Consider the following 57671-nt stretch of genomic DNA (forward strand, 5'->3'; position numbering starts at 1 on the left):
CTTTGAAGAAAATCTCCGGCCGGTCGGCATCGTACACGTCGTAGTACATGTCCGGCATGGAACTCTCTTCTTCGCGCGCCTGCTCGCTGATCTGGTAAGTGACGCCCGCCGCCCAGACTTCTTCGGCGTCGACCGGGACGGTCACGTGCTGGTCGACGAACTCTTGGTCGACGACGTCGGCGTTTTCGGTGAGTTCAGCGGCGAGTCGGTCGATTGGGATTCGGGCGATANAGGTCCTGGTCGGCGGTCGTGAGGTCGTACGTCGTGGAGTCGCGAGTTGCCGTGAGACAGCGCTCTCCCGACACCTCAAGCTGGTGGTACTGCATTCGAATCCTGGTTTATAACCAAATCTAATAAAATTATGTTCTGTGGTGTCTTGCACCACACGTTGTCTCCGCAGTCCGGGGGACGAACGCTCACGTTCTGAATCACAGAATAAATTTGTCCCGAGTCATCGGCTCGGCGGAACCACCTGCAACGAACTGGCAGAAAATGTCGGCTGATGCTGAAAACTGCAGTTTCGTTGCACATCCGTAAACGCGAAATCGGCTATGGATGTTAGAACGAGCATACACACTCTCTCTCCCATCGGATGGCGTGGGGCTGTTAGCCGTGTCTGTGTTCGGATATCGTTGGTTCGCGCCGTTTATCGAACCGAACACCGGTGGTTAGAACTTGATAAGACATTCTTGATTTCAGAATGAAGTGTCCCGAAACCACGCTGATCTCCTCCGTGGCAGGTCTGAATGACTCCGTTTCTGAACCAAACCATTACAATCGTAGTATTGTACGAGAAGTCTCGTTCGAACTCACAACTGGCCGTGAAGAGCCTATAGAGGACCGAAAACTCCACTTTTTAAACGACGTTCTCTAGTTTGGAACACAATCTCGAATATCGGTGTCTGTCTGTCGACGGTCGAATCACGGATCACCCTACGTGCCCCGAAGGGAACGTTCCACTTGAGAGCCAATGGTGGCCTGTGTAAATTCGGCGACGAAGGACGCGGGGCCGAAGTCGGTAGCCAAGTGCGCGGTCCGAACTGTGTGCCTGTGCCGTTGAGTTACAGCCCACTTGAGGGTGGCCACCGCGGGGACCGTCTTCGACGCGGCGACGGCGCGGACATGGTGAAAGTGTTCCCCACCGGCACGCTCGGACCGGGGTTCGTCTCGGCGCTCGGTGGTCCCCTCGGCCACATCCCGACCGTCCCGACCGGCGGGGTCGGACTGGACAACGTCGGCGAGTTCGGCGTTATCGAAGCGAACGCCCGCGCGTTCAGCGCGGCCGTCGAGGCCGCCCGAACCAAGTAAATTCGGCCGGTTTCGAGGCCGTGCTTCGTTACTGCCTCGTCGGTGCGTCACGTTCGACTACAGTGGGTGCGACCGAGTTGCAGGGTATATCGACTGACACCTCTTCCATCTGCGGGTGAGGGAATTCCGACCGTGTTTGAGATATCACGGGTTGCAGTCTCTCTCCTGTTCGTGCCACCCAACCTGTGTTGGTGTCGTCCGAGGTGCAGGGAGGGCTCTCGATGGGTCTCTGCCCCATCTGAATTGTATATCTGTAGAAATATTGTAGCGCCATTCAGAAAATCTGAATATTCTAAATAATCTGGATTCCCTAAACAATTTTGTATAGTGTGGCCCCACCGAGATTATAGCTTCATCGTGTTATTTCCATGTTCTATCTAGGACTAACTATTAATTTTTGGAAATCAATACAACTCAATCAGTTCGATTCGCCATCCGACTAGGAATCTTCCCCGAACTGTTATTGCATATTTTGAGCACAATCTGATGCGTGCCTTCGGAAGCGACCGTCCAAATTCTGACGTCGGCCGTCCTCGTCGGCAACGGTCTCCGACCCCGCACGTAACCGTCTCCGATACTATTTATACCAGAAGCAATATGGAAGTGACATGAGCCGACAGCGACAGCGCAGAGTCTCAGTCGACCCCGTCCGACCGCCGAACCGACCCTCCTCGGGGGGCCAACTATGTCGTTGACGGGGGCGTTCACGAACGCGATTCTCCCGATTCTCGGCGTCGCCGTCGTCGGCTATCTCCTAGCACGAACGACGGACATCGACGTCGGGCCGATAAACACGCTCGGATTGTACGTTCTCATCCCGGCGTTGGCGTTCCACAGCATCGCCACGACGACCCTGGACGGCGGTGAAGTGCTCAAACTCGGCGTCGGCGTCGTCGGCTACGCGCTCCTCATGATTGCTATCGCGTGGGGCGTCGGCCGGCTCGCGGGCGAGTCGGGGCCGCTCCTCGGCGCGCTCATGCTGGCGGCGGCGTTCCCGAACTCGGGCTTCGTCGGCATCCCGCTGTCCGGGTTCGCGTTCGGCGAGGTCGGACGAACGACCGCCGTCATCTACCTCACCATCCAGAACCTCGTGGTCTACACTCTCGGCGTCTACATCGCGTCCAACGGCTCCGACAGCGGAGTTCTCGACGCAGTCACGGAGATATTCCGTCTCCCTCTCCTGTACGCCATCATCGCCGGCGTCATCGCCCGCGCGCTCGGTCTCGTCCCGCCGGCCGATTCGGCGCTCATGGAGACCGTCGGACTCGTCGGCGACGCGTCGATTCCGGTCATGTTGCTCATCCTCGGCATCCAGCTGGCGGAGACCAACGTGTCCGTGATATCGCGGTCGCTCGCGCCGACGGCGCTGAAACTCGTCGTCGCGCCGCTCGTCGGGTTCGGACTCGCGCTCGCGTTGGGGTTCAGCGACCCGACCGTCGCGAAGGTGTTCGTCCTTGAGTGTGCCACTCCCGCCGCGGTCATCCCGCTGGCGCTCACCATCGAGTACGCCGACGAGACGGCGGTCGACGGTATCACCGCCCCCGAGTACCTCAGCACGACCATCTTTACGACCACCGTCGCCAGCGTCGCCGTCCTGACCGTTCTCGTGGCGGTCTTGCAGGCGGGGGCGCTGTTCTGAGTAACCTCGGGACGGCGGTATTCGGGCCCGTTATCGACGAACGCTCTAGATTCACATTTCGAAAGCACCGTTTCTGATACCCGGTCCACTTCTCGCGTGAACCTCGAACAAGGGTCTCGCGGCGCACCACGGAGTCGCGCTGGTTGTTGTCTCGTAAACGCGGCGAGCCGTAGCGGCAGTCGCTTCTCAGGTGGGTGTCAGGAGAGTGCCAGCGCCACGAATCCGCTCGACACTACGCGGGACGGTACAGCGTAGAACCGACTGGTGACCCCACTGCGGTCTTCTCCACGTCTCGTAAACTGCGAACGATGGCACACTGAATTACAATCATATGACTGTAATGGGATTGTTACAGATATACGCCTGTAATCTCGACTGAATATGCGGGTCGAGCGTCGACTCCGAGGGACACCGCACTCGCGTTTGTACGCCTCCATTCTCGATATGAAAATGAGTGTTTAGCGGCCGCCCCGCTCGTCACCACGCGACTCACTCTCGATACGAGAACGACGGTCGTGTTACCGGTCGTAATCCGCATCGCCCGCGTGAGGCGAACAGTCTCCCGGGCTCAACGAGGCGGATAATCTCCTGTACCTCGGCCTGATTACGCTCGGTCTCGGGGGCGTTCATGGTTCGGTCACCGGTGGGGACGTTCACGCTCTGCTCGGCGATTATATTGATGTATTAATAATTTACAACACGCAAACGGAGTGGTCCGGCCACGCGGGTACTGACGGTTCGAATCGGAGTGAATCGGCGTTTGAGGCTATCTATTGCCGGTTCTGTAGCGAAACTCGCTCATTTCGGCCCCACACCGTCGTTTTCCTCTCGAAAATGCTTGGGGCCCTCGTTGGCGCTCGGCGGGCTCTCTGACCGCGTTCCGACCACCAAAATATTTAATAATTGATACTGTTTGACTCAACACGTCATGGTATCCGAAAAGCGGTTCGTCCAGGCGGACGACGTAGAGACGATTCAATTGGACTGGGGCACGCTGAAGTGGATGAACACACCCGAGGTCACCGGCTCCGAGGGGTTCAGCGCCGGCGTCGTGTTGCTCGAACCCGGGAAGGGCCACGAGCGACACACCCACCCTGATAGCGAGGAGATACTGTACATCCTCGGCGGCGAGGGCGAACAGACCATCGAGGACGAGACCCGGACGGTCGGCGCGGGCGACATGGTTCACATCCCCAGTGGCGTCGAACACAGCACCATCAACACCTCGTGGGAGCCGCTTCGGTTCCTCGCTGTGTACTGCCCGCCCGGCCCGGAAGCCGTGATTCGCGAGGACGACGACGCGACGGTCTTCCCGCCCGGCGAGTTCCCGGACAACTGATTCGCGCGGACGAGCGACTTCGTATCGACGCCGTTTCGGTCGGGTCGCTCGCCCGACGCCCGGCCGCCGGTCGATTCTTCCGAAATATTAAAGTCGTATGCGATGGCCTGTCAACTCGGATGAAGTATACTCGTGCTGAATCACTCGACCGTATCGAATCCACGATCGAATCCGGCGACCCCGTCATCGGCGCCGGTGCCGGAACCGGCATCTCCGCGAAGTTCGCGGAACGCGGCGGCGTCGACCTGCTCATCATCTACAACTCGGGGCGCTACCGGATGAACGGTCGGGGCTCGCTGGCCGGTCTCCTGCCGTACGGCGACGCCAACGAAATCGTCGTCGAGATGGGCCACGAGGTCATCCCGGTCGTCGAAGACACGCCGGTGCTCGCCGGCGTCAACGGGACCGACCCCTTCCGCGAGATGAGCGTGTTCATCGAAGACCTGCGCCGTCGCGGCTTCTCCGGCGTCCAGAACTTCCCGACCGTCGGACTCATCGACGAGGACAGCAGCTACCGGAAGAACCTCGAAGAGACCGGCATGGGCTACGACAAGGAGGTCGAGATGATTCGCGAGGCGAACGAGCAGGGTATGCTGACGTGCCCGTACGTCTTCACCGAAGAGCAGGCCAAAGCGATGACCGAGGCCGGTGCCGACGTCATCGTCTCCCACATGGGGCTGACGACCTCCGGCGACATCGGCGCGGAGACGGCGCTCGACCTCGACGACGCGGCCGAGCGCGTGCAGGCGCACCACGACGCCGCCAAGTCGATCCGTGACGACGTTCACGTCATCTGCCACGGCGGCCCCATCGCGTGGCCTGACGACGCGGAGTACGTCCTCAACAACACCGAGGGCGTCGTCGGCTTCTTCGGCGCGTCGAGCATCGAGCGCCTCGCCACGGAGGAGGCCATCGAGAATCAAGCGCGCAAGTTCAAGGAAATCGACTTCTGAGGGCTTTCGAGACGTTCTCGTTCGAGCGATTGCTACCGCTGCGGTGACTAGGTCGTCGCGGAGGCGGTCTCGCGTACAGTCGGACTACTCGACCGCGTACACCTTCGCGTCGGTTCCACCGAAGTACAGTCGCCCGTCGACGAGCGCCGGGCTGGACCCGACGCCCCGCCCGTCGATTTCCATGAACCACTCTTCTTGCCCGTCGGTCGTGATGGCGTGGACGCCGACCCCGTCGCCGTCCGACTGCCGGTGCGTCCCGACGTAGAGCGTGTCCTCCGTCAGGACGGGACTGCTCCCGACCTCCAGCGCGGGCGTCTCGAAGCTCCAGTTCTCGGCGCCGCTCTCGCGGTCGAAGCGGAACACCTTCGCGTGGTTCGTCGTCGGGTCGTCGAGCGTGTTGTACGGCGTGTGACCGACGTAGACGGCTTCCTCGCCGACCGCGACAGAGCCCGAGATGTATCGGCCCGCCGTGTCGGCGAGCCACTCTCGCTCGCCCGTCGCCGCGTCGGCGGCGTGGACGTTGCCGTTCCAGTCGGTGAAGTACACGGAGCCGTAGGCGACCGCTGGGCTCGACCATATCATGTCGCGGGTCTCGTAGCGCCACTCGACCTCGCCGGTCGAGCGCGACAGCGCGTACAGCGCCTCGTCCGAGGAGCCGACGTACACGCGGTCGTCCGTGACCGCCGGACTGCTGACGACCTCGTCTCCGACCTCGTAGTGCCACTCCGTCTCGCCGGTCTCCGCGTCGAGCGCGTACACCCAGCCGCTCTCCGAGACGTTGGCCTCCTCCGCGTACCACGCGCACGCGAGGTTGTGACAGCCGACGCCGGTGTAGACCGTCCCGTCCCAGACGGTCGGGCTCCCTCGAATCAATCCGTCGAACGCTCGGGACCAGCGTTCCTCGCCGGTCTCGGCGTCGATGGCGTACAGGTGTTTGTCGTACGACCCGATGTAGACGATACCGTCGGCGTAGGCCGGCGTCCCTTCGATTCGATGGCCCGCTTCGAAGGACCAACGGTCCTCGCCGGTCTCCGCGTCGAGCGCGTACAGGGAGCTATCGGCGCTCCCGATGTAGACGGTGTCGTCGGCGACGATTGGGCTTCCCCAGAACGCCCCGTCGGCCTCGAAGGTCCACTCGACCGAGGGTTCCGAGTCGAGCGGGGACACGTCGCCGATGTAGCCGGTGTTGTACCGCCCCCCGCGGAACGTCGGCCACGAGGTGACCGGTTCGGACACGGGGTGGCTCTGCGACGTAGACGCGACTGGAGGTCGCTGACACCCCGCGGCGAACGTGAGCGCGGACGAGGAGAACGCGGCGAGAAATCGTCGTCGGTTGGTCCGTTTCATGTCCCGTGTGTTCGAGTGTCACGAAATAATATTGTCGACTGACTGACGGCGACCGGGGCGAAGAACCGACTTCGAAATGCGAGACTGAGCGCCGGGGCAGGAACCGGAACGAGAGCGGAACGAGAGCCTCGGAGCAAATCGGAACGAGAACGGACCGAAACGGAAGCGAGGTGGGAGAAAAAGAGCGCGTCCGTCGCGCCGAGGGGCGCGCGTTCGGCGCGGTCAGACGACGAGGTACTCGTCGAGGTCTTCGGATTCGAGTTCGTCCACGGTCCCTCTGTAGACGATGTCGCCCTGGTCGAGCACGTAGCCGCGGTCCGCGATTCGGAGCGCCTCGCGGACGTTCTGTTCGATGAGGAGCACCGTCAGCCCCTGGTCGGCGATTTCCGCGACGGAGTCGCCTACCGCCTTGACGATTTGGGGGGCCAGCCCCTCGGTCGGCTCGTCCAGCAACAGCAGCTTCAGGTTCGGGAGCCTGAGCGTCCGCGCGATGGAGAGCATCTGCTGTTCGCCGCCCGAGAGCGTCCCGGCCTGTTGGGTCCGCCGCTCGTCGAGCCGCGGGAACAGGTCGTACAGCTCGTCTATCGACATCGTGCTCTCGCCGCCGCCGAGGCCGCCCCGGCGGATGGTGTTCCACCAGCCGCGGGTAATTTTCGACATCTCGAGGTTCTCCTCGACCGTCAGTTCGGAGAACAGCCGACGACCCTCGGGAACGACGCCGATGCCGCCCATGGCGATGTTGTCGGCCGGCCAGTCCGTGATGTCGTCGCCGTCGAACCGAATCGACCCGGACCGAATCGCCGGCGGTTCGGTCCCGGCGATGCTGCGGACCGTCGTCGTCTTCCCCGCGCCGTTGCGGCCGAGGAGCGTGACGACCTCGCCCTCGTCGATGCCGAGCGAGACACCGCGGAGGATGTGGCTCGGTCCGTAGTAGGCGTGCACGTCGTCGAGTTCGAGCAGGCTCATTGTTCCCCACCTCCGAGGTAGGCCTCGCGAACGGCCGGATTCTCCCGAATCTCCTCGGGGGTACCCTGCGCGATGAGCCGTCCCTGATGGAGCGTGAAGATGCGGTCGGACACGTCGAAGACGATGTCCATGTCGTGTTCGACGAGGAAGATGGTCATCCCCCAGTCGGCGAGGAGGTCGTGGATGAGGTCGACCGTTATCTCGGTCTCCGTCGGCGACATGCCGGCGGTCGGCTCGTCCATGAACAGCAGGTCAGGGTCGGTCGCGAGCCCGATGGCGACCTCTAAGCGCCGCTTGTCCCCGTACGGGAGCGAACCGGCTTCCATCCGGGCCTTCGAGTCGAGGCCGATGGTCTCCAGGATGTCGTTCGTCCGCGCTTGGACCTCGTCGAACGAGTCCCGCCGGCGGAAGAAGTTGACCCGGAACGAGCCGTGTTCGGCCGCGAACGACGCGACCTGCACGTTCTCGCGCACCGTGAGTTCCGGGAGAATCGACGCCGTCTGGAACGACCGGCCGACGCCGAGCTGTGCGATTTCGAACGGCTTCATGCCGACGAGTTCGTTCCCGGCGTAGAACACCTCACCCTCGGTCGGGCGCAGCCGACCGGTGATGGTGTTGATGAGCGTGGACTTGCCAGCCCCGTTGGGGCCGATGAGGGAGACGAGTTCGCCCTCTTCGACTTCGATGTCGACGCCGTCGAGCGCCGTGAGCCCGCCGAACTCCTTGGTGAGCCCGTGGGTTTCGAGCAGCGCCATCAGTTCTCACCTCCCGAGGAGTCGCCGGTCGAGTCGCCGCCCGTGAGGGAGTCAAGCAGTTCTCTGGGTTCGCGGAGCGCGCCGGTGAAGGCGGTCGTCATCCCCCAGATACCGTCGCGGTAGACCCACACGACCGTGGTAAACGAAAGCGAGAGCAGGAGCAGCCAGTAGTTGCCGAGCGTCGGGAAGCCGTTGACGATGCCCTTGAAGTAGAAGAACACGAACGTCCCGATGACCGGGCCGGCGAGCGTGCCGAGGCCGCCGAGAACGGTCATGACGACGACGTCGCCGCTGACGGACCAGTAGAGTCGCTCGACGCCCGCGAACTGGGTGTTGACGGCCATCAGGCCGCCTGCGAGGCCGACGATGGACGCAGAGAGGAGGAACGCCGCGAACTTGTAGCGCCAGACGTCGAGACCGACGAACGCCGTCCGCGTCTCGTTCTCGCGAATCGCCTTGAAGATGAGTCCGTAGGGCGACTTACGGATGCGCGTGATGGAGGCGACGACGGCGACGAAGAAGACGCCGACGAAGAGGTAGAGGTTGTTCACGACGAGTTCGCCGAGGAGGCCGCCGTACTGGTGTTCCAGTTCGAAGAACCCGAGGACGGGCGACCGCGGCACTTCGAGGCCGTTTATGCCCTTGGTTATCTCCACGAGCGGTTCTCGGGCGAGGAAGTAGAGGAACTGGCCGATAGCCAGCGCCACGATGGAGAAGTACACCGTGTGGAGACGCAGGAGAATCAGCGCCGCGACCGCCCCGAGGGCGACCGCCGCCAGCGTCGCGACGACGATAACTGCCAGCGGGTCGTTGTACACGTGAATCGCGAACAGCGCCGCAGCATAGCTCGCGGTTCCGAAGAACATGGCGTGCCCGAACGAGAGGAGGCCGGTCTGGCCCAACAGGAGGTTGAACCCGAGCGCGAATATCGACCAGATGAGGATCGTAACCGCGAGTCCGTGATACCCCTGGAAGATGTCCGAAACGACCGGTGCGCGGCCGAACGCGTACGAGAACGTCAGGACGAACAGCACCGACGACAGGAGGACGAACGACTCGGTGTGTTTGATTCCGTCCCAGGTGTCCCAGCTAATCAACGACGATTCTTCGTCTACGGTCTTGTGGATGTTGTCCGTGCTCATTGTCCGACCTCCGCCGAGGGGAAGATACCGCTCGGCCTAATCGTCAGCACCACGATGGCCAGCAGATAGATACTGGCCTGCGTCATGCTCGGTTCGAGTTCCGTCGCCACCGCGAAGGTGAGCCCGGCGAGGAGCGCGCCGACAACGGTCCCGCGCAAACTGCCGACGCCGCCCATGATGACGATGACCAGCGACGGGATAATTATCTCCATGCCGATTTCGGAAGTCACGTTGAACAGCGACCCGCCGAGGACGCCGGCGAGTCCCGCGTAGGCGGCACCGACGGCGAATATCAGGAGAAACGGCCTGCCGACGCGGATGCCGAGCATCTGCGTCATCTCGGAGTCTTCGGTACCCGCCCGCACGGCCAACCCGTAGTCGGTGTATTTGAAGAACGCGAAGATGCCGGCGACGAGCAACAGCGTGAGCGCGACGACGAGGACGCGTATCGTCGAGGCCGCGCTCATCCCCGGCGGCGTGCCGATGAGGGGAAGCGAAATCGCGCCCGTGAGCCACTCGGGCCGGGGGTAGATGGTCCCCGTCCGGCCGAAGAGGATGGCGACTAACTCTTGAGCGGCGATGAGGATTCCGAATGTCACCAAAAGCTGGTCGAGAAGTTCTCGCTCGTAGAACGGTTTTGCGATCCAACGCTCCATCGCGACGCCGAGGACGAAGATGACGACCGGCGTCAACACGAGCGCGGGTATGAACCCCCAATCGAGTCCGACCTGTCCGAAGTCGCTCAACAGTCCGCCGTACTGTTCGCTCGACGCGATGAGGAGCCCGATGTACGCGCCGCTCAAGTAGAGGACGCCGTGGGCCATATTCACGTATTTGAGCGACCCGAACACGATGGACAGGCCGACCGCGACGAGCAGGTACAGCGACGCGACGCTCAGCGCGATGAAGAGGAACCCGACGATGCTGTCGATATTCATCGTTTCCACCTCGGTACAGATGTGAGTAAGCACTTCATGGTGTGCACGATTATTCATGAATTCTTCAGTATGTTAATCTTGTGTTTCGCTGACTTCTGGCATGCCAGCGGGCCGCTCTCCGGGTTCGTCGGGGGCGGTCCCGGATGTCGGCGCGGCGCGAATGCAGTCGAGTGGGAGAATGGCGTGCGCGCGGCCGAGAACGCCGATGGCCGCTCGCGGATTATCGACTGCAGAAAATGGGAGTAAGGTACGTCGTATCGAGGCTTGGTCCGGCCGTTACTCGTCTCCGTACTCGTTGTCGCCCATGGCGCAGTTCGACGCCGGGAACTCGCTGCACTCGTAGACGAGCGGGTCGGTCGTCTCGACGATTTCCGTCCGGATACCGAGTTCTTCGGCGCGGTCGTCGCCGACGCCGCGGACCATGTACCACGGGCGCTCGACCTGGTGGTCGCAGGTCCGGTACGAGGAGTCGCCCCACGCGAGGCTCCACTCGAACTCTTCGAGCGTTCGAACCACCGTCGGCGGGTGGAACGTGCCGGCCTCTTCGACGGCGGCCGCGTACACCATCATCGACTCGTAGGTGTGCAGCGAACTCTGGTTGGGCGTCTCGTCGTACTCGGCCTGATAGGCTTCGACGAACGTCTGGCTCGCCTCGTTGTCGGCGTTCGGGTTCCACGGCTCCATGCCGAGGACACCTTCTGCGTCCGCGCCGAGCGGGTCGAGGGTGAACGCGCTGACGTGCGGGATGATGACGTCGATGTCGTCGGTCAGGCCGGCGTCTCGCAGTTGCGCGAGGCCGCTGGCGGCGAAGTTGCCGAAGCTGGAGAAGTACAGCGTGTCGGCACCGGAGTCTTCGAGCGCCTGAATCTGGGAGCTGTGGTCGGTCTCGCCCTCCGCGATGGCGGCACCGCCGGCGTCCTCCCACGGACCCTGTTCGGTGAGGTACTTGCGGGCGGCGTCGCGGTTCGACTGCCCGTAGGAGTAGTCCATGTAGATGTGGAACAGCGAGCGGTCCTCGCCGAGGACCGAGGGCGCGGCCTCGCCCATCGCCATCCCGATAATCTCCGCGTGGAACGTCGGGTGGAAGTAGTATCGCGAGCAGTTCTCCCCGGAGATGCCGGCGGACGTTGAGTTCCCGCCCATGAACGGAACTTTCTCTCGCTGGGCGACGTTCTGCATCGCCATCGTCACCGTACTGGACATGCCGCCCGTCCAGAACTGGATGTTGTCCCGCTGAATCATCCGCTCGATGTTGTCCTGTGCCGTGTCGGCGCTCCCGGCGGTGTCGGCCTTCGTCGGCTCGACCTGGTAGCCCATGATGCCGTCGCCGCTCAGTCGGTCCCAGTAGTCGACGAGGCCGCCGCCCTCGTTCAGGTGTTTGACCGCGAGGTCGAAGCCCTTCTCTTGGTCTTGGCCGTCGGGGCCCAACGCGCCGGAAGTCGGCCCGTTGAATCCGATGCTCACGGAGCTTCCCTCGGGCGGGAAGTTCCCGATAGCCTCGTAGTCCTCGCCGCTGTCGTCGCCGCCGGACGTGTCCCCGCCAGAGGAGTCGTCGCCTCCGCCGCCGTCGGTGTTCTCGGTCTCGGAACCGCCCCCACCGGTACAGCCCGCGAGGCCGGCCGTGAGTCCGGCCGTCCCGATTGCTTTCAGATAGCGTCGCCTGGATTCGTCAGTTAGCGCTGGTTGATCAGTCATGTTTCTTCGGAACGCTGGTAGTGACATGGTGTCATGGTATAGTTAAACTTTGTGATTATCCGGGTAGAAATCAGGTCACCCGGCCGGCCCGCGAGCGCGAACTCCCCCTCGTCGGCGCTCAGCACGTCGTCGGCAGCGGGGGCGACCCCCGAGTCCCGTTCTCGATTCGGAAACGCCCGGGTTAGGCCGCCGCCCGCATGCGGCGGTCGATGGCCTTCGCGAGCGTGAGCGCGAACTCCTCGTCGTTGATGTTGGCCGACGACTCGATGACCTCCACGTGGTCGTCGAGGTGCTCGCGCAGCGCGTCGAACAGCGCCTCGTCGGCCTCGGGGTCGTAGAACTCCTCGCCTTCGGCGTCGAGCATCGAGACGCCGCCGAGCGGGAGCGCGAGCGTGGTCGGCCCGGTCGCGGTGTTGAGCTTCTCCGCGATGATTCGGCCGAGTTCGGCGTTCTCCTCTGGGGTCGTCCGCATCAGCGTCACTTGCGGGTTGTGGACGTGGAACTGCCGGCCGTCGAACTCGTCGGAGATGGAGTCTTTCGGCCCGAAGTTGACCATGTCGAGCGCGCCGGTCGAGACGACCTGCGGGATGCCGCGCTCGGCCGCGGCGTCGAGCCGGTCCGGACCCGCCGCCAGGACGCCGCCGACCAGTTCGTCGGCCCACTCGGTCGTCGTGACGTCGAGCACGCCGTCGATAACGCCCTCTTCGACGAGCGACTCCATCGCCCGGCCGCCGGTCCCGGTCGCGTGGAAGACGATAGTCTCGTACCCGCGCGCTTCGAGCCAGTCGCGCGCCGTCTGGACGCACGGCGTGGTGACGCCGAACATCGTGATTCCGATGGTCGGTTTGTCCTCGGTCTCGACGGCCGGCTCGTTCGACACCATGCCGACCATCGCGAGTGCCGCGTTGGAGATGACGGTCCGCGAGAGTTGGTTGAGCCCCTCGATGTCGGCGACCGAGTACATCATCGCGATGTCGTGGTAGCCGATGTACGGCTCCGTGTCCCCCGAGGCCATCGTCGAGAGCATCAGTTTGGGGACCCCCATCGGAAGCGCGCGCATCGCGGCCGTCGCGACCGACGTGTTCCCCCCGCCGCCCAGACCGAGGACGCCGTCGAGTTGGCCCTCCGCGTGGAGTCGCGATGTGACGACGGCCGCACCGTCGCCCATGGTTTCGATGGCCTTGCCGCGGTCGCCGGCCTCCCGAAGCGCTTCGAGGGTGCTGCCGCCCGCCTCGGCCACGGCCGCGGCGTCGGTGTCCGGTTCGATTTCGGGCGCTCCCATCACGCCGACGTCGACGAGGTGAACCTCGATTCCCTGCCCTTCGAGCACGTCGCGGGCGAACCCTATCTCCTCGCCCTTGGTATCGAGTGTGCCGACGATGACGACGCTCATCGGTCACCCGCGGTGGACCGCTCGCGTCGGGTCGGTCCGCACCCGTCGTTCGAAACCTCGACGCCGCGCGGCGTCGCCGCCGATGCGACTGATTGTGTGCATGCGCGGTTCATACTTGCAATCGTGGCAACACTACAGACTGTAATTAATATTGGGGTCAGTCCAACGTTCACCGGCTAGTGACGCATCGAGACATGCGGACACGACTTGCCGCTGGACAGTACATTCAAGTAATGTTAGTTCATGAGATTTGGTAGCCCAAATCAATGAGCCGACGGAAATAATGGCTATACTTCCGTTACACCTCGCCTGTCAGTTGGGTGGGAACGCGGGAGTGAGAGCCGCCCGTTCGGCGAATTGGCCGGGTACACGGCTGGGTTGCGGTTCGCGAGAGCAGCGCAGTCCTGTAATCGCACGGTAACCAACGACGACAGCGGTCGACGCAACACACTATGACACACGACGACGACACGACACGGGAATCGAACCCCGACGACGGCGACAGCGAGGGACTGAACATCAACCGACGCAACTTCATGAAAGTGAGCGGCGTCGGGGCGGCGAACTTCCTCGGGGCCAGCGGCGTCGCACAGGCGAAACAGCTCACCACCGACGACACGATTCGCCTCGTCGCGACGGAGGGAGACATTCTCGCGGCGTACACGAACGAGGAATCGGTTATCGAGGGTTCGGGTCTCGCCGACGCGATATCCGACTGGCGTCAGGGCGACCTGACGACGAACTCCCTGCTGAAGGGAATCAACAGTTGGCGCAACGGGACGGAGATAGAGACCTCGGCGGACTCGTTCTCGTGGGTCGCGACCGCGCCCTCCGAGATGGAGGATACGACCAACCCGACGCTCGTCATGCACGAGGGCGAGGAGTACGAAATCGAACTCTCGAACGCCATGGACGAGGACATCACGTTCATGCTCGCGGACCCGACCGGCGAGGTGATGGAGTCGTTCTCGACGATGCAGGGGTCTGGCGACTCACAGACGGTCAGCTTCACCGCCGAGTCGTCGATGGCGATGTACTACGCCGAAGAGCACCCCGAGGAGATGCGGGGGAGCGTCGAGATAACGCCGCCTCCGGCCGAAGACAACATCAGCGTCCTCATGATGGGCGGCCCGCAGGGCGGCAGTCACAACGCGCCGGCCCGGCAGGTCCAGCTCACCGAGTACATGCTGGACCGCGGCATCGAGGTCCAGTACACCGACCGGCTCGCCGACCTCGAACCCGACGTGCTCCACCGCTACGACGCGTGGATCATGATGGACAACCGCGGCGCGAACTACGGCCAAGAGCTGACTCCGGAACAGGAGCAGTCCATCGTCGAGTTCGTCGAGAACGGCGGCGGCTTCATCCCGATACACAGCGCTTCGGCGTGTTTCACCGGCTCGGACGCCTACATGAACCTCGTCGGCGGCCAGTTCGCCGCTCACAACTTCGGCGAGATGACGACGAGCTTCGCCCAGCCGAGCCATCCGATTCTGTCGACCCTCGACCCCATCACGGTCGAAGACGAGACGTACCGCCACATGAACCTCAACGACGATATCAACGTGCTCGCCTACGCGCAGTTCCCCGACGGCGACAGCATCCCCGAGTACGACGACGGCCGCGAACAGGGCGAGCCGTGGTCGTGGACTCGCACACAGGGCGACGGGCGCATCTTCTACACCGCGTGGGGCCACGGCAGAGCCCCGTGGGCGACCGACGGCTTCAAAGCGCTCATCGAGAACGCGATTCGCTGGGTCACGAAGAACGAAGACACCATCGCTGAGGACACCAAGGTCCTCAACGACCTGGAGTTCATCGACGCCGACATCCCGTACTATCCGCCGCCGGAGGGGAGCCTCCTGGCGCCGGAGGTCCCCGAGGAGGTCGGCAGCGGAACGAGTTGGAACAAGATGCAGCGGGCGTTGAACCCCAGCGAGACGGTCCGGCGGACGATTACGCCGGAAGGGTTCGACCTCAAGCCGTTCGTCACCGAGGGCGACCTACCTGACGACGCGAAGGGGAACATCCTCGACGCGAAGTTCGACGCGCAGGGTCGCGTCTGGCTGTCGGTCACCCGCGACTATCCGAACGAGCTAGGCCAGGACCGCGACAAAATCGTCGTCTGCGAAGACACGGACGGCGACGGACAGGCCGACGAGTTCACCATCTTCGCGGACGGCCTCTCGGTGCCGGTCAGTATGGTTGTCGTCGAAGACGGCGTCGTCGTCGCCGACCTCGACGACCCCAGCGAGAGCGGGAAGATGGTCCACCTCGTCGACACGGACGGGGACGGGCAGGCTGACGAGCGAAACGTCCTGTTCTCCGGGTTCGGTAACGGCGACACCCACGCCGGCCCCAACGAACTGGCCCACGGCATCGATAACTGGATTTGGGGACAGGTCGGGTACGGCGGTTTCAGCGGCAACATCGCCGGCGAGGAGCGAAACTTCAGTTCCTCGGTCTACCGATTCAAGTTAGAAGACGGCTCGGTCACCGACTTCGAAATCGTCGGCGCACTGCCGGGGAACCAGGCGGGCCTCGGTTTCACCGAGGAGGGTCTCGCCTTCGGTTCGGCCGCGACCTCCGGGCGACCGAGCAACTACTTCGCTATCCCGCATCAGTACTACGACCTCATCGAGGGAACGGGACCGAACGACTTCGGTGCGGCGTCTGATTCGAACCGGTTCCTCCCGGTCACCGACCGCGTCCGGCAGGTCGACCTCCACGGCGGGTACACCGCGGCGACCGGCCACACCATCTACACGGCGCGCGAGTACCCCCAGAAGTACTGGAACAACACCGGCTTCGTCGGCGACGGCACGGGTCACATCCTCGGGTCGTTCTTCCTCTCGCAGGACGGTGCGGGCTACAACACCCACTACGCCCACAACATCGCCGGCGGCACCGACGCGTGGTTCGCGCCGTCGTACTCCTCCGTCGGCCCGGACGGCATGCTGTGGTTCATCGACTGGTACAACTACATCTACCAGCACAACCCGACGCCCGGTGGCTTCGAGAACGGCCCCGGCAACGCGTACATGACCGAGGTACGCGACCACGCAACTGCCCGGCTCTTCCGCGTCGTCTACGGCGACGACGACGGCTACGAGCCGACCGACCTCGCGGACGCGAGCGTCTCGGAACTCGTCGACACGCTGTCGAGCACGAACATGTTCTGGCGGCGGACGGCCCAGCGGCTGTTGGTCGAACGCAACGAGACGGGCGCGCTCTCGTCGCTCGTCGACCTCGTCACGACGGAGACGCTCGACGAGATTAACCTCGACCCGGCGGCGATTCACGCGCTGTGGACGATGCACGGCCTCGGCGCGCTCGACGCCGACACTGGAAACAGCACCGCGATTCAGGCCGCGCTCGGCACGCTGACGCACTCTTCGCCGGGCGTCAGGCTCACCGCACTCCGCGTCCTGCCGTCGACGACGGACACGCGACAGGCGATTCTCGACAACGACCTCCTCAACGACGAGGACGGTCGGGTCGCCATGTGGGCGCTCGTCGCGCTCGCGCAGACGCCGTCCGACGACGCGTCCGGCGAGGCGGTCTACGAGATGATTAGCGCCGAATCGAACTATCAGGACACGGTCCTCGTCGACGCGGCGTCGCTCGCCGGCGCGACCCACGCCGACGGGTTCATCCCGGCGTACGAGGCCAACGAGGACACGAGCGACGGTGGGGACGACACCGGCGACCTGCCGAACCTCCTCGAAAACCCCTCGTTCGAGACGCCCGCCGGCGGCGACACCGGGGGTGACTCAGACCCGATGCCGGCCGGCTGGTCGACCACCCCGTACACCGGTTCACCGGAGTTCGCGTACGCCGAGACGGGCTACGAGGGTGACCGGAGCGTCCAAGTGTCGTCCACCGAGGGAGCCGACGCCTCGTGGAACACGACGGTCGCGGTCGACCCGAACACCGAGTACACTCTCTCCGCGTACGTCAAGACCGATAGCGTCCAACTCGTCGACGGTACCTCGATCGGTGAGGGCCCGCTCGGGGCGACTATCAGCGTCGAGCAGATAGCGAACACGGACTCGGGAACCCAGTGGGACACAATTCCGTCCGGACTGACCGGCACCAACGACTGGACGGAGGTGAGCATCACCATCAACAGCGGCGACCTCGAAGAACTCCAGATCAACTGCCTGTTCGGTGGCTACGGCGAGGCGACCGGCACGGCGTGGTTCGACAGCGTCTCGCTGACCGACCCCGACGGCACCGACGTGCTCTCGAACGGTTCCTTCGAAGAGAGCACCGGCAGCAGCGAGCCCGCGATGCCCGCCGACTGGACGACGAACACGTTCGCGGGCACCGCAGAGTACACCTACGCGGACGCGGGTCAAGACGGCAGCCAGAGCGTCCAAATCTCGTCCGCGGAGGGCGCGGACGCGGTCTGGCTCACCGACGGCATCTCGGTCCAGCCCGAGACGGAGTACACCCTCAGCGGCTGGATAAAGACCGAGAACGTCCAGGTGAGCGACTCGGCCCGCGGTGCGCTGTTCAACGTCCACAGTACGGACTTCGAGACGGGCCCGCTGACTGGCACCAACGACTGGACGGAGGTGAGCACCACGTTCACGACGGGTGCCGACACCACGACGGTCCAAATCAACTGCCTGTTCGGCGGCTACGGTAACGCGACCGGCACGGCGTGGTTCGATAACGTCTCGCTGACCGACCCTGACGGGAACAACGTCCTGCCGAACGCGTCGTTCGAAGAGGCCGCGAGCACCGACTCGTCGTCGGACCCCGAGGGCCCGGCGAACTGGGAGGGAACCACTTACGGCGGCACGGCTGAGTTCACCTACACCTCGGACGTGGCGCGGACGGGCGACTACAGCGTCCGGGTCGACTCAACGGAGGGTGCGGACGCGTCGTGGACGCAGTTCCGCGACGACCTCGAACCGAACTCCGAGTACCGCTTCCGAGCGTGGGTCAAGACCTCGGACGACTTCAGCAACTCCGAGGACGGCTTCGGTGAAATCGGAAGCTCCTACGGCGTCACCATCAACATCCACTCACTCGGACAGGGCTCCGTCACGGACTACTACACGGACCCCGTCGAGGACTGGCAACTGCTCGAAACGACGTTCTCGACCGGCGCGTCGCCCGGCGAGTTCCAGTTCAACCTGTTGTTCGGCGGCTGGGGCAACGCCACCGGTACCGCGTGGTTCGACGACACCGAACTCAAGCGCATCGGCGGCTCCGGCAACGGGCTGGAACTCGTCTACGACCGCGTCACCGAACACGTCGAGGCGACCAGTGGTGACGGGAGCGACGACGGCGGCAGCGACGACGGCGGCAGCGACGTCATCCCGTCGGGGTCGACCATCGAACTCGAAGCCGAGAGCAACGAGGGCTGGACCGGCGTCTCGCCGTCCGGTATCGCGGACGCGACGAACCCGACGCTCACCCTCGAAGCCGGCGGCGAGTACACGGTCACGTGGACGAACCGCAACGGCGCGCCTCACAACTTCGAGGTCGTCAACGGCGACGACACCGTCGTGAACGACATCTCCACGTCGTACCTCGCGACGCAGGGCGAGTCACAGAGCGTCACGTTCACCGTCACCGACTCGATGGCGGAGTACGTCTGTCGCGCCCACAGCTTCCGGATGCGCGGCACCATCGAAATCGCGAGCTCGGGAGGTAACTGAGCGGGCGAGACGCGTTCCGACCGCGGTCCGTGGCGTCTTTTCTTTCGTATCGAACTTGAGCCGAGCGACGCGGAAAATCAGCACTTCGGGCGCGTCGCGGCGATGCCCGGACTACACCTACACCTGCGGGCCGGCGAACAGCGACGGGCGCTCGAACGCGAGCGACACGTCGTCAGCGATGCCGAGCAGGTCCGCGACCGTCGGGGCGAACCGCCGGGCGTCGACGATTCGGTCGGACGAGCCGTCGGGGGCCGCCGGCCCGCCGAAGCCGTAGAAGCCGCGCGTCTCGGGGTCGACGCGACCGTGCGACCCGGACACCTTCGTCGGGTCGAGCGTCACGAGCCCTTCGTCGCCGAGAAACAGTTCGCACGGGTCGAAGCCGGGCTTGGCGTGGATGTCCATCTCCGTCGCGTACGACGGCGCGTCGGCGTCGTCGGTCCACCAGTAGTACTGGAACCACGCGTCCGCGTCGGCGACGGCGACGAGGTCGCCGGCGTTCGGGTGGTTCGCGTCGCCCCGCGCTTCGCCTTCGACCACGGCGTCGACGCCGGGGAGCGATTCGAGAACCTCTCGGGCGGCCGCCGGCCGGTCGGTGTACACGTGCGCGATTTGGTGGTCGACCATCGCGAACGCCGACGACGCGGCGATATCGACCTCCTCGCCGCCCTCGCCGTCGTCGCGCACCGAGAGCAGCCCCGCGTCGCGGAGCGCCCGGTTCGGGAACGCCGGCGTGTCGACCGCGTTGAAGCCGTACTCGTTGACGACGCCGACCGCCGTTTCGGACCAACGGGGCGTCGCTTCGAGCCAGTCGAGGAACTCGCCGACGAGGTCGTCGACGACGCCGACGGCCTCCCGAAGTTCCGGGGAGTCGGGACCGTGCCGCTGCGCGTCGTAGTCGAGGTGCGGCACGTACACCCACAGCAGGTCCGGGTCGTACCGCGCTATCGACTCCCGCGCGGTCGCGAGAATCCACTCGCTGCTGCGCTCGTCGGCGACCGGCCCCCAGTAGTTGTGCAGCGGGAAGTGGCCGTACTCCTCGCGGAGGTCGTCGTAGAACTCGTCGGGATTCGTCCAGCAGTCCATCTCCATGAGGTTGTTGTCCTCGTCTTCGATGGGCGACGGCGTGACGGCCACGTCGGCGCTCGTGCCGATGAGGTGTTGGAAGAACAGCGCGCCCGTCGTGAGGCCCGCCTCGTCGCTCGCGGCCTCCCACAGCCGCGTTCGCGTTCCTCGGTCACGCTCCCAGAACTCGGCGACCTGTCGGTCGCGGTCGAACTCGCCGCTGGACACGTCGCCGTGGGCGGCGGGCGACTGCCCGGTCGAGAGGGTCGTCTGTGCGGGCACCGTGACGCTCGGAAACGGCGGTTCGAGCGCCCCGGACGGCTTTCCGGCAAGTAGGTCGGCGATATTCGGTGCCAATCCCTCGTCGAGATGTTCTTGTTGGAGTCCGACGACGTCGAGGACGACGACGCGCCCGGCACCGGACGCGGTCGCGTCCGAGGTCCTTCGAGCCGTCACGTTCCCTCCGCGTGGCGCTCCGCGTAGTCGTAGAGGAGTCGGAACTGTTCGGACAGTTCGTGTCTGTCGACGCCCTCGGGGGACTTGAAGAAGGACGCGAGGTGCGGCATCGTCCCGCCCTCGCCGCGCTCGTCGGCGAAGGCGGCCAGCCGGACCATGTCGAGGACGAGCGGGGCGGCGAGCGCCGAGTCGGCCCCCTCCCACGTGAACTGCATCTTCATCTTCGTCCCGAGGAAGCCCTCGAAGTGGACGTGGTCCCACGCGGTCTTCCAGTCGCCGAGCGACGGCGTGTAGTCGATGCGGACGGCGTTGTGGGTCTCGTACCCGAGGATGTCGTCCAGCAGGCTGCCCTTGCTCTCGATCTTCCCCGCCTTGTTGGCGTCGTCTTCGAGGACGAGACCGTCGCTGTTGCCGAGGATGTTGTGACCCTCCCACGAGAGGACGCGCAGGTTCCGCCCCGCGAACATCGGCCCGAGCGCGGACTTCATCAGCGTCTCGCCGGTTTTCCCGTCGCGGCCCATGTGCGGCACCTCGTTTCGCTCCGCGAGTTCGCGGAGCCCACCGAGCGAAGAGCCGGTACTGGGGGTGAAGTTGATGTACGGGTGGCCGTCGAGGAGCGCCGCGTACGCGTACAGGGCGCTCGCGGGGAGGTTCGGGTCGTCGCGCTCGACCGCCGTCTCGAACGCCGCCAGCGTGTCGTAGTCGCCGGGCGTCGGAATCGGCGGCTCGGTCGACGCGGCGTTCACGACGACCAGTCGGTCGACGTCCTGCGAGTCGGCGAAGGCGGCGTAGTCGGCCCGTATCTCCTCGACGATGTCGGCGACGGCCACGTCGTTACTCTCCGTCTCCGAGGACATCCCCTCGACCGCCTCGCCGCACCGGCGCGCGGTTCCGAGTTCGACGCGCTCGTCGATTTCGCGGAGGTCCTCGCGGACCGCGTCGAGGGTGTCGGGTGCCACGACGCCGCCGTGGCCCGCCATCTCCTCGGCGGTCTCCTCGATTCGCTGGGCCCGGATGTCGTGGCCCCCGAACACGAGGTCGTCGACGGCGGGGAGGTCCAGCGCGGCCACCGGTTCGTTGGCCGTCACCATCCCGGTCGTGTCCGCGACGCCGCGGGCGATTGCGCGCGCGCCGGTCATCGAGACGCTCGCGACGTTACCTCTGGCTCCGATAATCCAAACTCCGACTGTCATCGACTCACGATTGCGGTGTGCGATGAAGAATCTTGTCCTTCAATCATGTTGTTTCTGTGTCGGTCCCGGTTGGAGGGAACTCACCAGTCGCGGGAGGTGTCAGCGTCCCGTCTGTCGAGTTGGTCGCCGTGTTTGCTGAAGTCGAGGTTCCGGTCGAGGACCGTCTCTTCGGGGTGCCGCCACGTCTCGTCGCAGTCGACGCAGCGCCACTCCTCGTAGGGGCGACCCTCCTCGGGAGTGACGCGGTTCGATTCTATCGGCTCGCCGCAGAACGGGCAGTGTTCCGGCATGTGACTACGGGGTCGGCGCGGACGAGTAAATAGCTGTCTCCGCCGTCGGTCGCGGCCGCTGCGGTCGGGCGGTGCGCGCTCGTCCCGCGGCCGTCACCGAATCCACCGAAACAATGATTAACTACCATCAGAGAGGTAGGTCACATGTCGATACCAATTATCGACCCGCACATGCACATGGTGTCTCGCTCGACGAGCGACTACGAGCGCGCCCGGCTTGCGGGCGTGGAATGTTGCGTCGAACCCGCGTTCTGGAGCGGGACGGACAAGCAACACGCGGCGTCGTTCTTCGACTACTTCGAACAGATAATCGAGTTCGAGACCGACCGGGCGGAGCGGGCGGCGGGCATCGACCACTACGTCACCGTCGGCCTCGAACCGAAGGAGGCGAACTACCCCGAGATGGCGGAGGCGGTGATGGACGGGCTCCCCGAGTACCTCGACCGCGATCACGTCGTCGGGCTCGGCGAAATCGGCCTCGACCAGGGGACAGAAGCCGAGGAGTACGCGTTCAGACGACAGCTCAGAATGGCGGAAGAGCGCGAACTGCCGGTCATCATCCACACCCCGCACACCCAGAAGCCAGAGGGAACCGAGCGACTCGTCGAGATGATTCAGGACGAAGACGTGACCGAAGAGCGAATCGTCATCGACCACAACACCGAGAACACGGTCGATATCTCGCTGCAGACCGACTGTTGGCTCGGCTTCACCCTCTACCCCGGAAAGATAGACGCCGAGACGACCATCGACATCCTCGAGGAGTACGGCACCGACAAGATGCTGCTCAACAGCGCCGCCGACTGGGACCCGTCTGACCCGCTCGCGGTCCCGAAGGCCCGAGACAAGATGCTCGACCGCGGCTGGGACCGAGACGAGGTCCGGAAGGTCGTCTACGACAACCCCCGGGAGTTCTTCGGCCAGTCGCCGAACTTCCACTACGAGGTGTGACCGATGGAGTTTGGCTTCTCGATGAACGCGTTCCGGCAGCGAACGCTTACCGAAGGCGTCGAAGCAATCGCCGACGCCGGCTACGACGGCGTCGAAATCCTGCTTGACGACCCGCACCTGTTCCCGGGGACGGCCGACGGCGACGACCTCGAACGCGCTCGCTCGCTCCTCGACGACTGCGGCATCGACGTCAGCAACTGTAACGCCTTCATGCTCAGCGCCATCGAGCCCTCCGCGGAGAGTCGGGCGGCGACGTTCAACCGCGACACCGAGGCGTTCCACCACCCCTCGTTCGTCGAACTCGCGGCCGAGGACCGACAGGCGCGGGTCGACCACACGAAGAACGCGCTCGCCACCGCGGCCGCGCTCGGCTCGGAGAGCATCTCGATTCCGCCGGGCGGCCCGGTCCCGGAACGCATGTCGCGGGCGGACGCGCTCGACGCGTTCGTCTGGGGGCTCCGCGACGTCGCCGACGCCGCGGAGAAACTCGGCGTCGACGTGCTGGTCGAACCCGAACCGCACCTGCTCATCGAGACCTCCGAGGACTTCCTCGACCTCGTCGACCGCGTGGACTCTCCCCGAATCGGCTGTAACTTCGACGCGGGACACTTCTACTCGGTCGGCGAGGACCCGGTCGAACTGGTGGAGCCGCTCGCGCCCCACACGCCGCACTACCACCTCGAAGACATCCCGGGCGACCGCACCCACGAGCACACCCAACTCGGCGAGGGTGCGATGGACATCGACGGCTTCCTCGAAGCGGTCGAAGCGACCGGCTACGACGGCTACGTCACGGTCGAACTGTACCCCTACCAGGAGACCGCGGCGGAGACGGCCCGAACCGCGATGGAGTACCTCGAAGCCCATGGGTGGGCCTGACCGCGCGGGTCGGAAACGAGAGCCGGACCGACCGACGAACCGACGATGAACCGAACGAACGCGACCCCCTCGACCGGCGGTCTTCGACGCTCGCTCGCGAGTCTCGCCAGACTCGTCCGCGTTCCGAACCTGTTCACCGCGCCGCCCGACGTCATCCTCGGGGCGGTGTTGGTCAGCGGCGGCCGCCCGTCGGTTCCGCTCTCGTCGCTCGCCGGCGTCGCGCTCGCCTCGGTGCTGCTGTACGCGGCCGGCACGACGCTCAACGACTACGTCGACGCCGACGAGGACGCGCAGTTCCGTCCGGAGCGACCGATACCGTCGGGAGACGTGTCGCGCACGCGAGCTCGGAACCTCGGCGTCGCGCTCCTCTGTGCCGGCGTCGTCGTCGCCGCGGCCGCCGGGGGGCCGACCGCCGGCGTCGTCGCCGTCGTCCTCGGTTCGTTCATCGCACTCTACGACGGCGCGCTCAAGGGGACGCCGCTCGGCTTCGCGGCGATGGGCGGTTGCCGGGGAGCGAACGTCGCCCTCGGCATGGCGGTCGTGGCGGGAGCTCCCTCGTCGCTGTCGGCTCCGACGTGGGTCTACGTCGTGCCGGTCGTCGTCGCGCTCTACATCGCCGGCGTCACGTACATGGCCGAGCGGGAGACCGGCGCGGGCGACTCGGGGGCGGTGCTGGTCGGGATGGCCGGCGTCGGACTCGCCGTCGGGTCGGTGGTCGCGGCCGGCTCGGCCGTCGGCGTCGACTCGACTGACTCCGCGACGGTCGTCGTGGCCGGCGGACTACTCGTCTGGTTCGCGGCGTGGACCGGCCGCGACCTCCTGACCGCCTACGCCGACCCCCGGCCGGGCACCATCGGCCCCGCGGTCGGCACGTGCGTCCTCGCGCTCGTCGTGTTGAACGCGGCGGTCGCCGGGCTTCTGAGTCCCGCGTGGGGCGTCGTCGCGGCGGCGTTCGTCGCCCCCGCGGTCGGTCTCTCGTCCGCGTTCGACGTGTCGTGAACCGACGCGGCGCGTCGGTCCGTTGGCGCGTCGGGTTCCATCCCGAACGATTGGCAGTACCAAAACAATTATTCATGTGTGACTGTACCACGACGTATGGTACAGTTAGCCTTCTCTACGAACGCGTACACGCGTTTCGACCTGCCAGAGGCGATCAGGCGAATCGCCGACCACGGCTACGACGGGGTCGAGCTACTGGCGGACGTGCCGCACGCGTTTCTCGCCGACTTCGACGAGACCGACCGCGAGCGCGTCCTGACGGCGCTGGACGAGACGGGACTCTCCGTGTCGAACATCAACGCGAACACGACTTGCGGCTACTACGACGACGCGCCGCCGTCGGCGTTCTTCGACCCGACGCTCATCTCGGCCGACGAGGAAGACCGCCGGTGGCGCATCGAGTACACGAAGGCCGCCATCGACTTCGCCGCGCTGGTCGACGCGCCCGCGGCGTGCGTCGCCAGCGGGTCGTCGCTTCCCGGGACGCCGCCGAGCGAGGCTTACGAGTACCTGCTCGAATCGCTCGACGAACTCACGGCGTACGCCGAGGACGTCGGGGTCGACCTCGGCATCGAGTTCGAACCGGAACTCCTCGTCGAGTGCACCGAGGAGGTGTTGACGCTCATCGACGACGTGGGGAGCGACGCGCTCGGCGTCAACTTCGACGTCGGCCACTCGGCCGTCTACGGCGAGGACCCCGCCGAGAGCATCCGGCAGTGCGCCGGCCACATCACCGGTATCCACCTCGAAGACATCGAGGGCGGCCGTCGCGGGAAACACTACCACCTCATCCCCGGCGAGGGCGACATCGACTTCGAGCCCGTCTTCGGCGCGCTCGATGACATCGGCTACGACGGCTTCGCGACGTTCGAACTGTACACGTACCCCGACGAACCCGACGACGCGGCCCGGCGCGCGCGAGAAGAACTGGCCGAATACGCCCGCTGAAGCGCCGCGGTTCGGCAGGAATTCGCGGCGAGAAGCGCACCGAACACCGCCGCTGACGGCATCGATTCCCGCGAGCGACGTCGCGTGAGTGGCCTCGCGGTCCGCACGCTCGGAAACGGTTCTCAGATAATCGTTAACTATTTGCATGGAGCTTTCGATTCACACGCTGATTGCATGCTTTCCAGCGAGAGCGAGCTATCCCCATCCAGAGGTAGCGCGCGCACGAGACGTCAGTCTCCTGTCCGACGAGTCGAACAGACACCGCCGGCGGTCGCGTCCCGCCGAGGCGAGGCGAAGCGGCAGACCGCCGCTTCGCGCTCCGTTCGCGGAACCACTGCTCCATCGAACTCCGACCTGACCACCGCGTCATGAGACCGAGCATACCACGTCCGGGGCGGTCGACGGAACTCCGGAACACGCTCCCGGTCGTCGCGATGGCGGTCCTCTTGGTGCTCGGCTCGCTCGGTCTGGGCGCGGCTATCGCGCCGGTCGCCGCGGACGCCCACGGCGGGACGCTCACCCGGACAGTCGATGACACGACGCTCGCACCGGGCGAGTCCACCACCGTCACGGTCGAAGTGAACGCCTCCGAACGGGGGAACTTCACCGTGGTCGAAGAGCTGAGTCCGGGCTTCGAATCGGTCGAAATCGTCGACGCCGACGGCGCGGACTTCTCTGGCGTGCGGAACGCCGACGACGAACTGTTCGCCACCTACGGCGACCGCGAGAGCGTCACGCTCGTTTACGAGGTGACCGCGGCCGACGACGCGAACGCGACGACCCACGAACTCACCGGATACGGTGACTTCGGCCTCGAAGACATCCGGGCCTCGACGACCGGTGACGGTGAAATCAACGTCTCGACCGACGACGGCGCGAGCGTGGTCCGCTCGGTCGACGACGCGACCCTCGCGCCCGGCGAGTCGGCGACGGTCTGGGTCGCCGTCGAACGGGACGAGGCGGCGAACTTCACGCTCGTCGAGGAGTTCAGCCCCGCCTTCGGCTCGGTCGAAATCGTGGACGCCGACGGTGCGGACTTCTCGGGCGTCCGTGACGCCAACGACGAACTGTTCGCCACCTACGGCGACCGAAAGCTCGCCACACTCGTCTACGAGGTGACCGCGGCCGACGACGCGACGACCGGCACGGTCTACGAGCTCGACGGCTTCTCGGACGCGAACGGCTCGCAGTCGGCGACTGACGGGACCAGCGAACTCAGCGTGCAGGAGTCGAGCGATGACGACCTCGCGGCCGTCCGGTCGGTCGACGACGCGACCCTCGCGCCGGGTGAATCGACCACGGTCCGGGTCGCCTTCGACCGCGACCGGGCGACGAACTTCACGCTCGTCGAGGAGTTCAGTCCGGCGTTCGGCTCGGTCGAAATCGTCGACGCTGACGGCGCGGACTTCTCGGCCGTACGCGACGCCAACGACGAGCTGTTCGCCACCTACGGCGACCGCGAGTTGGCCACGCTCGTCTACGAGGTGACCGCTGACAACGACGCGACGGCCAGTACGGTCTACGAGTTCGACGGCTTCTCGGACGTGAACGGCTCGCAGTCGGCGACTGGCGGGACCAGCGAACTCAGCGTCCAGGCGTCGGACGACGATGACTCCGGCGCGGTTCGTTCGGTCGACGACGAGACGCTCGCCCCGGGCGAATCCACCACCGTCACGGTCGAGGTCGACCGGGACGAGGCGGCGAACTTCACGCTCATCGAGAAGTTCAATCCCGCGTTCGCGTCGGTCGAAATCGTCGATGACGACGGGGCTGACTTCTCGGGCGTGCGGAACGCTAACGACGAACTGTTCGCCACCTACGGCGACCGCGAGAGCGTCACCCTCCAGTACCGCGTGACCGCCGGTGACGACGTGGACGCCGGAACGGCCTATCAGTTCGACGGCTTCACCGACGTGAACGGCTCGGAGGTGACGACCGGCGGCACCGACGAACTCGACGTTCAGAGCGAGTCCGACGACGACAACTGGGACCTCACCCGGTCGGCCGACGACGCGACACTCGAACCCGGTGAATCGACCGTCGTCTCGGTGGAAATCACCGGCAGCGAGGCGACGAACTTCACCGTCATCGAGGAGTTCAACCCCGGATTCGCGTCGGTCGAAATCGTCGATGACGACGGGGCTGACTTCTCGGGCGTGCGGAACGCCAACGACGAACTGTTCGCGACCTACGGCGACCGCGAGAACGTCACCCTCCAGTACCGCGTGACCGCCGGTGAGGACATGGACGAGGACGCCTCGTACGAACTCAGCGGGTTCGCGCAGTTCGACGCCGACGACAAGGAGATGAGCGTCGACGGCCTCGAATCGCTCTCTGTCGGCGCTGACGGTGACAGCGGTGACGACGGGTCTTCCGACGACGGAGATGACGGAGACGACAGTAACGACGGCGACGGTGGTGACGACAACGACGGTGGCGATGGTGATGACAACGACGGCGACGACGGCGACGATGGTGATGACAACGACGGCGACGACGGCGACGATGGTGACGACAACGACGGCGACGACGGCGACGATGGCGACGGTGGTGACGACAACGACGATAGCAACGGAGACGACGACGGCGACGACTCGGACGACGGAACGACCGAGACGACGACCGCCGACCCCAACACGCCCGCGACGACCACGACTGACACGCCCGTTCCCGGGTTCGGTGTCTCGGTCGCGCTCGCCGCGCTCGTGATGGGCTCGGTCCTCCTCGCGCGCCGGCGAACGACCTAACGAGGCGACTCGTCTTCCCGCAACCTCGAACGTCCTCGAATCCCCTCCGCTCCCGCTTTCGGCTCTAACTCGGTCATTCAGAAGATTTAATATAACAACTCCCAAGTCGTAGTTCAGGGTCCATCATGACAGACTGGTCTAGGCGGCGGTTTCTACAGACAGGCGCAGCCCTCGGCATCGCCGGAACGCTCCCGCAGACGACGACGAACGTGTCCGCGGCGTCACCGGCGTTGGATAAGTTCGTGCAACCGCTTCCGGTTCCATCGGTCCGGGAACCGGACGGGCAGCGAGACGGCGCGGACGCCTACGAGATATCGGTTACCGAATTCAGCCAACAGCTCCATCCGGACCTCCCGGAGACGACGGTCTGGGGGTTCGACGGGTCGTATCCCGGCCCGACCATCGAGGCGGACGCCGGGAGTCCGGTCCACGTTCGCTTCGACAACAGCGAACTTCCGAGCGACCACCTGTTCACAGTCGACGAGCGAATCGGCGGCACCACCACGGAGAACCACGCCGGCTACGACGGTCCGGTCCCGGAAGTTCGGACCGTCACCCACTTCCACGGCCTCGAAATCGACCCCGCGAACGACGGGCAGTCCGACATGTGGACCTCCCCGAGCGGGGTCGAGGGGCCGCGGTTCGACTCGGAGTGGCAGGAGCTACCGATGGAGCAGGGTCGGACGACCTCGACGTACCACGACCACACGCTGGGCATCACCCGGCTCAACGCTTACGCCGGGCTCCTCGGCCTCTACTCGATTACGACCGACGCCGAGCGGGAACTCGGCCTCCCGTCCGGCGACTACGACATCCCGCTGTTGCTGCAGGACAAGGAGTTCAACGACGACGGCTCGCTGCACTACCCCGACGAGTTCGTCTCGGCGTTCCTCGGCGACACCGCCGTCGTCAACGGGGCCGTGTGGCCGTACGTCGAGGTCGAACCGCGGCGGTACCGCTTCCGCATCCTGAACGGCGCGAACCACCGGTCGTTCGACCTCCAGTTCGAGACCGACGGCGAGTCTGGCGTCCCGACGATGTACCAGTTCGCCCCCGGTCACGGCTTCCTCGAATCGGTCGTTCCCATCGGTCCGGGCGGCGACCTCGACTCGCTCTTGCTCACGCCCTTCGAGCGCGGCGAACTCATCGTCGACTTCTCCGACCACGCGGGCGAGACGCTCACGCTCACCAACGGGGCCGACATGGGCCCCGAGTTGACCGACCTCGTCCAGTTCCGCGTCTCGGACCCCGAGACGCCGCCTGAGGTCCCGAGCCCCGACCCGACGAACCTGTCGCTTCCCGCACCGACCTCGTACGACGAGAGCGACGCGCGGGTGACCCGCGAGATGACGCTGGGTACCACGGTCGACGTGGAAAACAACCTCATCACGCACACGCTGAACGGATACGTCTTCGGCGACGAGGACGCGCCCGTCTACCCGCAACTCGGGTCGACCGAGATATGGGAACTCCAGAACGAGTCGGGCGGGAGACACCCGATTCACCTGCATCTGGTCACCTTCAGGGTCATCGGCCGCGGCCCCGACGGAACGCAACCGCCGGACCCCAACGAGCTGGGGCCGAAAGACACCGTCCGCGTCGACCCTGACGAGCGCGTGCGGATAATCGCCAAGTTCGAGGGGTACACCGGGCAGTTCCCGTGGCATTGCCACATGCTCGAACACGAGGACAACAAGATGATGATTCCGTTCGTCGTCGAGAACCCCATCGCGGACTATGCGAACGAAAGCGACATCGTGGACGCGACGGGGCTGACGGACGCGGTCGGCGACTGGCGGAACGACGACCTCGAAACCGAGGTCCTCCTCGAAGTCATCGACCAGTGGCGAAGCGGCGACGAGGTCGCCTGACCCCGGTATCGCCGAGTTACTGCACCGGTTCGGCCGAGCGGTCCGAGAACCACCGACTCCGGACGACGTACGCGACGAGGACGACCGCGGTGGCGACGCCGATGATCGAGTACACGTCGACCTCGGTGAGCGACCGGGCGGCCTCGCCGAGATAGACCGCGAGCAGCGCTTCGATGGTGTACCGACCGCCGCGGCCGAGCACCGACGCCGCCAGATACGTCCGGAGGTCGAGGTCGAACACGCCCGACCCGATAGAGAGTAGTTCGTACCCCTCGGGAATCGGCGCGAACGCCCCGAACGCGACCGTCACGAACCCGGAGCGCTCGAAGTATCGCTCGACCTTGTGAACCCGCTCGCCGGCGAACCGCGAGTCCAGCGCGCGCCGGCCACCCTTCTTCCCCATGAGGAAGCCGACCAGCCCCGCCGACACCGACCCGACGGTCGCGACGGCCGCGTACAGGAGCGCGAACTCGGGGTTCGCCGCCGACAGCGGGACGAGCACCAAGTCCGGCGGGACAGGGAGCAAAAAGAATTCCAGGAACGCCACGAGCAGCAGCCCCGGCGCGCCGAGCGAGGCGAAAAACGCGGTCGATAGTTCGACAGTCTCCAGTACGTCTAGCATCGTCGTCTCTACGCAGCCGCTACTGTCAGTAATAAGTATCGCTGTTCGTGAATCTCGACTCCGCGAGCGGAGGGTTGCGAAACGAAGAGTCGCCGCGGGTGCAAAGCGGCGGGTTCGGTGGTGGTTCGCGGGTCGCGTCAGGTCGGTTGGTTCGTGAGTCGCGTCAGGCTATCGGCTGTCGGCTATCGGGTCAGTCGAGGGCTTCGGCCATCTTCTCGATGGGGTGCGGCGGGCGGGACTCGCCGGGTCTGTCGCCGAGTTGGGAGCGACACGACGCGCCGGGTGCCGTGACGACGTCGCCGGGGCTCTCGTCGACCTGACCGAACAGGATTTCGCCGATGCCCTTCGAGAGTTCGTAGTGCTCTTCTTCGTAGCCGAACGACCCGGCCATCCCGCAGCAACTGGAGTCGAGCGGGTCGACGGCGTAACCGGAGCGACGGAGGACGCCCACCGCGTGGTGGTCCTTGTTCGTCGCCTTCTGGTTGCAGTGGCCGTGGTACGTCAGCGTCTCGGCGGGGGCGTCGAAGTCGAGGTGGTCGTCGGCGCGCGCGACGTCGAGGTACTCCATGATGCCGTAGGCCGACCCCGAGACGAGTTCGACGCCCGTCCCGTCGAGGAGGTCGAGGTACTCGTCTTGGAACATCACCGCGTCGGAGGGCTCGACGAAGACGACCGACCAACCGTCGTCGATGTAGGGGCGGAGCCGCCCGACGTTGTGCTGCGCTCGGTCGCGGGCCGTGTCGAGCATCCCCATCGAGAACGCGGCGCGGCCGCTCGCTTCGAGGTCACTCGGAATCCGCACGTGGACGTTCGCGGCTTCGAGGACCTCCACGGCGGCCTTGCCGGGTTCGGGGTAGTTGTAGTTGGTGTAGGTGTCGGGGAAGAGAAGCACCTTCCCTCGGGCGTCGGCGGGCGACACGGACGACCCGCCCCGAGCCTCGAACCACTCCTCGAGCGACTCGCTGCTGAAGCTCGGAAGCTCGCGCTCGCTGGAGATACCGAGGACCTTCTCCATCACGAGTCGGCTCCCCGGAAGCTCCGCGGCGGCGTTCGAAAGCGGGGCGAGTTTGCTCCCGATTTTCGACAGGGTGTCGATGTTGCCGAACACCCGCGAGCGGAGGCTGGTGCCTTCCTTCTGGTGGTACTGGTGTTTCACCTCGGACTTCAGCTTCGCCATGTCGACGCCGGTCGGGCAGTCACTCTTACAGCCCTTACAGCCGACACAGAGGTCCAACACCTCGGTCTGGAAGCGCTCGGAGTACAGTTCGTCCTCGGGGAGTTCGCCCGAGATGGCGGCCCGAAGCATGTTCGCGCGTCCGCGAGTCGTCTGGACTTCCTCCTTCGAGGCGCGGTAAGTCGGGCACATGGTGTTCGAGTCGGTCTGCCGGCAGGTGCCACAGCCGTTACAGAGCTCGACGAGGTGCGAGAAGCCGCCCTCGTCGTCGAAGTCGATGGCGGTCTGTGGCTCGACGGACTGGTAGTCCGGGCCGTACCGGAGGTTCTCGCGCATGTCCGCGCCGACGCCGCGGTCGCTGTCCGGTCCCGGGTCTGAGGGACCGTCTCGGTAGACGACGTTCCCGGGGTTGAACATCCAGTCGGGGTCGAACGCCGTTTTCAGCTCCTTGAACGCGCCCCAGAGTTCGGGGCCGTACATCTTCGGATTGAACTCGGTTCGGGCCATCCCGTCGCCGTGCTCACCGGAGAACGCGCCGTGGTGCTCGACGACGAGGTCGGTCACGTCGTCGGTGATGGAGTGCATCTTTTCGATGCTCTCGTTCTCTTTGAGATTCAGAATCGGGCGGATGTGGAGCGTTCCCGACCCGGCGTGGGCGAAGTACGCGGCGGAGGTGCCGTGGTCTTCCAGCACCTCCTCGAACTTCTGGACGTACTCCGCGAGTTCCTCGGGCGGGACGGTCGCGTCCTCGATGAACGGGTACGGTTTCGGGTCGCCTTCGAGGCTCATCAACAGCGGAATCGCCGCCTTGCGGAGCTTCCACAGTCGGCCCTGGCTCTCTTCGGAGTAGGCTTCGAGCACGTCGAACGCCGCGCCCGAGTCGACGAAGTGGGCGTTCGTGTCGGCGACTGCGGCTTCGAAGTCGTCGACGAGTTCGTCGTCCCACTCCAGCATCAGCGCCGCTTTCGCCCCTTCGGGGATGGGTTCGGCGTACTCGGCGTAGCCCTCCGACTCGCGGGCGAGTCGGAACACCTCGTCGTCCATGAGTTCGACGGCGCTGACTGGGAATTCGAGTGCCTCCGGGACGGCCTCCATCGCGTCCACGAGGTCGTCGAAGCAGTACAGCGCGAGCGCCGTCTCGTCCGGCTTGGTAACGAGCGAGACGGTGGCCTCGACGATGACGCCGAGGGTCCCCTCCGCACCGACGAACAGCTTCGAGAGGTTGATGACCTCCTCGCCGTCGTCGTTCTCGTAGATGACCTTCTGGAGGTTATACCCCGACACCGAGCGCTTGAGCGACGGATACTTGTTCTCTATTTCCCCCTCGTGGTTCTCGACGAGTTCCCGAACCGTCCGGTAGATGTTCGCCTCTAAGTCGTCTTGGGCGAGGATGGATTCGTGCTCGTCGCTGTCGAGGACGACTTCGCGGGTGTGTACCAGCGAGCCGTCGGCCAGAATCACCTGCAACTCCTCGGTGTAGGCGTCGGTGATGCCGTAGCGGACCGAGTGCGCGCCCGTGGAGTTGTTGCCGATGCCGCCGCCGACGGTCGAGCGATTCGACGAGGCGGGGTCCGGCGCGAACTTCAGTCCATGTTCCGCGAGCGCGGCGTCGAGGTGGTCCTGGACGCACCCCGGTTGGACGGTCACGCGCTTCGCTGACGGGTCGATATCAACGATATCGTCCATGTACTTCGTGAAGTCGATGACGACGCAGCCCCGTCCGACGGTCTGGCCGCCCAACGAGGAACCCGTTCCGCGTGGCAGAACGGGGACGCCGTGGCTCGTCGCGGTCTCGACGGCGGCGCGGACGTCGTCTACGTCCCTCGGCAAGACGACCCCCGCGGGTCGCGCCTGATAGATACTGCCGTCGGTCGCGTACAGCACCTGCGCGTACTCGTCGAACTTCACCTCTCCGTCGACGCGGGAGCGTAACTCCGTCGCCAACGCCGAATACTCCGCGGCGTCCGGCCGGTCGAGGTCTAACGTCGTCGCCGATGTCTCTCTTCCCCGAGGGGAGTCGAGCGTGTCTTCGACTGCCATCATCATTGATACACATACGCACGGATTAAATGCTCTGGTGTTGCGACACGTCTCCGCCCCCGAACGGTCCGTCGCGACCGACGTGGGGATTTATATTCACGTCCTCGGTACGTAACGACATTCATGGTCAGGTCACCGAACTGGAATCAAACTGACGTGGCACGCGCTGTCCCGACAGCATCGGAAACGGAGGTCGACCAACTACTCGCGAGCCTCCAGCGACTGACCGGTATTGGCGTGTGGTCGTACGACGTCTCGAGCGAGGAACTGTGGTGGAGCGACGAGGCAAAGCGGATACACGGCTTCGACGCGTCGGCGACGCCAACCGTCTCGGACGTCGTCGAACAGTACGCCGAAGGCGACCAAGACGAGGTGCTCGCCTACCTCGCGGACGCAATCGAACACGGCGAGTCTTTCTCCGTCGACGTGCGGTACGCGAGCGAGCGGACGACCGAGCGGTCGATACGGCTGGCCTGTGAACCGCTGGTCGAAGACGGTCGGACAGTCGACCTCCACGGCGTCGTACAGGACATGACCGACACCAAGCGTCAGGAACAGCGCATCGAGATTCTCCGACGGACGAGCCAGGAACTTCGGAACGCGAGTTCGAAGGCGGAAGTCGCCGAGATACTCGCCGACGCGGCGAAGAACGTCCTCGGCCTCGTCAACACGACCGTTCGGCTGGTCGACGAGAACCGGAGCATGCTCCAGACTATCGAGGCGACGGAGGAGTGTCTGGAACGCGCCGGCGACCGACCGAACTACTCGGTCAGCGAGGACACGCCGGCGGCACGGACGTACCGGACGGGTGAACCGGTCATCCACGCGAACCACGAGCACACCGAAGACGACCACAGCCGGGGGGCCCTCCAGTCCGGGCTGTACGTTCCCATCGGAAGCCACGGCGTGCTCAGCGCCGGCGACGTCGTCGTCAACGCGTTCGAAGAGCACGACCTCGAAGCCGCGAGTCTCCTCGGCCAACTCGGCGCGGAGGCAATCACGCGCATCGGCTGGGTGAAACGGTCGCGGGCGATTTGACGCACACTGGACGCTCTCCTCGTCACGAAGTTCGACGCTGCCAGAGGCGAACCGTGAGTTCGCGACGCGCTGTTTGTTCCCGGAGTAGTCGGATAGAAACATATCCGAATTGACAGGGCTGGCTCGCCAGTTCAGCTGATTTACATTATGGCAACAGTTATCAACCATCAACATAATAGTTGAGGCATGATTGAGAACGTGACCGGGCGACGGCTCAAGACGACCCAAGCCTCGTTGGAGATTCTCAGCCTCATTTTGGAACACGACGGCCTCACGCTCGCCGAACTGGACTCCATGGTCGACAGTTCGAAGAGCTCCATCTGCAGTCACCTCAACACGCTCTTGGAGAGCCGATACTTGGTCAAGCGCGACGGCGTGTACCACGTCAGCTTCAGGGTGGCGCTGTTGGGCGAACGCGCTCGACACCGCTATCCGAACGACGAGGTCGTCGAGCGGGTCGTCGACGAACTGGCTCGCGCGACCGACCAAGAGGCGAACTTCACGATTTTCGAACACGGTCGGCTGCTCATGTGTTACGGGTCGTCGACCGAGGAGGGGAGAGACGCGAACGGCACGCGGTATCGGTCAGAGTATCACCTGCACAACACGGCCGCGGGGAAGGCCATCCTGGCGGAACTGGACCGCGACGAGGTCGAGTCGATAATCGACTACTGGGGCCTGCCGCGGGAGTCGGAGGGCACGATTACGAACCCCGACCAACTGTTCGACGCGCTGGACGAAATCGCGACCCAGAAGTATGCCGTCGTCGACGAGGAGTTCGCGCCGAACCTCATCGCCATCGGTGCGCCGGTCCACGACGGTGACGGGCGCATCGTCGGCGGGCTCAGCGTCGGCGGACCGAAGTATCAGGTGGACATGACGCGACTCGAACGCGAGTTCGCCGACAAGCTACTGAACGCCGTCGAGTCGCTGGAATCGACGCTCGCGTGACCGACACCGTCTCGCGGATCTCACGGGGTACCGAAGCTTTCGCTCGCGGTCGAGTCGGACGTCGCGCGAAAAGGACAGACGCGGTTGGTTGGACTTGTCTGGGTGGCTGACTGACCGGGTGCGTTAGTCGTCTGTCCCGACTGCCATCGCGCGCTCGACGATGTCGGTGCCGTACATCTCTTCGAGCGCGTCGTGTTGGTCCGGGCGGTGCTCGTACACGTCTTGGAACAGGGCGACGGGCGTCATCGCGGCCTGATAGGTCGCCTCGTCCCACATGCGGTCCTTGGCGATGTCGACTTCGACGCCGTCGATGACGAGCGTCGTCGCTTGCGTCATCGCAATCGCGCCCTTGCCGGCTTCCTTGGCCGCCTCGAACTCCTCCATGGAGTCGACGATGTCGTCCATGCTCGGGACGTAGGTGGTCAGGTCGAGGAGCTCCTCGTGGAGTTCCTCGCCGTCGAGTTCCTGTTCTTCGCCGTCGACGCGGAGCACGTAGCTGTCGTCGCCGACCTGTTCGAGCGAGAGTTCGTCGCCGTCGTACACCTCGGCCCCGTCCTCGGACGCGAGTTCGATTTCGTCGTCGTCGAGTTCGAGGAGCCAACTGCCGGTCTTCGGCGGCAGGGGTGCCTCGTTGGCGGTGACGACCTGTCCGGGCGTGAGCGCCCAGATGCCCGTCATCCCCATGGCGCGGTTCTCGACCATGCGCTCGCGGTAGCCTTCGACGTCGCGGATGTCGTCGTAGGGGCCGTCGACGGCGATGCAGTTGGCGGCGCTCGCGCCGCGGGAGGTGTTGTGTCGCAGTTCGGCCCACGCCGGAAGCTCGCCGGTCGGCGTCATGGCGCGCATGTCCTTCGTGTAGTCGACCTGCCCGTCGACGAGGAGGAACAGCCGTTCGAGGTTGTTGGACGGCTTACCCTTCTCCGCGCGGAGGTCGCTCATCGCGAGTTCGGCTTCACCGCTCTCGATGATGACCGACATCGACAGGCTTCCCTCTTCGAGGCCGTGTTCGTTCTCGATGATGGTGAAGAACTCGTCGGCCTTCTTCCAGTCGTCGAGGTCGCCGACCTCGGGGATGACGAAGCCGTCGATGTGCTCGACCGCACCGTTTTCTGGGTCGGTGATTTCGAGCATCTGCTTGAAGCCCTCGTAGCGAGTCGAGGGGTCGTCGCGGTGCCACACGACGCGGGGGTGAATCTCGCCGGGGAAGTCGGCTCCGTGCTCGGAGACGACCTCGACGAGGTTCTGGACGCCCTCGGCCCGCATCGACGGCGCGGTGGCGTCTTCGTTGTCCGGAATCCAGGTGTCGGGGGCCTGCATCCCCCGCAGTTGTGCCGCGCTCTGCAACATCTTCGCCGAGTTCTCGCCGCCGACCGCCGTCGGCGAGGTGAAGAACGTACGTACGAACTCTCGTTCGTAGTTTCTGTCGCTACTCATATCGACAGTGGAAACGTCTCTTCCGAAACATATTAAATATTTAGACTCGCCCAATCGGAGGCTTGCGATTCGACGGTCGCCGGCGGTTCAGATATCGGAAGTCATCTCGCTGACCGAGGTCGGCGAACGTCTCCACCGATGGAGAGATGCTCCGGATATCACTAACTTACATTATGTAAATGACTGCAATGTCATGTGTTCACATTATACAGATATGTGGAATTAAATCGGGTTGTGTTACAGGCATAGCTCTGTAATTCTAGTTGGGGGTCACCCACAACAACACGCGACGTTCGGATTATGTAAATGAGCTCGCCGCCTCTCAGTTCTCACGGTCCTCTCGATATCGGAAATTCGTGAGCGTCGACCGTCGTCCGACAGCGCCCCGAAGTCCTTTCGTGTTCGACTCGGTTCGACGAGTTCGGATGGACACCGTGGTCGGTTATATCAGATAGTAATAATAGTTTGAATACTAGTATTTACTTGGTGGCTCTCTTTTCACTCATTACGTCCTGTTGTGTAGTTATTTATGAACGTTACCCGAGAAAAATTTTGCATTCTCTTGTTGATTTCGTTTAGAAATTCTAAGATAGGTGAGTTTGTACCGGTTCAGGTGGGCGGAGGTGTTCCTGAGAGATATCTACACTCCCGCGTTATACGCGGCTTACCGCTGGTATTGATGGAATCTGTATTGGCACCTTCATCTCAGCGACCGACAAATAAATTAGTATTAAGAACATTCGATAAAATCATCTAATAACTGATAATTCTGGTTCGCCGCAATCGCGGCGTCCGCGCGTGGCTGCAGCGCCGTTCGGCCGCGGCCGGCCGGGGCTTTCGAGCCGTCGGTTACCACTCGTACGCTCGGTGAATCTGCCGGGCTTCCTCGTTCAGCACCGGGCCGACTACCTCGGTGACGCCGTCGAGAATCGCCGCCGACCGGACGCCGGGGCTCGAACCCGTGAACTCTCCGATTTCGTCGCCGCTGACGCCGTACACGACGCGCGCGAAGCCGGCGGTCGCCATCCCGCCGGCGCACATCGGGCAGGGCTCCGTGCTGGTGTACATCACCGTCTCCGCCCGCTCGTCGGGGTCGTACTCTCGGCATGCCCGATAGGCGAGCTGTAACTCGGGGTGCCGACGAATGTCAGACTCCGTCACGATGCGGTTCGAGTCGCGCATGACGACCTCGTCGTCGCGGACGAGGACGGAGCCGAACGGTTCGTCGCCGCGGGCGGCGGCCTCGCGGGCGAGTTCGAAACTCTCGCGCATGTGCGCCTCGTGGTCGAAGTCGTCGAGGTGAGTCGTCACGTCGCCTACGGTCTCCACGCCGAGCTGCTTAAATCGAACGACGACCGCGCCCTCGCGCGGTTACTCAATTGCCGTCCGTCGGTTGCGCATCGCTCCTCCGCAGTCCGGGCAGCGTAGCGGGTTGTGTTCGGTGAGGACGATACCGCCACACTCGAAGCATTCGTACGTTCCTTCCTCGCCGGGGGTGGATTCGACATCTCTCATGGTTCGCGAGCGCCGGTCGTGTCCCGGACGCTCTGCCCATGCGTAATAGGTGTACAAGGGAATATGAGGTAGTTACACACCAAACCAGTCGAGAGAATACCGGCTAGATAACGAACCTACCCGCCTCTTCCGGTGGCGGAACCGGAGTGCTCGTCGAACAGCGTCGCGAACAGTTTCCGCTGGACGGTCCGCACGTGTTTGTAGAACGCCGGCGGGGAGATACCGAGTGTCGCGGCGACGTCTTCGCCCGTGTTCTCCCGTGGCGATTCGAAGTAGCCGCTGTAGTAGGCCGTCTGGAGCACCTCGAGCTGTCGCTCTGTCAGCTTGTCGAGGAACCGCGAGAAGAGGTCGCGCTCGGTCGAGCGGTCGAGCGTCTGTTTGGTGCGGAGTTCGACGCCGGCGAACGCTTCGTCGACGAGGTGCGTGACGTTCCGAACGTCGATGCTCTCGGGGACGTCGACGACGAGCGTCGTCTCCTCGGGGGTCGCTCGCACCTCGCCGAGGACGGCACCGTGGTCCGCAAGCTCCGGTGCGAGAAACGGCTGGGTCAAGCGTAGGCGCAGGACGCCGGCGTCCCCGTCGGTGCTTATCCGTCGTACGTCGGCGACGGCGACCAGTTCGTCGGCCGCGGCCGCGACGGATTCGACCGCCCCGTCTTCGACGGTGACGAACACGTAGTTTCCTTCGGCGGACTGTTGGACCCCTCCACGGTAGGTGAGCGTGCACCCCGCGTCGCGGGCGAGTCGCGAGAGGACGAACGTGGGGTCGTCGACGGCGAACCCGACGCGGGTGACGGCCGTGGTGAGCAGTGCGTTCTTCCGTTCGAGGGCGCTCAGCGCCGACGCGATGGTCTCGCCGAGTTCGGCCAAGACGGCGGTCGCCGTCTCGTCGAAGGCGTCGTGCGTCGTCGCGTACACCGTCAACACGCCGTGCGAGAGGTCGTTATAGACGAGCGGGATGCTGAGCACCGACAGGTAGTCTCGGGTGAGCGCGCCCTTCCGCCAGGGTTCGTCCCGGAAACCGGACGCGACGTTGGGAACGGTAGTCACCTCTCCGGTCGCCGCCGTGCGTCCCGCCGGTTCGACCGACGACGCCGCGACTTCGAACGTCGTGCTGTCGAGATAGCCCCGTTCGTCGCCGGCCCACGCGCGGGGCTCGACAGTCTCGCCGATGGGGTCGACGGAACCGACCCACGCGAACGCGAACCGGTCGGCGGCGGTCAGTAGCTCGCAGACGGTGTAGTCTATCTCTTCGCGCGTCTGGGCTCCGACGAGCGCTTGGTCGATTTCGCGGATGGTCTCGTTGATTCGGTTTAGCTCGGTGAGCCGGTCGTTCTGTCGCTGGAGCGTCCGGTCTTGTTCGCGGAGTCGGGATTCGCGCGTGACGCGGTCGAGCGCCGCCTCGGCGGTCACCGCGAGCAGGTCGGTCAGTTCCCGCGCCACCGCGTCGAAGGCTCCGACCTCGGTCGAGCCGGCGACGAACACGCCGTGGTCTCCGAGTGGGACGTACGCGACGCTCCGGAGACCGGTCACGGAGTTCTCCAACCGGTCGGCCTCGTGCACGTCGTCGAAGTACAGCGCACTGTCCTCGACGAAACTGTGGCTCGGGAGCGTCTCCCCGTCCGCGGGCACTGTCGGGAGCGGGCCGTGGGCCTCGCGCATCGCCGGCGAGTACGCCGCCGGTCTGAGCGCGTTGGCGTCGGCGTCGAAGAGGTAGACGGCGCTCGCATCGAGCGCGAGCACGCCGGGCGTATCGTCGACGACGCGCTGGGCGATTTGTCGGTGAGTCCCCGTGTAGAGGAACTCGCGAGCCGTCTCGTGGAGCGTCGTCAGCGCGTCCTCGCGCTGCTTGCGCTTCGTGATGTCGCGGCAACTGAAAAGCAGCGTTCCGTCCCGAATCGAGACCTCACGGACGTTGACGAGAAGGGTGTGCTCGCGGCCGGCCTTGTCGGTCACCGTACTCTCGATGTTTTTCAGGACGCCGCGCTCCGCGAGTTCGTCGCGGTCGAAGAGGTCCTCCCCCAGCAGTTCGTCGATGGGGACCCGTTCGCGCAACTCGTCTGCGGTGTAGCCGAAGATGAAGTGGACGTTTGGACAGACGTAGGTGTAGGCCCCCGACTCGTCGGTGATGAGGACCGTATCGGTCATGTTGTTGAGCGTGACGCGGTGGAGTTCCTCGGAGCGGCGGAGGTCTCGTTCGAGGGACACCCGCGCTGTGATGTCGATACCCTCGACCACGACCGACGCGACCTCCCCACGCTCGTCGGTCACGGGGCGGACCGATAGCTCGACGATGCGTCGTCTTCCGGTCTCCGACGGCTGTGGGACCACCGCGTTCCCGGCCGTCCCTCCGAGCGCGTCCTCGACGAGCCGTCGCACGTCGTCGCTCGTCGGGTCGTCTCCGTTCGACCACCACGGAAGTGACCAGAAGGCCCCGCCGACGAGCGGGTCGACGGGCGCGTCGAGGAACTCCCGCGCCGTCCGGTTCGCCCGAGTCAGCGACCCCTCTCCGTCGAGCACCCACGTCGCCGTCCGTTCGTCGTCGAACATCGCGTCGAACTGCCTGGCGCGTTCGCGCTCGCCGGCCGACTGTCGCGCCGACCGGAGCGCCCGTCCGGTCCGCGCGAGGAGTGTTTCGACGTCCGGCGAGTCTGCGTCAAGCGCGACGTAGTCAGTCGCGCCCGCACCGAGGACCTCGCTAGCGAGGACGTCGCTCCCGCCGTCCGCGGCGACGACCACTGGAAGGGTCGCGACCGTCGAGCGAACGTCTGTGAGGAGGTCGACGACGGTCGCGTCCGCGAGGTCGGCGTCGACGACGACGCAGTCGACCTCGTCCGCTTCGACTGCGCGGAGTGCCGCCGCCTTCGTCTCGGCTTTCAGTACGGTGACGCCGGGTCGCGAATCGAGTCCCTCGGCGAACCGCGTCACCCAGTCGCTCTCGCCGACGACCAGCACGCTGCCAGAATCGGAGACACCGGACATGGCTAGAGACCAAACCCCCGTTGACAAAGGCGTTCGCTATCTTACCATCGCAACCTTGAGTAATTTAGATACCCTCGATTTTCCAAGTTCATCAGATTATGTGGATATTTTGAATATTCTAGATTTGTCAGGGAATGTGGGTTCTTCCAACTACGCAGGTTGTCCGCGGTCGCTCTCTCCTGTGCACCACGTGGAGTAGCCGGGTTGCTCAAACTATGTGCGTGTCTTCGACTATTCAACTAATCCAGATAATTTAGATTGCTCACACGTCGTCACCACCGCACGTTACCGACCTCACAGAGATTCTACGCGAGATGTGGATTATTCAGATAACCACGAGAATCTAAGCGACCCACACGACTCGGGTTCGGTGCATATGTGGATAACTGGAACTACGCGGGTAGCCTCGATAACGACGACTTTTCCACTAGCTGGAGCTCTCAGTACTGCGGTTACGGTGCTCTTTTGACCGTGTCTCTCCGTCGGATGCAAGTGAGACAGCCCGTCTTCGACCGCTCCGAGGGTCGAACCAGACACAGTAAATAATCCACCTAATCTAAATTTCTCGGAGTGTGATGCTGTTCTGGGTCGTGCTTCTCGACGGCCATCTTCGCAGTACCGGCATTGTTAGGATACTGTGAGTATCTTGACGAACCTCCATTACCAGAAGAACCCAGAAAATCTGAATTATCTGAAATATCTGGGTCACCTGAATAGTTCAATTAATATCAAATACGCCGCGTCAGTTCTCCGGCGCGGGGAGTCTGAGTTCGACCGTCGACCCGCCCTCGGCGCGGTCCAAGATAGACACCTCGCCGTCGAACTGCGTGACGAACCAGTGGACGGTCCACAGCCCCATTCCGCTTCCGTGCGTCAGGGGGGNCGGTCCAAGATAGACACCTCGCCGTCGAACTGCGTGACGAACCAGTGGACGGTCCACAGCCCCATTCCGCTTCCGTGCGTCAGGGGGGTCTCTTTCCCGCGTTTCAGAATCTCCCGCTCGGTCTGCGGGATACCGGGGCCGTTGTCCTCGACCGCGATTGCGACCCGCTCGCCTGAGAGGCGTCGCGACCAGACCGCGACGACGGGGCGGTCCCTGTCGTTGTGGACGATGGCGTTCTGTACGAGTTCGTCGAGCGCGAGGTACAGCGAGTGCGTGCTCGCGAGCACGGTCTGTTCGCTCGGTCCGATTTGAACCTCCGCCTCGGGGTGCTTCCGTTCGTACGTCCGTTTGAGATCGGCGAAGACGTCGCTGACGCCGACCGGGTGTCTGTCCGTGCTCCCCTCCACGGCGTTCTCGAACTGCCGGGCTTTCTCGCCGGTCGACACGAGGCTGTCGGCGTTCTCGATGATTCGGTCCGTCTTCGAGACCATCGCCTCCGTCGAGAATCGGCTCGCCGCGGCGACCAGCGTGTCGAGCGTCCGCAGTTCCGAATCGATACCTCTGGTCGTCTCGCTGAGTTTCGCCAGCGTCTCGTGCAACCGCTCGTAGTCGTCTTCGTCTATCGACGGGCTGTCGAGCGCTTCGAGGTCCCGTTTCAGCTCGCTCGCGTACCCGCTGACGACGTTGAGGTTGTTCCGAAGGTTGTGGCGAAGCACTCGGTTCAACACCATGAGCCGCTCTTCGCGCTCTTTCCTGTCCGAGATGTCGCGCACCGCGCCGCGGACGTTGGCGCCGCTGTCAGTCGGCTCACCGCGAACTTGCACCCATCGCGTTCGCCCCGTGGCCGTTACTACCCGCATTTCGACGTCAAAGGGGTCGCCGTTGACCCGCGCACTCTCGATGGCCTCGTCGATGACAGCGCGGTCGTCCTCGTGAAAGAAGTCCCCGAGTCCGTCGAGCGTCACCTCCGCGTCGGACGGGATATCGACCAGCCGTTTGGTCCCATCAGTCAGTCGTAGCTCGCCGGTCTCGTAGTCGACCTCCCATCCGCCGATGTCGGCCAGTTGTTCGGTGCGTTCGAGGCGGTCGCGGTTCCGCTCTAACTCCTGTCGGTACTCGTAGGTCTCGGTGACGTCTCGGACGATTTTCGTGAAGCCTCTGAGCTCCCCGTCGTCGCCGCTCAGCGCGCGGACGATTACGTGCGCGAGGATGCGCGACCCGTCCTTCCGGACCCGCCACCCGCGTTCCTCGTAGCTTCCCTCGGACTCGGCGATTGAGAGCACCGTCTCGGGAGACTCGCCGTCCCCGTCGGTGGGATAAAAGACAGACAGGTGACGACCGATAATCTCGTCTCGCTCGTAGCCCTTTATCCGTCTCGCACCCTCGTTCCACGTCGCCACGAACCCGTCCGCATCGAGGAGAAATATCGCGTATTCGGTCACCTCCTGAAAGAACTCTCGAAGAATGAGGTCGGACTCGATGTGTTCGAACAGTTCGCTCCGCTCACATGACATTACTGGTTGAGTACCGTCCACATGCTGATAAACTGCTCGGCGATTCGGACGGCGAACGGACGAGAGAGCGTCGCTGCTCGGGCGGTGAGTCACCCGTCAACGAACCGACCGACGAGCGTCGTCTCGGCGACGAACGCCAGATAGCCAGCGAGCGCGACCGACCCGACGACGGGAATCGCCGGCACGACGACCGACGAGCCGAGGAACACCGAGACGCCGACGACGGCGAGGGCGAGCGTCACAAGTCCAACCGCGAGCGACAGCGAGAGCGCCGACACCAGGAGCAGGACGAGGTACTCGCGCGCTCGGTCGCCCGCGCGGTCGCCTTCTGTCCGGGCGTAGCCGGCGGCGGCACCGACGCACGCGGCCGCGACGATTCCGGCACCGCCATTGAGACTGTAGTTCGTCTGCGTCGCCAGAAGATACCACGAGTAGACGACGAAGCCGAACACCCCGACCAGCACGCCGGTACAGCCGCCCGCGGCCCCGCCGACGAGTCGGTTTCGCCGCTTTCGGTACCACCCCGCCTCGGCGCGGTAGGCGAGGAGCGACGCGCCCGCGAAGACCGAAAGCGCCGTGAGCGTCGGGAGGACGAAGTACGGGACCGTGAACAGACGCTCGTCGAGGACCAACTGAAACACAGCGGTCGGGACGATAGCCAGCGCCCAGCCGACGAACAGCGCCCCGACGAAAACGACCCGCTTGCGGTGTGCCGACGCCGACGCGGCCGATCGTCCACTCGTCACCCAGCGATAGCCGCCGAAGCCGCCGACGAGGAGGCCGAGTGGGGCGGCGAACTGAATCGAGACCACCCAGTCGGGTGGGAACGCGACACCCGTCGTCGCGCGGTAGTAGTTCCGAAGGAATCGGCCGAGCGTGTCGAGGACGAACGCTTGGACGAGTCCCCACTGGAAGGCGCAGAGCCACGCCTGCCTTCGGGTTGCGGAGCTAGTGGAGGGCGACATGTCCCGGCCATCTCACCCGCGAAGGGAGTAGCTATCGGTCCGCTCGGGTTTCGAACGCCCCCGTCGTCCAGAAGTATTTAGCCGTCGGCCCCCCGACACGCAGTCGAACTCCCTGTCAGAGTGCTCCCAGTATGACTCGCCCTCCACTCCGACCCAACCGACGTACACTCGCCGTGTTCGTGCTCGTCGCCGTCGCGCTCCCCGCGGTCCTCTGGACGACGGGCGGCGCGATAGGCGACGCGAGCCCCTCGGTCGACGCGAACGTAACCGAGCGCTACCGCGCAACCGACGCGCTCACCGGAACGCAGACGGTCGAGATTCGAACCGATGGAACGGTCACGTCTCGCACCGTCGCCGACGTGACGCTCGTCCCGGAGACGGAACGGAAGCGCGTTCACTTTCGGAACGCGGCGAACCGACAGTACGACCGGCAGGTCTCGAACGGCTCGACGCTCTGGCTTCACGACACTGACCGGGACACCGTGACCGCCATCGAGCTGACGGGCCCACCGACCGAGTCGCGGACGGCCGAGCGACTCCAACTCCTCGTCGCGGCCGCGGGGCTGACCGACGACGCCGGTCGCCCGCAGTCAATCGGCGTGTCGCCGCTACCCGTCGTACCGCGACATGCCGGTGCCGCCCCGCAGGCTGACGCGAATCACAGCTACGTCGTCGAATTCGTCGAGACCGACACCGTCGACGGGCGCGAGGCGTACGTCATCGATATCGCGCCCGAGGCGAATCGAAGCGAGGCGGGCTACCACCAGCGGCTGTGGCTCGACGCCGAGCGGTTCTACCCGCTTCGCAAACAGACGTCGTGGACGGCAGACGGGTCCCGACGCTCTGTGACGACCACGTACACGAACGTCACGTTCGATGCAGCCGTGTCGGCGGACGCGTTCCGGCCGGAAATCGGTGCGAACACGACCGTCGAGCGACCGAACACGCCGAACACGGAGTGGTTCCGGAGCAGGGCCGACCTGGAAGCGCGGAGTTCGGTTTCGGTCCCCGAGCCGACGGTCCCGCCCGCGTTCGAACTGGTCTACGCCACGCGGACCACCGGTCGCATCGACGGGGTCGGACTCCGCTACGCCGCCGGCGGCCGCGAACTCACGGTCGCGAAGTTCAACTACACGCTGGACATCGACGCCGACGAGCGCGACGCGACGGTGGGCGGCCGGCCGGCGACTATCGACTACGGTCCGACCACCTCGGTGTCGTGGAACTGCGACGGCTACGGCTACACCGTTCGCGGGACCGGCGTCGAGACGGACCGCCTCGTCGAAGTCGGTCGCTCGGTCGGCTGTCCCGCCTGAAACCGCGCGAGTTTCTGGGTCAGAAACTGGCCCCCTTTTTATATTATCTCCCGGCGCATCGGTTGAACTGCGATGGGCCCCGCCGAACCGACACCGTACTGCCCTCCCGAGCAGTACCGTTCTGTGCCCTCTGACAGCACTCCGGCACCCATCGCGGTCATCGCTGACGCGACAGTCCCTCCACAGCATCGCCGTACTGCCTCGCAGTATCCCCGCGCTAACCCGCAGCCCCACCGTGCTATCCCGACAGCCCCATCGTACACCCGTCCCGAATCGGTCGCCGCGACCAACAGGGGTGGAAACCCATGGGCCTATTAGTCCGACGAGCAGTCATTCGACCACCGTGAGTGAGGAACCGGCGCTGGGCGATATTCTCGACCTCCTCAGCGACGAGTACGCCCGGGACATCCTCGCAGCGACGAGTACCAAACCAATGTCCGCACAAGAGCTTGCCGACGAGTGTGAGATGTCCAAACCGACGGTCTACCGTCGGGTGGAACGATTACAAGCGTACGGACTCCTCGACGAACAGACCGAAATTCGAACCAGTAACAACCACTACAGCGTCTACGCCGCCACGCTCTCCGAGTTCTCCGTGGAACTAGACGACGGGTCGTTCGAGTCGTCGCTGACGCGCACCGACGACGAGTCGTTCCCCGGCCAGGGGGAGACCGACACCGCAGACCGGTTCAAACGGATGTGGGAGGACCTCTGAGATGACGACGCTATCCGCGGTCCTCGACTGGCTCATCGTCTCGCTCGCTCTCGGGTCGACGCTCGTCGGGAGCTACGTCGGCTATCAGGCCTATCGCGGCTACCGCCGTCACGACAGCCGGACGATGCGGTCGCTCTCCGCGGGTCTGTTCCTCCTCACGGCCGTCGCGTTCGGCGTCGCCTTCGTCGGGTCGGTGCTCCTGCGCGAGGGCTACATCGGCCTCCAGTACCAACAGCCGCTCACGCTCGTCACGCGGCTGTTTCAGTTCTGTGGCGTCGTGCTCATCGCCTACTCGTTACATTCGCGAGGGTAGTCCGTCCCCGGGTCGTCTCGGGCGGCCTCGTCGGGGCTCTACTCGTTCACTCACGCGTCTTCTTCTCCGCACTTTTTGGTTCGCTCACAAACCGCTCTGGTCGTCTCGCCTCACGAGTGTGCGAGCTTCCAGAACCCCTTGGGGACGATGGCGAAAACCGGGAACAGGAACAGCGCGGGCAACCAACTCGTGGACGGACCGAGCGGGGTGACAATCACGGTGACGACGCCGATCGCGGTGAGGACGACCGAAGCGATGGCGGCCCCGACGAACCGGCGGTCGAGCGGCGGGAGGTCGGTCGAGCCGACCGGGAGGTCGAGCGCTTCGACGAACGCCCCGGCGTCAGCAACAGGCCCGAGCGTGCGTTCCGTCTCGTCGTCGCCCCAGCCGACCGTCGCCGCGATGGTTCGCGTTCCGAGGTAGCGGTCGGTGGGTCGAGTCGCCACGACCTCGGCGTCGCGGAGGTCGCCGACCGCCGTCGCCCACTGCGACTCGTTCGTCAGGCGGTCGTGAACGACGAGGCGGTCGCCGAAACGTCGGTAGGTCAGCCACCCGCTCGCGAGCACGCTCTCGACGATATCGCCGACGAGCATGAACGCGAGGAGGCAGAGCCCGAAGAGACCGAACCCGACCCAGACCGCGAGCGAGGTGGTCCCCTCGACGACGAACGCGGTCCCGCCGATCCAGACCATCGCGGCCATGGTGACGTAGAACGGTCCCGTCGTGGTGACTGCGCGCCAGACCGCGGCCGCGACCACCGCGCGACGGTCCGCGTCGATTGCGACCGAGGGGCGGCCGCTGGGAACGTCGACCTCGTCGCGGGTCGCGTCGCTGTCGGGGCCGGAGAGCCAACTCGTAAGCCGGCCGCCGCCGCCCTGCTCTGCGCGGAAGCCAGACCACTCGAAGAGTACTTTCACGAACACGAACCCCACGAACGCGACTGTCGCGCCGCCGAGGATGACGACGAACAGGAAACATGCGAGAAACATCGCTTGCCGGGCGGGAATCTCGACGAGGGCGTACGGAGAGCGCTCCGCGTATCGGTTCCCCCGGAGGAACGTGGCGGTGGTCTCGCCGGCCTGCCCGACGACGAGCGCGGCGACGCTGACGACCGCCTCCGGGCGGGCGAGTACGTCGAGCACCGAGATGACCTCCGAGAGCGGCGCGAGGAGGAAGACGCCGACCCACGCGCCGCCGCCGATGACGGCGGTCGAAAAGGGGACGTTACGCGGGTACACCGGCGGGAGCCGGTCGTGGATGATGACGCTTCCGCGCTTGTCGATGAGGTCGTTTTCCGACAGGCTGAAGACGCCGTCCTCGCGGGACGAGGTCGGCGGCCGGCCGGCGAACAGCGCCTTCACGCCCGAAAGCGGGAACAAAAACAGCAGTTCGAGGACGTAGACCGCGAGGAGCGTCCCGGGGTTCCAGCCGAACCACAGCACACCGGCGAGCGGGAGGAGATTTGCCGAGAGCACCGGGAGGAACCCGATGCCGGCGGATAGAGACGAAGTCGGGGCGTCGCCGTACCGTGGGGGGGCCATCGGACGTGTCGTTTCGGTCATCCGGTCATATATCTGATGAAACCCGTCCTCCAACCGCCTCGACGGCGCGCCACTACTCGGGGAGCGACTCGTAGTCGGCGACCGTGAGCGCCTGTCCGAAGAACATCAGACCGATTCCGGTGATTCCAGCCGGGACCGAGAGGGAGAGCAGCAGCGAGAAACTGAGCGCGCCGATGCCGCCCCCGATCGCACCCCGCTTTCGGTCGCTCCAGCGTTGGTCTCCGAACCGGAAGAGTCGCTTCCACCCGTCGCGGTGACGGAGGACGAGCGCGGTCGTCGCCGCGTACAGCGGAGCGATTGCCACGGGAAACAATCCCGGCGCGTCGGGGGCCGAGACGGCCACACCGGCGACAACGAGGCCGACGACGAGGGAGGCGAGGTATCGAGTGGAGGGACGCACGCGTTCTAGATAATTTGTTGACAACATCAATCTTTTTTCCGGGCGCGGAAACGCGGTTCCGACCGCCCGACGCGAGTCAGACCACCTAACTGCCCCGAGGGAAATGTCTCTCTATCAACAATGCTCACACCCAGCGAGAGACGACGAGCGAAGGTGGCGGTGTTGATGGCGGTCAACGCCGTCCCGCTCGTCGGCGTGCTCGCGCTCGACTGGTCGCTCGTGGCGCTGTTGGCGGTCTACTGGGTCGAACTCGGCGCGTGCCTCGTCGGTGCCGCGGTGAAAGCGCTGTTCGCGGAGGGCAAGCCGACTTACAACGCGGACGGCTTCTCGTGGCTCGTGTTCGGTGCCCTGTCGGAAAAGCGCGGGCGAATCAGTCTCCCCGTCCTACCGCTGTCGATTCAGGTCGCGAATCTCCCGGCCATCCTGATGACCCTCGCCATCGGAAGCGTGGGTTGGGCCCTCTTCGGTGCAATCGGGGTCGGCGGCGTCGGCGAGACAACGGGCGCGACGCTCACCGACGCCGAGTCGGTCTCCGTCGGGTTGGGCGTGCTCGCCGTCGTCGTCGGCCGGGCCGTGGACGTGGGCCGCTACCTCCTCGGCGGGGCCTACGCGTCGGTCCCGCCGCAGCAGCCGCTTCGGTCGGCGCTCACGTCGATGGCCGGGACCGGCTCGGCGCTCCTCATCGGCGGGGGGTTCGTCATCGCGGGTGCACCCCCGCCGTTCGTGCTGGCGTTTGTGCTCGCGGTGAAACTGCTCGCCGACATCGTCGGCGTCTACCGCGACCGACTGGAGGCGTTCGACGAGCGCACGTCGGTCGAACTCGGATTCGCTCCCGACACTCCCGAGTGGGAGCGAATCGAGAGCTCGCGGGACGGGTCCGAAATCGTCCGACCGAAGCCCGCGGCCGTCGTCGTGGGCGGGGTCGTCCGCGGGCTCCGCTCCCCGCTCGCGCTCGTACTGGGCGGGGCGCTGACGCTGTTCGGCCTGCTCAGTACCGCGACGACCGACGGCGTCGCGGTCGAACTGCTCGGTGGAGCGGTGGTAGTCGCTGGGGCGTTCACCGCGCTGGGCGTCTTCGACTGGTCGTTCCGGTATCTGGCGATGGAGTACCGCACCGCCAGCGAAGAAACCGGGGGTGAGAAACTCGTCGGCTACGACCGACTGCTCGGGCCACAATGGCGACTCTCCCGCGAGTCGCGCGCCGAGATGGAGCGCGCTCGGACCGTCACCGACCGACTGTTCGGAACCGAGACGCTCCGGGTGGAACGCGACGGTCGAGAGTACCGACTTCCCCACCTCCCGCCGGACGCCGCGGGAATTGGCGGGCAGTCGCCGAGTGTCGCCCGAGAGTTCCGCTTGGTGTCGGAGCCCTCGAAACCGCACGCGGGGAACGAGGGTCGGGGGTGAAGTAGATTAGTCAACCAGAAAATAATTAACAGTAGACATTTTTTGGTTACACGAATGCGGAACGTAGCCCTCCACCACAACTCCAAACGGCACCGTACGAAACAGGGTGCCGCGTTAGTCGCATCGACCGCTGAGTCCCCGAACTACCCCTCATCGAGAGGGAGTGTATGAGACGAACACGAGTCGTTTCGCTCGCGCTGCTGCTCGCCGTCGTCGTGAACGCCGGCGTCGCCTCCGTCGGTCTCACCTCGGCCGAGCAGGCGAAGGCGTCGATATCCGGCGCTTACGTCTCGACGGAGAACCCTTCGCCGGGACAGCAGTTCACCGTGACGACGAACGTCACGAACGTCGCGACGAGTTCCGATAGCATCACGCTGACCGACATGTACGTGCGCTCCGTCAGCGGCACGGAAGAACACGCTCGGGTCGAGGATGTCGGGTCGATATCTCCCGGGAACACGCTCTCCGTGCCCCTCTCGCTCTCGCTTTCGGACGTCGGTACCCACAATCTCCGGGTTCACGCCGTCGTCAGGTCCGACAGCGGTGACACCCAGCATCTGAAGTACCCGCTTTTGATCACCGTCACAAAGCGGAGTTCGGTCATGGTCTCGGTGCAGGCGTCCGAGCCGACGGCCAACACCGACACGCCGGTCAACGTGACGGTTGCCAACGGCGATTCCAACGCGATTTCGACCGTTCGGCTGCAGCTCTCCGGCAACGGGTCCGTCGTGGACCCCGAACGAGTGACCGGTTCTATCGACCCCGGTGTCGACCGGGCGTTCCGATACAACGTGACGTTCGAAGAGGCCGGACCGAAGACGCTCAACGCGACGGCGACCTACACCACGAACGACGGGTCTCCGAAGACAGTCTCCGACGAAACCGTGTTCAGCGTGGTCAACGAGTCCGACGAGGACCAACTCGAAGGGAGAATCCAACTCGTCGGCGTCGAGACGTCGGGTGACGGCATCGTCACGATCCAGGGCGACGCCGCCAACGTCGGCGGGACGAACGTCAAGTCCGTCCTGTTGCGCGTCGAGGACACGGCGTCGGTGAGTCCGATGGGCGCGTCCGGCGAGTACTTCGTCGGCGCGGTCAACGACAGTAAGTTCGATACGTTCGAGCTGATAACGCGAACGAAGAGCGACGCGACGGAGGTCCCGATTCGCGTTCGGTATCTCGTCGACGGCGAGCGCCGGACCGACACCGTGACAGTCAACCTCAGTTCGACGAGCGCCGGCGCGAGAGCCGCGGCGGGACCGGCTCCGAACATGGGCGGTCCGAATCAGGCAGGTGCTGGCCCTTCCGACAGACGTTCACAGCCACAGCCCCGGTCGGGTGGTGCGCTCGGCGGTCTCGGCGGGCTTGTCCTGCCTCTCGTCGCTGTTGTCGCGCTCGGCGGCGGCGCGTACGTCCTCTGGAAGCGACGATGAGCGTCATCGAACTCTCCGACGTCGTGAAACGATACAATAACGGGGACGAGGAGATAGCGGCGCTGAAAGGCGTTGACCTCGCGGTCAACCGCGGTGAGATGGTCGCGATTATCGGCCCCTCCGGGTCCGGGAAGAGCACGCTGTTGAACGTCATCGGCCTACTCGACACGCCGACTGAGGGCACAGTCACCCTCGACGGTCAAGACGTGACGGACCTCGGGACCGACGGACTCACCGACCACCGTCGGGAGAGTATCGGCTTCGTGTTTCAGGCGTACCACCTGCTTCCGATTTTCACCGCGGTAGAGAACGTTGCTGTCCCCTCGATGTGGGACTCGACCGTCGACCGGACGGACCGAGCGAGAGAACTGCTCGACCGCGTCGGTCTCGGTGAGCGCCTCTCGCACAAGCCGAATCAGCTCTCGGGCGGCCAACAGCAGCGTGTCGCCATCGCTCGCGCCCTCGTGAACGAACCGCACATCATCCTCGCGGACGAGCCGACGGGCAACCTCGACCAAGACACCGGTGCGACCATCCTCGACGAACTGACCCGAATGAAAAACGAGGAGAACGTCGCCATCGCGGCGGTCACGCACGACGAACAGTTGACGAACTACGCCGACCGAACGGTCGAACTGGTCGACGGAGTCAGGCGGTGAGCTGAATGGACCCCAGACAGAGATTCCCGAGCGTCGTCATGGCCTGGCGGAACCTGTGGCGTAACAGGCTTCGGACCGTCTTAGCGGCGCTCGGAATCGTCATCGGTGTGGTCGCCATCGCCGGACTCGGTATCACCGGCTCGGCGCTCAGGTACGGGACGGCCCAGCAGTTCAGCGACATCACGAACCAGGCGACGGTCATGCCCGGAGAGGACGCCGACCAGCGACACCTGACGGAAGCGCAGGTCAGCGCCATCAGGGAGGTCGCCTCGAACGCGACGGTGATTCCCATCAAGGAAGGGAGCCTCCAAGCCTCGTCGCACACCGCCGAGACCTATACGAGAGTCGAGCAGGTGACCCATCCGAGCGACCTGTATAGCGCCCACCGAGGGACGATTCCACAGCCGTTCCGCACGGGCGTTCTGTTGAACAACGAGACGGCGGCGCAGCTGAACGTCACGGTCGGCGACCTCGTCATCGTCGGAGACCAGTCGTACAAGGTCCGCGCGATTCTCGCGGAGGGCGGCATCGGCTTCCGCTCCAGCGGCGTCGTGGTCTCGCCGCCGGCGCTCGACAAACAGGGCTACTCCTCGGTGACGATTATCGCCGAGGACGGCGACGCGGCCCAGCACCTTGCCAACGCGACGGAGGCCCGGTTCAACACCGGCGAGGAAGTCGTCCGAACGTCGTCGTTCGGTGGCCTCAATCAGCGCGTCGGCTCGCTGTTCAGCACTCTGAACCTGGTGCTTCTCGGCATCGGCTCGATATCGCTCGTCGTCGCCGGCGTGAGCATCCTGAACATCATGCTGATGAGCACTATCGAACGCCGGAGCGAAATCGGCGTGCTCCGCGCGGTCGGCGTCCGCCGACAGGACGTTCTCCGGATGATTCTCACGGAGGCGACGCTGCTGGGACTCATCGGCGGCGCGGTCGGTGCCGCGCTGTCGGCGCTCATCGGCGCGGTCCTGTACAACGCGCTCTACAGCTCGCCGATGCTCGTGTTCCGGTGGGCGAGCGCGAGATACCTGCTCATCGGCTTCGGGTTCGGCGCGTTCGCGAGCGTTCTCAGCGGCATCTATCCGGCGTGGAAAGCCGCCAACAAGCGCCCGGTCGAAGCGATTCGAAGCTAGCGCTAGCGGGTCGGTGCCGCGGTCGGACCGAGGTGACCGTGTCCTCGGCTTTTCGCCGTCCACAACCGCGTCTCTTGCCCCCGCGAATCACCACCTAACGAACGGAAGGTCCGGCGCGTCGAGCGCGACGAACTCCGAGACGAACTCGTTCGCCGGCGACTCGTATATCTCACGGGGCGTTCCGACCTGCTCGACGCGACCCTCGTTCAATACGGCGACCCGGTCGCACATCACCATCGCCTCCTCCTGGTCGTGGGTGACGTAGAGTCCGGTGACGTCCAACTCCGCCAGTAGCGCGCCGATTTCCGTCCGCAGGCGCGCCTTCAGTTGGGCGTCGAGCCCCGTCATCGGCTCGTCCAACAGGAGGATGTTCGGCTCGATAGCGAGCGCGCGCGCCAGCCCGACGCGCTGTTGCTGGCCGCCGGAGAGCGTCGTCGGGTCGCGGTCGCCCATCTCGCCGATGTCGAGCATTTCGAGCAGTTCCTCGGCCCGATTCCGCCGCTCGCGCTTCCCGACGCCTCGCATCTTCAGCCCGAACGCGACGTTCTCGGCGACGGTCATGTTGTCGAACAGGGCGTACTCTTGGAACACCAACCCGACGTTTCGGTTCTCCGGGGGGACGTTCGTCACGTCCTCGCCGTCGAACCTGACCGTCCCGTCGGTCGGCGTCTCGAAGCCGGCGACGGTTCGAAGCGTCGTCGTCTTCCCACACCCCGAGGGGCCGAGCACGCCCAGAATCTCGCCGTCCGAGACGGTGAGCGAAACGCCGTCCAGCGCCGTCGTGTCGTCGTAGTCCTTTCGGACCGCGTTTAGTGTCACGTCTGCCATTAGCTACCTCTGGTGTCGAATCCGCGGCGACCGACCCGCTGTAGGAGGAGGGTGACCGCGACGATGATGAAAAAGAACATCGACACGGCTGCCGCCGCCTTGGTGAACGAGCTGTTCGAGATGTGTCGCTGCAAGAAGAGCGCCAGCGGCTGGGTACCTTTCGCCCAGACGATGTACGAGAAGTTGAACTCCGCGGCCGCGAGCGCCCAACAGATAATGGCTCCCGAGACGATACCCGAGCGGGCGTTCGGTACGATGACCGTCAGAAACGTCCGCGGCCACGACGCGCCCAGCGAGCGAGCCGATTCCTCCAGTTGCCGCAGCGGCATCGACTCGAACTCGCTTTGGACTGCCATCACCATGAACGGCGCTTTCAAGAGCGAGTAGCCGACGATAAGTCCAAAACTCGTCGCCGAGAGGTCCGGGTACGCTCGGAGGAACGCGACACCCAAGATGACGCCCGGCACGAGCGGGAGCACGGAGACGGCGTTGACCCACTCTTTGCCCGGGAACTCGTAGCGGGAGACCGCGTACGCGATGGGAACGCCGACGACGAGGTTGATGAGGACGCCGCCGAGCGCCAGCCCGATGCTGAACGCCAACTCCGCCGGAACCAACACCGTCAGCCTCTCGCCGCCGAGCGGGAGGCTGAACAGGGGGCGCCATCCCATGCTGCGCTGTGAGCCAATCGTGTCCGCGAGCCCCAGCACCGCCCGCCAGTTCTCGAAGGTGACGAACCCGGAGGGGAGGACGCCGGTCCAACTCGTGGCGAACGAGGCAACGACGGTGAGGACGATGGGCGCGATGAGGAACGCGACCGTCGCGAACAGGGCCAGCGTCACGATAGACCGCCCGAATCGACGCGAGAGGGACAACGTCATATCCCGACCTCCGCGCTGGTGTACCGAAGTCCGAGAACGGTGAACAGGAACGTGAACGCGAAGTAGACGGTCGCCATCGCACCGGCGACCTGGACGTCGTAGCCGACGCCGAGTTCCCGCGAGAGCTGGAGCGTCCAAACGACGAGCGTCTGGATGACGACGAGCGTCCCGAAAATCGCTAGTCCCGTCCGGAACGTGAGAATCAGCGCGCCGGTGATGCCCGGTCGAATCTGCGGGAGCGTGACGTACCGAAACGTCTCGAACGGCGTCGCACCGAGCGCCTGGGCTGCCTCCTCGGCGGCCGAGTCGACCTCGGCGTACGTCCCGCGGAGGATGAGCGTCGCGCGCGGCACCATCGAGTACACGAAGGCGACGAACAGTCCCGGGACGCTGACCGCGAACGCAAGGTCGGTGGGTCGAGCCCCGGTGAGGGCGGCCGTGACCGCGGTGACGACGCCGTTGTTCCCGAACAGCACCAGAATCATGAACGCGGCGACGATGCCGGGGAGACTGATGGGAAACGAGACGAGCGTGACGAGGAGGTCCTCGCCGGGGAGGTCATATTTTTCGAGGGCGTGCGCGATGGGGACGGCGAGTCCGACCGAGACGAGCGTCGTCCCGGTGGCCAGCCACAGGGAGTTGAACGCCACCTGTCGGTAGTAGGGGTCGCCGAACAGCGTCGCGTAGGCGTCGAGCGAGAACCCGACCGACCGGTACTGGGCCGTCGAGACGCTGATGCGAACGACTTCGGAGAGGGGATACAGGCCCGCGACGAACAGAAGCACCGAAAACGGCGCGCACAGCGCGACGATGCGGCGGTACTCGCGCTCTCGCTCGGTGACGGGGTTCGCGACGGTCTCGAACGCGCCGACCACCCGCGCCGTGAGCGCCCGGAGCGTCGAGAGCGGACTGTTCTCGGCGTGTCGGTCGGACATCCTCAGATGTTCGCGCCGCGCGTTATCTCTCGGATGATGTCCTCCTGCCGGTCGACCAACTGACTGTAGTCGACTTGGAACTCCGTCCGGTCGTACTCGGCCGGGTCGATGAACTCGTCGGGAAGCTCCAGCTCCGAGGAGCGAATCGGCCTGACGTAGGCGTCGAGGAACTGCTGTTGGCCCTCCAGCGAGAGGACGTAGTCCATGAACAGCTTGCCCGCCGCCGGATTCGGCGCGCCCTCCAAGAGCGCGTAGCCGTACGGCATGTTGAGCGCGCCCTTATTGCCGTTTTCGCCGCCCAAGAGCGCGACGCCGACGTTCTCCTCTGCGACCTCGTCGTTGTTGTACTTGAGGTCGAGGCCGGAGTAGTCGTACCGGACGAACGTCGCGTACTCCCCGCGGGAGAACTGCGCGAGGAAGTTGTCGGTG

Annotated in this window: 44 protein-coding genes and 2 pseudogenes (1 of these 46 running past the window's edge); 20 read left to right on the plus strand and 26 right to left on the minus strand. The window is 64.9% G+C overall.

From position 1 onward, the window contains the following. Window positions 1–326 (minus strand): annotated as a pseudogene (locus C457_RS20980) (fumarylacetoacetate hydrolase family protein); the annotation flags it as partial. Window positions 327–1113: 787 nt separating this feature from the next. On the opposite strand from C457_RS20980, the pseudogene C457_RS17410 reads away from it, so the two are divergent. The 4 genes and pseudogenes from C457_RS17410 to C457_RS17425 form a co-directional block, all read left to right on the plus strand. Continuing rightward, window positions 1114–1308: pseudogene (locus C457_RS17410) on the plus strand (bifunctional 4-hydroxy-2-oxoglutarate aldolase/2-dehydro-3-deoxy-phosphogluconate aldolase); the annotation flags it as partial. Window positions 1309–1993: 685 nt separating this feature from the next. After that, window positions 1994–2947, plus strand: a complete 954-nt coding sequence (locus tag C457_RS17415; protein WP_004971734.1) for an AEC family transporter — start codon at window positions 1994–1996, stop codon at window positions 2945–2947. 928 nt (window positions 2948–3875) lie between these two features. Beyond that, the gene (locus tag C457_RS17420) at window positions 3876–4286 is read left to right on the plus strand and encodes a cupin domain-containing protein (protein WP_008096728.1); all 411 of its coding nucleotides are present in this window, start codon (window positions 3876–3878) and stop codon (window positions 4284–4286) included. Between the two features lie 119 nt (window positions 4287–4405). Further along, window positions 4406–5239: a phosphoenolpyruvate hydrolase family protein gene (locus C457_RS17425; protein ID WP_008096729.1), complete on the plus strand. Its 834-nt coding sequence runs from the start codon at window positions 4406–4408 to the stop codon at window positions 5237–5239. 84 nt (window positions 5240–5323) lie between these two features. Here the strand turns inward: C457_RS17425 and C457_RS17430 are convergent, their stop codons facing one another. The 7 genes from C457_RS17430 to C457_RS17465 form a co-directional block, all read right to left on the minus strand. Beyond that, window positions 5324–6586, minus strand: a complete 1263-nt coding sequence (locus C457_RS17430; protein ID WP_008096730.1) for an outer membrane protein assembly factor BamB family protein — start codon at window positions 6584–6586, stop codon at window positions 5324–5326. 222 nt (window positions 6587–6808) lie between these two features. Continuing rightward, entirely contained in the window at window positions 6809–7552 is a 744-nt protein-coding gene (locus C457_RS17435) for an ABC transporter ATP-binding protein (protein ID WP_004971743.1), read from the minus strand. Then, a complete protein-coding gene (locus tag C457_RS17440; RefSeq protein WP_004971745.1) occupies window positions 7549–8307 on the minus strand; it encodes an ABC transporter ATP-binding protein in 759 nt (252 codons plus the stop codon). The genes C457_RS17435 and C457_RS17440 overlap by 4 nt, the downstream gene beginning before the upstream one ends. Further along, window positions 8307–9449: a branched-chain amino acid ABC transporter permease gene (locus tag C457_RS17445; RefSeq protein WP_008096732.1), complete on the minus strand. Its 1143-nt coding sequence runs from the start codon at window positions 9447–9449 to the stop codon at window positions 8307–8309. The genes C457_RS17440 and C457_RS17445 overlap by 1 nt, the downstream gene beginning before the upstream one ends. Then, window positions 9446–10387 (minus strand): branched-chain amino acid ABC transporter permease, encoded by a 942-nt coding sequence (locus C457_RS17450; RefSeq protein WP_008096734.1) that lies wholly within the window; start codon window positions 10385–10387, stop codon window positions 9446–9448. The genes C457_RS17445 and C457_RS17450 overlap by 4 nt, the downstream gene beginning before the upstream one ends. 276 nt (window positions 10388–10663) lie before the next feature. Further along, complete coding sequence (locus C457_RS17460; RefSeq protein ID WP_008096737.1) at window positions 10664–12082, minus strand: substrate-binding protein; 1419 nt, start codon at window positions 12080–12082, stop codon at window positions 10664–10666. Between the two features lie 181 nt (window positions 12083–12263). Continuing rightward, window positions 12264–13475 carry a Tm-1-like ATP-binding domain-containing protein gene (locus C457_RS17465; protein WP_008096739.1) on the minus strand — a complete coding sequence of 404 codons (1212 nt, stop codon included), beginning with the start codon at window positions 13473–13475 and terminating at the stop codon, window positions 12264–12266. Window positions 13476–13927: 452 nt separating this feature from the next. On the opposite strand from C457_RS17465, the gene C457_RS17470 reads away from it, so the two are divergent. Then, window positions 13928–19150: a PVC-type heme-binding CxxCH protein gene (locus C457_RS17470; RefSeq protein ID WP_008096741.1), complete on the plus strand. Its 5223-nt coding sequence runs from the start codon at window positions 13928–13930 to the stop codon at window positions 19148–19150. A 117-nt stretch (window positions 19151–19267) separates the two neighbouring features. Here C457_RS17470 and C457_RS17475 read toward each other — a convergent pair whose 3' ends face one another. The 3 genes from C457_RS17475 to C457_RS17485 all read right to left on the minus strand — a co-directional run bounded on the left by C457_RS17475 (window position 19268) and on the right by C457_RS17485 (window position 22151). Beyond that, window positions 19268–20668: an alkaline phosphatase family protein gene (locus tag C457_RS17475; protein WP_008096743.1), complete on the minus strand. Its 1401-nt coding sequence runs from the start codon at window positions 20666–20668 to the stop codon at window positions 19268–19270. Then, window positions 20665–21861 (minus strand): inositol-3-phosphate synthase, encoded by a 1197-nt coding sequence (locus C457_RS17480; RefSeq protein ID WP_049913696.1) that lies wholly within the window; start codon window positions 21859–21861, stop codon window positions 20665–20667. The genes C457_RS17475 and C457_RS17480 overlap by 4 nt, the downstream gene beginning before the upstream one ends. A gap of 80 nt (window positions 21862–21941) precedes the next feature. After that, a complete protein-coding gene (locus C457_RS17485; protein WP_008096745.1) occupies window positions 21942–22151 on the minus strand; it encodes a hypothetical protein in 210 nt (69 codons plus the stop codon). A gap of 171 nt (window positions 22152–22322) precedes the next feature. Here C457_RS17485 and C457_RS17490 point away from each other — a divergent pair, with 171 nt between their 5' ends. The 6 genes from C457_RS17490 to C457_RS17515 all read left to right on the plus strand — a co-directional run bounded on the left by C457_RS17490 (window position 22323) and on the right by C457_RS17515 (window position 30546). Further along, the gene (locus C457_RS17490) at window positions 22323–23102 is read left to right on the plus strand and encodes a TatD family hydrolase (protein ID WP_008096746.1); all 780 of its coding nucleotides are present in this window, start codon (window positions 22323–22325) and stop codon (window positions 23100–23102) included. A 3-nt stretch (window positions 23103–23105) separates the two neighbouring features. Beyond that, on the plus strand, window positions 23106–23981 hold the full coding sequence (locus C457_RS17495) for a sugar phosphate isomerase/epimerase family protein (RefSeq protein WP_008096747.1): 876 nt from the start codon (window positions 23106–23108) through the stop codon (window positions 23979–23981). Between the two features lie 45 nt (window positions 23982–24026). Further along, a complete protein-coding gene (locus tag C457_RS17500; RefSeq protein ID WP_008096748.1) occupies window positions 24027–24980 on the plus strand; it encodes a UbiA family prenyltransferase in 954 nt (317 codons plus the stop codon). A 96-nt stretch (window positions 24981–25076) separates the two neighbouring features. After that, window positions 25077–25928 carry a sugar phosphate isomerase/epimerase family protein gene (locus C457_RS17505; protein ID WP_008096749.1) on the plus strand — a complete coding sequence of 284 codons (852 nt, stop codon included), beginning with the start codon at window positions 25077–25079 and terminating at the stop codon, window positions 25926–25928. A 434-nt stretch (window positions 25929–26362) separates the two neighbouring features. Continuing rightward, the gene (locus C457_RS17510; protein WP_449271580.1) at window positions 26363–28675 is read left to right on the plus strand and encodes a PGF-CTERM sorting domain-containing protein; all 2313 of its coding nucleotides are present in this window, start codon (window positions 26363–26365) and stop codon (window positions 28673–28675) included. Window positions 28676–28884: 209 nt separating this feature from the next. Then, window positions 28885–30546 (plus strand): multicopper oxidase domain-containing protein, encoded by a 1662-nt coding sequence (locus tag C457_RS17515; protein ID WP_049913715.1) that lies wholly within the window; start codon window positions 28885–28887, stop codon window positions 30544–30546. 16 nt (window positions 30547–30562) lie between these two features. Here C457_RS17515 and C457_RS17520 read toward each other — a convergent pair whose 3' ends face one another. Together C457_RS17520 and C457_RS17525 are read right to left on the minus strand one after the other, a co-directional pair. After that, on the minus strand, window positions 30563–31168 hold the full coding sequence (locus C457_RS17520) for a YqaA family protein (protein WP_004971785.1): 606 nt from the start codon (window positions 31166–31168) through the stop codon (window positions 30563–30565). A gap of 190 nt (window positions 31169–31358) precedes the next feature. After that, complete coding sequence (locus tag C457_RS17525; RefSeq protein WP_049913697.1) at window positions 31359–34382, minus strand: FAD-binding and (Fe-S)-binding domain-containing protein; 3024 nt, start codon at window positions 34380–34382, stop codon at window positions 31359–31361. 156 nt (window positions 34383–34538) lie between these two features. Between C457_RS17525 and C457_RS17530 the strand changes: the two genes are divergently transcribed. Together C457_RS17530 and C457_RS17535 are read left to right on the plus strand one after the other, a co-directional pair. Continuing rightward, window positions 34539–35420, plus strand: coding sequence for a GAF domain-containing protein (locus C457_RS17530; protein WP_008096755.1), 882 nt, complete (start codon window positions 34539–34541; stop codon window positions 35418–35420). 186 nt (window positions 35421–35606) lie between these two features. Further along, window positions 35607–36371 (plus strand): IclR family transcriptional regulator, encoded by a 765-nt coding sequence (locus C457_RS17535; RefSeq protein WP_008096757.1) that lies wholly within the window; start codon window positions 35607–35609, stop codon window positions 36369–36371. Window positions 36372–36494: 123 nt separating this feature from the next. Here the strand turns inward: C457_RS17535 and aceB are convergent, their stop codons facing one another. From aceB to C457_RS17560, 7 genes are all read right to left on the minus strand, one after another. Next, window positions 36495–37805 (minus strand): malate synthase AceB, encoded by a 1311-nt coding sequence (gene aceB / locus C457_RS17540; RefSeq protein WP_008096759.1) that lies wholly within the window; start codon window positions 37803–37805, stop codon window positions 36495–36497. Window positions 37806–38654: 849 nt separating this feature from the next. Continuing rightward, window positions 38655–39116, minus strand: a complete 462-nt coding sequence (locus tag C457_RS17545) for a nucleoside deaminase (RefSeq protein ID WP_222114937.1) — start codon at window positions 39114–39116, stop codon at window positions 38655–38657. A 60-nt stretch (window positions 39117–39176) separates the two neighbouring features. Continuing rightward, window positions 39177–39320: a rubrerythrin-like domain-containing protein gene (locus C457_RS20255; protein WP_004971811.1), complete on the minus strand. Its 144-nt coding sequence runs from the start codon at window positions 39318–39320 to the stop codon at window positions 39177–39179. Window positions 39321–39436: 116 nt separating this feature from the next. Beyond that, window positions 39437–42301 carry a bacterio-opsin activator domain-containing protein gene (locus C457_RS17550; protein ID WP_008096763.1) on the minus strand — a complete coding sequence of 955 codons (2865 nt, stop codon included), beginning with the start codon at window positions 42299–42301 and terminating at the stop codon, window positions 39437–39439. Between the two features lie 742 nt (window positions 42302–43043). Further along, window positions 43044–43160, minus strand: coding sequence for an ATP-binding protein (locus C457_RS20985; RefSeq protein WP_008096764.1), 117 nt, complete (start codon window positions 43158–43160; stop codon window positions 43044–43046). A 14-nt stretch (window positions 43161–43174) separates the two neighbouring features. Next, window positions 43175–44698, minus strand: a complete 1524-nt coding sequence (locus C457_RS17555; protein WP_008096765.1) for a PAS domain-containing sensor histidine kinase — start codon at window positions 44696–44698, stop codon at window positions 43175–43177. 89 nt (window positions 44699–44787) lie between these two features. After that, window positions 44788–45663, minus strand: coding sequence for a hypothetical protein (locus C457_RS17560; RefSeq protein WP_008096766.1), 876 nt, complete (start codon window positions 45661–45663; stop codon window positions 44788–44790). Between the two features lie 131 nt (window positions 45664–45794). Here C457_RS17560 and C457_RS17565 point away from each other — a divergent pair, with 131 nt between their 5' ends. The 3 genes from C457_RS17565 to C457_RS17575 all read left to right on the plus strand — a co-directional run bounded on the left by C457_RS17565 (window position 45795) and on the right by C457_RS17575 (window position 48007). Further along, a complete protein-coding gene (locus C457_RS17565; protein WP_049913698.1) occupies window positions 45795–46979 on the plus strand; it encodes a LolA family protein in 1185 nt (394 codons plus the stop codon). 343 nt (window positions 46980–47322) lie between these two features. After that, a complete protein-coding gene (locus C457_RS17570) occupies window positions 47323–47694 on the plus strand; it encodes an ArsR/SmtB family transcription factor (RefSeq protein ID WP_008096768.1) in 372 nt (123 codons plus the stop codon). 1 nt (window position 47695) lies between these two features. Continuing rightward, entirely contained in the window at window positions 47696–48007 is a 312-nt protein-coding gene (locus tag C457_RS17575) for a DUF7521 family protein (protein WP_008096769.1), read from the plus strand. Between the two features lie 110 nt (window positions 48008–48117). Here the strand turns inward: C457_RS17575 and C457_RS17580 are convergent, their stop codons facing one another. Then, window positions 48118–49548, minus strand: a complete 1431-nt coding sequence (locus tag C457_RS17580; protein WP_008096770.1) for a DUF6498-containing protein — start codon at window positions 49546–49548, stop codon at window positions 48118–48120. 73 nt (window positions 49549–49621) lie between these two features. Then, window positions 49622–49969, minus strand: coding sequence for a hypothetical protein (locus C457_RS17585; RefSeq protein WP_008096771.1), 348 nt, complete (start codon window positions 49967–49969; stop codon window positions 49622–49624). Between the two features lie 120 nt (window positions 49970–50089). On the opposite strand from C457_RS17585, the gene C457_RS17590 reads away from it, so the two are divergent. From C457_RS17590 to C457_RS17605, 4 genes are all read left to right on the plus strand, one after another. Then, the gene (locus C457_RS17590; protein ID WP_239640776.1) at window positions 50090–51376 is read left to right on the plus strand and encodes a DUF6498-containing protein; all 1287 of its coding nucleotides are present in this window, start codon (window positions 50090–50092) and stop codon (window positions 51374–51376) included. A 167-nt stretch (window positions 51377–51543) separates the two neighbouring features. Continuing rightward, window positions 51544–52809: a hypothetical protein gene (locus C457_RS17595; RefSeq protein WP_008096774.1), complete on the plus strand. Its 1266-nt coding sequence runs from the start codon at window positions 51544–51546 to the stop codon at window positions 52807–52809. Beyond that, entirely contained in the window at window positions 52806–53468 is a 663-nt protein-coding gene (locus C457_RS17600; RefSeq protein WP_008096776.1) for an ABC transporter ATP-binding protein, read from the plus strand. The genes C457_RS17595 and C457_RS17600 overlap by 4 nt, the downstream gene beginning before the upstream one ends. Window positions 53469–53473: 5 nt before the next feature. Then, entirely contained in the window at window positions 53474–54598 is a 1125-nt protein-coding gene (locus tag C457_RS17605) for an ABC transporter permease (RefSeq protein ID WP_008096778.1), read from the plus strand. 87 nt (window positions 54599–54685) lie between these two features. Here the strand turns inward: C457_RS17605 and C457_RS17610 are convergent, their stop codons facing one another. The 4 genes in view from C457_RS17610 to C457_RS17625 are tightly spaced (at most 2 nt apart) and all read right to left on the minus strand, a layout consistent with a single transcriptional unit that may run on beyond the window. Further along, on the minus strand, window positions 54686–55426 hold the full coding sequence (locus C457_RS17610) for an ABC transporter ATP-binding protein (protein ID WP_008096780.1): 741 nt from the start codon (window positions 55424–55426) through the stop codon (window positions 54686–54688). Further along, entirely contained in the window at window positions 55426–56307 is an 882-nt protein-coding gene (locus C457_RS17615; protein WP_008096782.1) for an ABC transporter permease, read from the minus strand. The genes C457_RS17610 and C457_RS17615 overlap by 1 nt, the downstream gene beginning before the upstream one ends. Then, a complete protein-coding gene (locus C457_RS17620; RefSeq protein ID WP_008096784.1) occupies window positions 56304–57242 on the minus strand; it encodes an ABC transporter permease in 939 nt (312 codons plus the stop codon). The genes C457_RS17615 and C457_RS17620 overlap by 4 nt, the downstream gene beginning before the upstream one ends. 2 nt (window positions 57243–57244) lie before the next feature. Further along, window positions 57245–57671: the 3' portion of an extracellular solute-binding protein gene (locus tag C457_RS17625; RefSeq protein WP_008096786.1), read on the minus strand. 677 nt of this gene lie beyond the right edge of the window; only the last 427 of its 1104 coding nucleotides appear in the window; its start codon lies off the right edge, out of view — the gene reads right to left on this strand; its stop codon occupies window positions 57245–57247.

The organism is Haloferax prahovense DSM 18310, from assembly GCF_000336815.1.
Classification (GTDB): domain Archaea; phylum Halobacteriota; class Halobacteria; order Halobacteriales; family Haloferacaceae; genus Haloferax; species Haloferax prahovense.

Excerpts from the sequence above, each read along its gene's own strand:
- C457_RS17425 (WP_008096729.1), top strand. The coding sequence starts at position 4,406 with ATGAAGTATACTCGTGCTGAATCACTCGACCGTATCGAATCCACGATC.
- C457_RS17490 (WP_008096746.1), top strand. The coding sequence starts at position 22,323 with ATGCACATGGTGTCTCGCTCGACGAGCGACTACGAGCGCGCCCGGCTT.
- C457_RS17450 (WP_008096734.1), bottom strand. The coding sequence starts at position 10,387 with ATGAATATCGACAGCATCGTCGGGTTCCTCTTCATCGCGCTGAGCGTC.
- C457_RS17440 (WP_004971745.1), bottom strand. The coding sequence starts at position 8,307 with ATGGCGCTGCTCGAAACCCACGGGCTCACCAAGGAGTTCGGCGGGCTC.
- C457_RS17460 (WP_008096737.1), bottom strand. The coding sequence starts at position 12,082 with ATGACTGATCAACCAGCGCTAACTGACGAATCCAGGCGACGCTATCTG.
- C457_RS17565 (WP_049913698.1), top strand. The coding sequence starts at position 45,795 with ATGACTCGCCCTCCACTCCGACCCAACCGACGTACACTCGCCGTGTTC.
- C457_RS17470 (WP_008096741.1), top strand. The coding sequence starts at position 13,928 with ATGACACACGACGACGACACGACACGGGAATCGAACCCCGACGACGGC.
- C457_RS17580 (WP_008096770.1), bottom strand. The coding sequence starts at position 49,548 with ATGGCCCCCCCACGGTACGGCGACGCCCCGACTTCGTCTCTATCCGCC.
- C457_RS17550 (WP_008096763.1), bottom strand. The coding sequence starts at position 42,301 with ATGTCCGGTGTCTCCGATTCTGGCAGCGTGCTGGTCGTCGGCGAGAGC.
- C457_RS17575 (WP_008096769.1), top strand. The coding sequence starts at position 47,696 with ATGACGACGCTATCCGCGGTCCTCGACTGGCTCATCGTCTCGCTCGCT.
- aceB (WP_008096759.1), bottom strand. The coding sequence starts at position 37,805 with ATGAGTAGCGACAGAAACTACGAACGAGAGTTCGTACGTACGTTCTTC.
- C457_RS17520 (WP_004971785.1), bottom strand. The coding sequence starts at position 31,168 with ATGCTAGACGTACTGGAGACTGTCGAACTATCGACCGCGTTTTTCGCC.
- C457_RS17445 (WP_008096732.1), bottom strand. The coding sequence starts at position 9,449 with ATGAGCACGGACAACATCCACAAGACCGTAGACGAAGAATCGTCGTTG.
- C457_RS17500 (WP_008096748.1), top strand. The coding sequence starts at position 24,027 with ATGAACCGAACGAACGCGACCCCCTCGACCGGCGGTCTTCGACGCTCG.
- C457_RS17480 (WP_049913696.1), bottom strand. The coding sequence starts at position 21,861 with ATGACAGTCGGAGTTTGGATTATCGGAGCCAGAGGTAACGTCGCGAGC.
- C457_RS17495 (WP_008096747.1), top strand. The coding sequence starts at position 23,106 with ATGGAGTTTGGCTTCTCGATGAACGCGTTCCGGCAGCGAACGCTTACC.
- C457_RS17600 (WP_008096776.1), top strand. The coding sequence starts at position 52,806 with ATGAGCGTCATCGAACTCTCCGACGTCGTGAAACGATACAATAACGGG.
- C457_RS17605 (WP_008096778.1), top strand. The coding sequence starts at position 53,474 with ATGGACCCCAGACAGAGATTCCCGAGCGTCGTCATGGCCTGGCGGAAC.
- C457_RS17615 (WP_008096782.1), bottom strand. The coding sequence starts at position 56,307 with ATGACGTTGTCCCTCTCGCGTCGATTCGGGCGGTCTATCGTGACGCTG.
- C457_RS17510 (WP_449271580.1), top strand. The coding sequence starts at position 26,363 with ATGGCGGTCCTCTTGGTGCTCGGCTCGCTCGGTCTGGGCGCGGCTATC.
- C457_RS17415 (WP_004971734.1), top strand. The coding sequence starts at position 1,994 with ATGTCGTTGACGGGGGCGTTCACGAACGCGATTCTCCCGATTCTCGGC.
- C457_RS20985 (WP_008096764.1), bottom strand. The coding sequence starts at position 43,160 with ATGGGGCTGTGGACCGTCCACTGGTTCGTCACGCAGTTCGACGGCGAG.
- C457_RS17420 (WP_008096728.1), top strand. The coding sequence starts at position 3,876 with ATGGTATCCGAAAAGCGGTTCGTCCAGGCGGACGACGTAGAGACGATT.
- C457_RS17590 (WP_239640776.1), top strand. The coding sequence starts at position 50,090 with ATGCTCACACCCAGCGAGAGACGACGAGCGAAGGTGGCGGTGTTGATG.
- C457_RS17560 (WP_008096766.1), bottom strand. The coding sequence starts at position 45,663 with ATGTCGCCCTCCACTAGCTCCGCAACCCGAAGGCAGGCGTGGCTCTGC.
- C457_RS17620 (WP_008096784.1), bottom strand. The coding sequence starts at position 57,242 with ATGTCCGACCGACACGCCGAGAACAGTCCGCTCTCGACGCTCCGGGCG.
- C457_RS17435 (WP_004971743.1), bottom strand. The coding sequence starts at position 7,552 with ATGAGCCTGCTCGAACTCGACGACGTGCACGCCTACTACGGACCGAGC.
- C457_RS20255 (WP_004971811.1), bottom strand. The coding sequence starts at position 39,320 with ATGAGAGATGTCGAATCCACCCCCGGCGAGGAAGGAACGTACGAATGC.
- C457_RS17505 (WP_008096749.1), top strand. The coding sequence starts at position 25,077 with ATGGTACAGTTAGCCTTCTCTACGAACGCGTACACGCGTTTCGACCTG.
- C457_RS17430 (WP_008096730.1), bottom strand. The coding sequence starts at position 6,586 with ATGAAACGGACCAACCGACGACGATTTCTCGCCGCGTTCTCCTCGTCC.
- C457_RS17535 (WP_008096757.1), top strand. The coding sequence starts at position 35,607 with ATGATTGAGAACGTGACCGGGCGACGGCTCAAGACGACCCAAGCCTCG.
- C457_RS17610 (WP_008096780.1), bottom strand. The coding sequence starts at position 55,426 with ATGGCAGACGTGACACTAAACGCGGTCCGAAAGGACTACGACGACACG.
- C457_RS17525 (WP_049913697.1), bottom strand. The coding sequence starts at position 34,382 with ATGGCAGTCGAAGACACGCTCGACTCCCCTCGGGGAAGAGAGACATCG.
- C457_RS17485 (WP_008096745.1), bottom strand. The coding sequence starts at position 22,151 with ATGCCGGAACACTGCCCGTTCTGCGGCGAGCCGATAGAATCGAACCGC.
- C457_RS17465 (WP_008096739.1), bottom strand. The coding sequence starts at position 13,475 with ATGAGCGTCGTCATCGTCGGCACACTCGATACCAAGGGCGAGGAGATA.
- C457_RS17595 (WP_008096774.1), top strand. The coding sequence starts at position 51,544 with ATGAGACGAACACGAGTCGTTTCGCTCGCGCTGCTGCTCGCCGTCGTC.